The organism is Ruegeria sp. K7 (assembly GCF_056531785.1).
This window is the reverse complement of sequence record NZ_JBQFMJ010000006.1, coordinates 173,015-230,075: the sequence shown is the minus strand read 5'-3', so window position 1 is coordinate 230,075 and position 57,061 is coordinate 173,015. Positions and strand designations below refer to the sequence as shown.

The 57,061-nt window shown below is 54.8% G+C and carries 55 protein-coding genes, 1 tRNA gene and 1 pseudogene (2 of these 57 cut by a window edge); 33 read left to right on the top strand and 24 right to left on the bottom strand.

The features are described 5' to 3' along the window. Window positions 1–499, top strand: the 3' portion of a protein-coding gene (locus tag ACR0FE_RS12650; protein ID WP_480912982.1) for an N-acetyltransferase family protein. It extends 20 nt beyond the left edge of the window; 499 of the gene's 519 nt are visible here — the last part of the coding sequence; its start codon lies beyond the left edge, outside the window; its stop codon occupies window positions 497–499. A gap of 156 nt (window positions 500–655) precedes the next feature. Further along, window positions 656–1,843, top strand: a complete 1,188-nt coding sequence (locus ACR0FE_RS12645; protein ID WP_480912980.1) for a tyrosine-type recombinase/integrase — start codon at window positions 656–658, stop codon at window positions 1,841–1,843. Between the two features lie 686 nt (window positions 1,844–2,529). Here ACR0FE_RS12645 and ACR0FE_RS12640 read toward each other — a convergent pair. The 3 genes from ACR0FE_RS12640 to ACR0FE_RS12630 all read right to left on the bottom strand — a co-directional run bounded on the left by ACR0FE_RS12640 (window position 2,530) and on the right by ACR0FE_RS12630 (window position 5,132). Beyond that, on the bottom strand, window positions 2,530–3,330 hold the full coding sequence (locus ACR0FE_RS12640) for a glutathione S-transferase family protein (protein ID WP_480912978.1): 801 nt from the start codon (window positions 3,328–3,330) through the stop codon (window positions 2,530–2,532). A gap of 96 nt (window positions 3,331–3,426) precedes the next feature. After that, the gene (locus ACR0FE_RS12635) at window positions 3,427–4,269 is read right to left on the bottom strand and encodes a c-type cytochrome (protein WP_480912976.1); all 843 of its coding nucleotides are present in this window, start codon (window positions 4,267–4,269) and stop codon (window positions 3,427–3,429) included. A gap of 164 nt (window positions 4,270–4,433) precedes the next feature. Further along, window positions 4,434–5,132, bottom strand: coding sequence for a hypothetical protein (locus ACR0FE_RS12630; protein WP_480912974.1), 699 nt, complete (start codon window positions 5,130–5,132; stop codon window positions 4,434–4,436). A 193-nt stretch (window positions 5,133–5,325) separates the two neighbouring features. Here ACR0FE_RS12630 and ACR0FE_RS12625 point away from each other — a divergent pair, with 193 nt between their 5' ends. Further along, a complete protein-coding gene (locus ACR0FE_RS12625; RefSeq protein ID WP_170611029.1) occupies window positions 5,326–5,955 on the top strand; it encodes a dimethylsulfonioproprionate lyase family protein in 630 nt (209 codons plus the stop codon). A 65-nt stretch (window positions 5,956–6,020) separates the two neighbouring features. On the opposite strand, the gene ACR0FE_RS12620 is transcribed toward ACR0FE_RS12625, so the two are convergent. Continuing rightward, window positions 6,021–6,464, bottom strand: coding sequence for a GntR family transcriptional regulator (locus ACR0FE_RS12620; protein WP_480913010.1), 444 nt, complete (start codon window positions 6,462–6,464; stop codon window positions 6,021–6,023). A 24-nt stretch (window positions 6,465–6,488) separates the two neighbouring features. After that, window positions 6,489–6,737 (bottom strand): annotated as a pseudogene (locus tag ACR0FE_RS12615) (GntR family transcriptional regulator); the annotation flags it as partial. A 273-nt stretch (window positions 6,738–7,010) separates the two neighbouring features. Between ACR0FE_RS12615 and ACR0FE_RS12610 the strand changes: the two are divergent. Genes ACR0FE_RS12610 through ACR0FE_RS12575 form a run of 8 tightly spaced genes read left to right on the top strand, consistent with a single transcriptional unit; the run spans window position 7,011 to window position 13,286 of the window. Beyond that, entirely contained in the window at window positions 7,011–7,985 is a 975-nt protein-coding gene (locus tag ACR0FE_RS12610) for a TRAP transporter substrate-binding protein (RefSeq protein ID WP_480912972.1), read from the top strand. 6 nt (window positions 7,986–7,991) lie between these two features. Further along, window positions 7,992–8,594, top strand: a complete 603-nt coding sequence (locus ACR0FE_RS12605; protein WP_480912971.1) for a TRAP transporter small permease — start codon at window positions 7,992–7,994, stop codon at window positions 8,592–8,594. A gap of 2 nt (window positions 8,595–8,596) precedes the next feature. Then, window positions 8,597–9,883: a TRAP transporter large permease gene (locus ACR0FE_RS12600; RefSeq protein ID WP_170611038.1), complete on the top strand. Its 1,287-nt coding sequence runs from the start codon at window positions 8,597–8,599 to the stop codon at window positions 9,881–9,883. 19 nt (window positions 9,884–9,902) lie between these two features. After that, a complete protein-coding gene (locus tag ACR0FE_RS12595) occupies window positions 9,903–10,328 on the top strand; it encodes a heme-binding protein (RefSeq protein ID WP_170611041.1) in 426 nt (141 codons plus the stop codon). After that, window positions 10,303–11,226, top strand: a complete 924-nt coding sequence (locus tag ACR0FE_RS12590; RefSeq protein WP_480490907.1) for an NAD(P)-dependent oxidoreductase — start codon at window positions 10,303–10,305, stop codon at window positions 11,224–11,226. The genes ACR0FE_RS12595 and ACR0FE_RS12590 overlap by 26 nt, the downstream gene beginning before the upstream one ends. Window positions 11,227–11,285: 59 nt before the next feature. Continuing rightward, window positions 11,286–12,029 carry a 3-oxoacyl-ACP reductase family protein gene (locus ACR0FE_RS12585; protein WP_480912968.1) on the top strand — a complete coding sequence of 248 codons (744 nt, stop codon included), beginning with the start codon at window positions 11,286–11,288 and terminating at the stop codon, window positions 12,027–12,029. 17 nt (window positions 12,030–12,046) lie between these two features. Then, a complete protein-coding gene (locus tag ACR0FE_RS12580) occupies window positions 12,047–12,358 on the top strand; it encodes a cupin domain-containing protein (protein WP_170611050.1) in 312 nt (103 codons plus the stop codon). Continuing rightward, a complete protein-coding gene (locus tag ACR0FE_RS12575; protein ID WP_480912966.1) occupies window positions 12,342–13,286 on the top strand; it encodes a sugar kinase in 945 nt (314 codons plus the stop codon). The genes ACR0FE_RS12580 and ACR0FE_RS12575 overlap by 17 nt, the downstream gene beginning before the upstream one ends. A 465-nt stretch (window positions 13,287–13,751) precedes the next feature. Here the strand turns inward: ACR0FE_RS12575 and ACR0FE_RS12570 are convergent, their stop codons facing one another. From ACR0FE_RS12570 to ACR0FE_RS12555, 4 genes are all read right to left on the bottom strand, one after another. Then, on the bottom strand, window positions 13,752–14,729 hold the full coding sequence (locus tag ACR0FE_RS12570; RefSeq protein ID WP_480912965.1) for a 2-dehydropantoate 2-reductase: 978 nt from the start codon (window positions 14,727–14,729) through the stop codon (window positions 13,752–13,754). 4 nt (window positions 14,730–14,733) lie between these two features. Beyond that, on the bottom strand, window positions 14,734–16,269 hold the full coding sequence (locus ACR0FE_RS12565) for an acyl--CoA ligase (protein WP_170611059.1): 1,536 nt from the start codon (window positions 16,267–16,269) through the stop codon (window positions 14,734–14,736). Window positions 16,270–16,329: 60 nt separating this feature from the next. Next, on the bottom strand, window positions 16,330–17,013 hold the full coding sequence (locus ACR0FE_RS12560) for a fumarylacetoacetate hydrolase family protein (protein WP_170611062.1): 684 nt from the start codon (window positions 17,011–17,013) through the stop codon (window positions 16,330–16,332). A 194-nt stretch (window positions 17,014–17,207) separates the two neighbouring features. Beyond that, the gene (locus tag ACR0FE_RS12555; protein ID WP_170611065.1) at window positions 17,208–17,888 is read right to left on the bottom strand and encodes a FadR/GntR family transcriptional regulator; all 681 of its coding nucleotides are present in this window, start codon (window positions 17,886–17,888) and stop codon (window positions 17,208–17,210) included. Window positions 17,889–18,029: 141 nt separating this feature from the next. Between ACR0FE_RS12555 and ACR0FE_RS12550 the strand changes: the two genes are divergently transcribed. From ACR0FE_RS12550 to ACR0FE_RS12530, 5 genes are read left to right on the top strand one after another with little or no spacing between them, the layout of a single operon-like run. After that, window positions 18,030–18,944 carry a fumarylacetoacetate hydrolase family protein gene (locus tag ACR0FE_RS12550; RefSeq protein ID WP_371732348.1) on the top strand — a complete coding sequence of 305 codons (915 nt, stop codon included), beginning with the start codon at window positions 18,030–18,032 and terminating at the stop codon, window positions 18,942–18,944. A gap of 58 nt (window positions 18,945–19,002) precedes the next feature. Further along, window positions 19,003–20,031: an ABC transporter substrate-binding protein gene (locus ACR0FE_RS12545; protein WP_170383461.1), complete on the top strand. Its 1,029-nt coding sequence runs from the start codon at window positions 19,003–19,005 to the stop codon at window positions 20,029–20,031. Next, entirely contained in the window at window positions 20,028–20,837 is an 810-nt protein-coding gene (locus ACR0FE_RS12540) for an ABC transporter ATP-binding protein (RefSeq protein ID WP_170336353.1), read from the top strand. Before ACR0FE_RS12545 ends, ACR0FE_RS12540 begins: the two co-directional genes overlap by 4 nt. Continuing rightward, window positions 20,834–21,706 carry an ABC transporter permease gene (locus tag ACR0FE_RS12535; protein ID WP_170611069.1) on the top strand — a complete coding sequence of 291 codons (873 nt, stop codon included), beginning with the start codon at window positions 20,834–20,836 and terminating at the stop codon, window positions 21,704–21,706. Before ACR0FE_RS12540 ends, ACR0FE_RS12535 begins: the two co-directional genes overlap by 4 nt. A 25-nt stretch (window positions 21,707–21,731) precedes the next feature. Beyond that, complete coding sequence (locus ACR0FE_RS12530) at window positions 21,732–22,772, top strand: Ldh family oxidoreductase (protein ID WP_480912962.1); 1,041 nt, start codon at window positions 21,732–21,734, stop codon at window positions 22,770–22,772. Between the two features lie 42 nt (window positions 22,773–22,814). On the opposite strand, the gene ACR0FE_RS12525 is transcribed toward ACR0FE_RS12530, so the two are convergent. Next, window positions 22,815–23,489, bottom strand: a complete 675-nt coding sequence (locus ACR0FE_RS12525; protein WP_170611075.1) for a GntR family transcriptional regulator — start codon at window positions 23,487–23,489, stop codon at window positions 22,815–22,817. Window positions 23,490–23,498: 9 nt separating this feature from the next. After that, window positions 23,499–26,342 carry an FAD-binding and (Fe-S)-binding domain-containing protein gene (locus tag ACR0FE_RS12520; protein WP_480912960.1) on the bottom strand — a complete coding sequence of 948 codons (2,844 nt, stop codon included), beginning with the start codon at window positions 26,340–26,342 and terminating at the stop codon, window positions 23,499–23,501. 167 nt (window positions 26,343–26,509) lie between these two features. Between ACR0FE_RS12520 and ACR0FE_RS12515 the strand changes: the two genes are divergently transcribed. Continuing rightward, complete coding sequence (locus ACR0FE_RS12515; RefSeq protein ID WP_170494810.1) at window positions 26,510–27,673, top strand: pyridoxal-phosphate-dependent aminotransferase family protein; 1,164 nt, start codon at window positions 26,510–26,512, stop codon at window positions 27,671–27,673. On the opposite strand, the gene ACR0FE_RS12510 is transcribed toward ACR0FE_RS12515, so the two are convergent. The 9 genes from ACR0FE_RS12510 to ACR0FE_RS12470 form a co-directional block, all read right to left on the bottom strand. After that, window positions 27,660–28,745: a cytochrome c peroxidase gene (locus tag ACR0FE_RS12510; protein ID WP_170816909.1), complete on the bottom strand. Its 1,086-nt coding sequence runs from the start codon at window positions 28,743–28,745 to the stop codon at window positions 27,660–27,662. The genes ACR0FE_RS12515 and ACR0FE_RS12510 overlap by 14 nt on opposite strands. Window positions 28,746–28,786: 41 nt before the next feature. Further along, a complete protein-coding gene (locus tag ACR0FE_RS12505; RefSeq protein ID WP_170611089.1) occupies window positions 28,787–29,164 on the bottom strand; it encodes a hypothetical protein in 378 nt (125 codons plus the stop codon). Beyond that, on the bottom strand, window positions 29,161–29,976 hold the full coding sequence (locus tag ACR0FE_RS12500) for an amidohydrolase family protein (protein ID WP_480536037.1): 816 nt from the start codon (window positions 29,974–29,976) through the stop codon (window positions 29,161–29,163). Before ACR0FE_RS12500 ends, ACR0FE_RS12505 begins: the two co-directional genes overlap by 4 nt. Window positions 29,977–29,988: 12 nt before the next feature. Next, window positions 29,989–30,855 (bottom strand): dioxygenase family protein, encoded by an 867-nt coding sequence (locus tag ACR0FE_RS12495; RefSeq protein WP_480912957.1) that lies wholly within the window; start codon window positions 30,853–30,855, stop codon window positions 29,989–29,991. 10 nt (window positions 30,856–30,865) lie between these two features. Next, window positions 30,866–32,170 (bottom strand): TRAP transporter large permease, encoded by a 1,305-nt coding sequence (locus ACR0FE_RS12490; protein WP_010437378.1) that lies wholly within the window; start codon window positions 32,168–32,170, stop codon window positions 30,866–30,868. Beyond that, window positions 32,167–32,718 carry a TRAP transporter small permease subunit gene (locus tag ACR0FE_RS12485; RefSeq protein WP_170611098.1) on the bottom strand — a complete coding sequence of 184 codons (552 nt, stop codon included), beginning with the start codon at window positions 32,716–32,718 and terminating at the stop codon, window positions 32,167–32,169. Before ACR0FE_RS12485 ends, ACR0FE_RS12490 begins: the two co-directional genes overlap by 4 nt. 30 nt (window positions 32,719–32,748) lie before the next feature. Then, window positions 32,749–33,822, bottom strand: a complete 1,074-nt coding sequence (locus ACR0FE_RS12480) for a C4-dicarboxylate TRAP transporter substrate-binding protein (protein ID WP_170611101.1) — start codon at window positions 33,820–33,822, stop codon at window positions 32,749–32,751. A 147-nt stretch (window positions 33,823–33,969) separates the two neighbouring features. Then, the gene (locus ACR0FE_RS12475) at window positions 33,970–34,635 is read right to left on the bottom strand and encodes a malonic semialdehyde reductase (protein WP_480912955.1); all 666 of its coding nucleotides are present in this window, start codon (window positions 34,633–34,635) and stop codon (window positions 33,970–33,972) included. Then, window positions 34,632–35,516: a fumarylacetoacetate hydrolase family protein gene (locus ACR0FE_RS12470; protein ID WP_480912953.1), complete on the bottom strand. Its 885-nt coding sequence runs from the start codon at window positions 35,514–35,516 to the stop codon at window positions 34,632–34,634. The genes ACR0FE_RS12475 and ACR0FE_RS12470 overlap by 4 nt, the downstream gene beginning before the upstream one ends. An 84-nt stretch (window positions 35,517–35,600) precedes the next feature. Here ACR0FE_RS12470 and ACR0FE_RS12465 point away from each other — a divergent pair, with 84 nt between their 5' ends. The 5 genes from ACR0FE_RS12465 to yghX all read left to right on the top strand — a co-directional run bounded on the left by ACR0FE_RS12465 (window position 35,601) and on the right by yghX (window position 40,493). Next, window positions 35,601–35,987, top strand: coding sequence for a YciI family protein (locus tag ACR0FE_RS12465; RefSeq protein ID WP_171126194.1), 387 nt, complete (start codon window positions 35,601–35,603; stop codon window positions 35,985–35,987). Between the two features lie 42 nt (window positions 35,988–36,029). Beyond that, complete coding sequence (locus ACR0FE_RS12460) at window positions 36,030–36,695, top strand: GntR family transcriptional regulator (protein WP_170611112.1); 666 nt, start codon at window positions 36,030–36,032, stop codon at window positions 36,693–36,695. A gap of 1 nt (window position 36,696) precedes the next feature. After that, window positions 36,697–37,995: a malonyl-CoA decarboxylase gene (locus ACR0FE_RS12455; RefSeq protein ID WP_480912950.1), complete on the top strand. Its 1,299-nt coding sequence runs from the start codon at window positions 36,697–36,699 to the stop codon at window positions 37,993–37,995. Beyond that, window positions 37,992–39,515 (top strand): malonate--CoA ligase, encoded by a 1,524-nt coding sequence (locus tag ACR0FE_RS12450; protein WP_170611118.1) that lies wholly within the window; start codon window positions 37,992–37,994, stop codon window positions 39,513–39,515. Before ACR0FE_RS12455 ends, ACR0FE_RS12450 begins: the two co-directional genes overlap by 4 nt. 90 nt (window positions 39,516–39,605) lie before the next feature. After that, window positions 39,606–40,493 carry a YghX family hydrolase gene (yghX, locus tag ACR0FE_RS12445; RefSeq protein ID WP_170611121.1) on the top strand — a complete coding sequence of 296 codons (888 nt, stop codon included), beginning with the start codon at window positions 39,606–39,608 and terminating at the stop codon, window positions 40,491–40,493. Window positions 40,494–40,957: 464 nt separating this feature from the next. On the opposite strand, the gene ACR0FE_RS12440 is transcribed toward yghX, so the two are convergent. Then, window positions 40,958–41,899 (bottom strand): LysR family transcriptional regulator, encoded by a 942-nt coding sequence (locus tag ACR0FE_RS12440; protein WP_480442350.1) that lies wholly within the window; start codon window positions 41,897–41,899, stop codon window positions 40,958–40,960. Window positions 41,900–41,999: 100 nt separating this feature from the next. Here ACR0FE_RS12440 and ACR0FE_RS12435 point away from each other — a divergent pair, with 100 nt between their 5' ends. Then, window positions 42,000–42,224: a DUF1127 domain-containing protein gene (locus ACR0FE_RS12435; protein WP_170611124.1), complete on the top strand. Its 225-nt coding sequence runs from the start codon at window positions 42,000–42,002 to the stop codon at window positions 42,222–42,224. Beyond that, window positions 42,214–42,441, top strand: coding sequence for a DUF1127 domain-containing protein (locus ACR0FE_RS12430; RefSeq protein ID WP_170611126.1), 228 nt, complete (start codon window positions 42,214–42,216; stop codon window positions 42,439–42,441). Before ACR0FE_RS12435 ends, ACR0FE_RS12430 begins: the two co-directional genes overlap by 11 nt. 677 nt (window positions 42,442–43,118) lie before the next feature. Here ACR0FE_RS12430 and ACR0FE_RS12425 read toward each other — a convergent pair. Further along, entirely contained in the window at window positions 43,119–44,117 is a 999-nt protein-coding gene (locus ACR0FE_RS12425; RefSeq protein WP_170611144.1) for an aldo/keto reductase, read from the bottom strand. A 203-nt stretch (window positions 44,118–44,320) separates the two neighbouring features. Between ACR0FE_RS12425 and ACR0FE_RS12420 the strand changes: the two genes are divergently transcribed. After that, window positions 44,321–45,078, top strand: a protein-coding gene (locus ACR0FE_RS12420) for an IS5 family transposase (RefSeq protein WP_480912946.1) whose coding sequence is annotated in 2 segments (ribosomal slippage) — window positions 44,321–44,645 and window positions 44,645–45,078 — 759 coding nt in all. Because the reading frame shifts where the segments join, the coding sequence is not laid out codon by codon here. Window positions 45,079–45,201: 123 nt separating this feature from the next. Here the strand turns inward: ACR0FE_RS12420 and ACR0FE_RS12415 are convergent. Together ACR0FE_RS12415 and ACR0FE_RS12410 are read right to left on the bottom strand one after the other, a co-directional pair. Then, window positions 45,202–45,286, bottom strand: a tRNA-Leu gene (locus ACR0FE_RS12415). A gap of 422 nt (window positions 45,287–45,708) precedes the next feature. Further along, window positions 45,709–47,157 (bottom strand): trimethylamine methyltransferase family protein, encoded by a 1,449-nt coding sequence (locus ACR0FE_RS12410; protein ID WP_480912944.1) that lies wholly within the window; start codon window positions 47,155–47,157, stop codon window positions 45,709–45,711. Between the two features lie 351 nt (window positions 47,158–47,508). Between ACR0FE_RS12410 and ACR0FE_RS12405 the strand changes: the two genes are divergently transcribed. The 8 genes from ACR0FE_RS12405 to ACR0FE_RS12370 form a co-directional block, all read left to right on the top strand. Beyond that, window positions 47,509–48,000 (top strand): hypothetical protein, encoded by a 492-nt coding sequence (locus ACR0FE_RS12405; protein ID WP_480441549.1) that lies wholly within the window; start codon window positions 47,509–47,511, stop codon window positions 47,998–48,000. 3 nt (window positions 48,001–48,003) lie between these two features. Then, window positions 48,004–50,016, top strand: a complete 2,013-nt coding sequence (locus ACR0FE_RS12400; RefSeq protein WP_480912942.1) for a dynamin family protein — start codon at window positions 48,004–48,006, stop codon at window positions 50,014–50,016. Between the two features lie 8 nt (window positions 50,017–50,024). Then, window positions 50,025–51,752 carry a dynamin family protein gene (locus tag ACR0FE_RS12395; RefSeq protein ID WP_480912940.1) on the top strand — a complete coding sequence of 576 codons (1,728 nt, stop codon included), beginning with the start codon at window positions 50,025–50,027 and terminating at the stop codon, window positions 51,750–51,752. Between the two features lie 52 nt (window positions 51,753–51,804). Continuing rightward, window positions 51,805–52,206: a hypothetical protein gene (locus ACR0FE_RS12390; protein WP_480912938.1), complete on the top strand. Its 402-nt coding sequence runs from the start codon at window positions 51,805–51,807 to the stop codon at window positions 52,204–52,206. A 22-nt stretch (window positions 52,207–52,228) separates the two neighbouring features. Beyond that, window positions 52,229–53,083, top strand: coding sequence for a hypothetical protein (locus ACR0FE_RS12385; RefSeq protein WP_480912936.1), 855 nt, complete (start codon window positions 52,229–52,231; stop codon window positions 53,081–53,083). Between the two features lie 67 nt (window positions 53,084–53,150). Beyond that, window positions 53,151–55,193, top strand: coding sequence for a dynamin family protein (locus ACR0FE_RS12380; RefSeq protein ID WP_480912935.1), 2,043 nt, complete (start codon window positions 53,151–53,153; stop codon window positions 55,191–55,193). Continuing rightward, window positions 55,190–56,482, top strand: coding sequence for a dynamin family protein (locus ACR0FE_RS12375; RefSeq protein ID WP_480492012.1), 1,293 nt, complete (start codon window positions 55,190–55,192; stop codon window positions 56,480–56,482). The genes ACR0FE_RS12380 and ACR0FE_RS12375 overlap by 4 nt, the downstream gene beginning before the upstream one ends. Window positions 56,483–56,820: 338 nt before the next feature. After that, window positions 56,821–57,061 carry the beginning of a protein kinase domain-containing protein gene (locus ACR0FE_RS12370; RefSeq protein ID WP_480912933.1) on the top strand. Its footprint extends 1,979 nt past the window's final position, so only the first 241 of its 2,220 coding nucleotides appear in the window; its start codon is at window positions 56,821–56,823; its stop codon lies off the right edge, out of view.

The following is a 57,061-nucleotide window of genomic DNA, read 5'->3' as shown; positions in this document are numbered from 1 at the left end:
AAACAGCTTTGAAGCCGCCCTGCCCGATCTCAGCGAGATTCTCCACGCCTGCGTTCATGCAGGGGCCAGTATTGGCTTCATTCTCCCTTTTTCCCACGAGGATGCGCGGGCGTATTGGCTGGACAGGATACTGCCGGACTTACAGGCCGGTCTTTTGGATCTGTTTGTATTTCCGGACCGGGGCCGCATTTTGGGAACGGTCCAGCTTGTCCCTGCAGCGATGCCAAACCAACCGCATCGCGCGGATGTAGCCAAGTTGCTGGTTCACCCTGATGCAAGAAGGCGCGGTCTTGGGCGAAAACTGATGGCAGCGCTTGAGGGGCGTGCGATCGAACGCGGCAGATCCGTATTGGTTCTGGATACGCGCAGCACAGACCCTTCCAGAATCTTGTACCAAAGCATTGGATTCCGGAGCGCCGGGGAAATCCCAAATTACTGCCGCAACCCCTTTGAAGACCGCCTGGAACCCACAACGTTCATGTTCAAATTGCTGGAGTAAGAACAGCGCATGAGAGTTGTCGAACCCACAGTTCAATGTTTTGCTTATCATCAGTGAGTTTAGAAGATCTTGTGGTGCGGGTGGAGGGCAACATGTTTATGTTGCCACATGTTGCAAATGAGCCCACCCAAGGTGGGGGCCTAGTTGGGGGCCTGAATGGCAAAACTATCTGCAGTAAAAATAAAAAGCGCTCCCGTCGGTGCAAAGCTACAAGACGGTGACGGGCTGTTGTTCATCAAAGGCAAGAACGGCGGGAAGTGGAAATTCCGGTTCTCGTTCGGCGGCAGACGGCGAGAAATGGGGCTAGGTTCTTTTCCAGAGGTGCCTTTGGCTGACGCTCGAAAGCTAAGGATGCATTGGGCCGGTGTTCTCGCTATTGGCTCAGATCCGATTGCGGAGCGAGAGCGCCAGCGCCTTGAAGCTGAGAATAGCCAGAACGATCCGACATTCGAAGAAATGGCCGAAGTGGTATTCGAGGGACGCAAGGAGCGGCTGCGCGGCGACGGTGATAGAGGGCGCTGGTTCTCCCCATTGCGCCTGCATGTGATCCCTAAGATCGGAAAGCGCAGGATTAGCACACTGCACCAGCGAGATATTCATGACGCTCTTAAACCGATCTGGCGCACCAAGCACGAAACGGCAGACAAGGCGATGTACCGGACGCGCATGGTTCTGAGGCAAGCAAAGCTTATGGGCTACGATGCAGAGCCGTTCATATGTGACGCGGCCCGGCACATGCTTGGCTATGTCGAACGGGCTCAAAAGCCCCTGCCCGCGACACCATGGCAAGAGATCCCGGATCTTTATGCTCGGCTGGACAAGGAACACCCGTCTTACCTGGCTTTGCGCTTTACGATCCTGACGGCGGCGCGCTGGATGCCGGTCCACGGTGCCCAGTTTGAAGAAATTGACGGTGATGTGTGGACAGTCCCGAAAGAGCGAATGAAGGGCCAGCGGGGCAAAGTTCAGGATTTCCGCATCCCACTATCGACCGAGGCCATGAATGTGGTTGAGATATGCCGCGAACTGCGCCGCAATGACTTCCTGTTCCCGAGTCCGAGGACAAACAAAGGCATCAGCAACGTGGCCATGACAAAGGTTCTGAATCGCATTAATGAAGCGGGTCGAATCCACGGCTTCCGGTCGTCATTCAGGATGTGGATTCAGGATAATGAAACGGCCAGCTTCGAGGTCGCGGAAACGGCACTAGCCCACGCTATCGGCAACAAGGTCGAGCGGGCCTATGCGCGTTCAGATCTGCTCGAAAAGCGCCGCATCCTCATGCAGAAATGGGCCGATTTCGTCATCCAGGCGGAAAGCAAGATTGTGCAGCTTCGCGGCTAGATCGGCGGCGGCTCCGTCCGTTTTCGACGCAACTTTTTGTGCACTCTGGGGGCAAGACCTAAATTCAAGTACATTTTCAACGGCAGCTTCACACCAATTGCGGACGCTCGAAAAAATTTGGGCTTTGACCGAATTGCGGACTAAGCGGTCATAGGCAAATAATGCGTGAAGCGAGAAAGTAATTGACCAAAATGCAGCCCGTCCGTCGCGCTATTTTCGTCTGCACTCAGCCTAAAAACACAGAGTTCGCGGACATTACATTTGTCGCTGCCTCGGTTCACATTTTCGGTGCGGCATGTAACAGTTCAGATGTTTGTCGTCGATCATGAACCGGAGGCCGGTCCCTTGGCATTTCCCAAAAACGCCTGACGCGCTGAACATTTCTAGGAACAGTTGGGGCAACAGGTGCTCTTCTTGGCAGTGTGAGCCTTTCGTCAAATTCTTCATTTGCCGGAACGCGGCAACTTGACGACCTGGTCGAATACGATGCAGTCGGGCTAGCGCAACTTGTAAAAACGAATGAAATCTCTGCGGTCGAACTCGTCGAGCGGGTTATCTGACCAAAGGCTTGGGTAGGCTAACTCGCGCTGCACCGCCGCAGGCAATGCCGTGATAGCACCCCCCCAGCGATTGCCAAATTCGTTTAAAGTTTCGGATCACGTGCTCGTGGTGGTTGGCATTCCGCTCTATGGCAGAAGTCCCAATTCCTTGTCGGATGCTGTGCCAGCGTACTTGTCTTTCGTTGGCCACGGGCGGGATTGCCACGCAGGCTCGAAAGCGAAGCTGGAAACTTTGCGCCCCGGCAAAAGCGTGCCGTTTCCAGCTCCGCGCGCGTAGTCGTAATAGAGTTTCACGATCTCTTCTTTGGAGACCTGATGTGTGGCGGGATGGGACATGCACGCATGCTGCCAAGCTTTCACGCGCGCATATTCATAGCTGTCCGGAAGTTCAAAATTCTCATAATAATCGAGAAACCAAAAGCGCTTGAAAATCGGAGCAAAGACGGCCTCTGCAAGTCCGAAATCTTCAAACAGATAGGTTCCGGCAGGGCTATGCTCCATCAGGAAACCGTTGAGATCCTTGTAGAGATTAAGGAGCTTGGTGTTGTGATCGATACGAGCACCGCGATCTTGGTTCATGACGTATAGGTATCCGGCCATGGTGAGCGCATTCTCGCGCGCAATCAGCATGGACTCAACCGCGTGTTCGTATGGGTCGCTTCGGCGCAAAGCCGGGCCTTCGATGATTTCGTCGAGGTATCTCAGGATGACCAGACTCTCCTTGATGATTTTTCCCTCCGGAGTCTCGATCACCGGCAATGCGGTTGTGCCGCGCGTCTTCTTCAGGAGTTCCGGGTCGCGTGGCTTTGTAATGTCGACAACCCGAAAATCGACTGTTTCCCGCCGGTCTCTCAACGCAAGGAGTATCTCCAACCGTTGGGAAAACGGGCAGACAGGGATGTGGTAGACGATGTGCTTTGCTTCCACGAGGTAAGCTCCAATGCATTATGATATTGCCCATTTCCTTCAGAAGGCCGGAGCTGCGGCGGCAATGTCGCAGCCATCCTCCCTCTGAGTTCCGCTTCAGGACGGATCCGGCATGGGTGGGATCTGGCGCAGATACAGAATGACGGCATCAAGGTCGTCTGGTGTCATCCGACTGTAATAACCATAGCCCATCGGCGGCATCATCGGAGATCCGTCTGGTCGGACGCCGGTCGTGATCATTTGAGCAAGTTCGTCGTCGCTCCAGTGTGTCAGGCCATCTTCGGGGTGCTGGGTGAGGTTTGACGAAACTGAGGTGCCCCAAGGGCCATGGAATTCGAACCCGCCTGCGCCCAATTGGTTCATCCAATCGGGCCCCTTCGGCCCCATCGGGCTGTGACACTCGATGCAATGCGCCACTGGGCCAGCCAGATACTCTCCATAGGAAACCGTAACGCCTTCACTAGGATGAGGGACTGACCCGATGGGCGGACCGTACGCCGGTGGCAGCGGGATATTGTAGACGCTCTCGCCGGGATCATTCTCGACGGGTGGTAGGCTGCGCAGATACATCACCATAGACATAACGTCATCATCCGACAGGCGACTGTATAGAGCGATGGGCATAGGGGGTCCTATGACCCGCGTGCCATCCGGTGTGATTCCTTCGCGTATGGCGCGAGCCAATTCTTCGTCGGTCCAGTCCGCAACGCGGCCCGCCGGCGTGATATTGGGCGCGATTGCTGTGAAGCCGGGTGTCTTCTCGACAAGCCTGCCGGCATGGTTCATGTCCATGATGGGGCCGTCTGGTCCGATGGGTGTATGGCAATTGCCACAAGCGGCGGGGCCCTCGACGAGATACTCGCCCCGTTCCAGTGATGGCTCTGCCAACGCGCCTGTTCCGACGAATGCCGCGATAATCGCAAATGACTGCAGTCTCATTTCTTGCTCCCCAAAGTGCTCACCACATTGTACCCAGTGTTTGTATCTCCAAAGGACAAATTGATTTTCGCCAAAGCAGCAGGACAGCATTTAAACCGTTGGCAGGACTTTCGATAAAGCTGAGGCTCGAATTTCTGCTTGGCTCGCGGACAGATCGCTGGCTGTTAATCGGTCGCGAAGCAGTACAGCAGACCTGCACCACCAGTCTTTGGCAGATCGCTCTCTCCACACCCAGCTGTCCCATGGGACGAGTTCCAGGAAATCATATTTCTAGAAGAGTTCAGACCGATGCGGTCGTGGTGACCGACGATAGCGGAACCCTGTCCATTGCTGGTCCAGTTGCTGCACGTCGTGTCGCCACCCGCTGTCGAAAAATGTCCGTTTGAGTCCGCTCCCGTGAGAATATCGTGTTTGTTGGGCTGACTGCCCCGCCCATTGACCTGATTGCCATTCTCATCAAGTGCAGTTTGCAGGCTGATATTCACGTTCGCGCTGTGTAGGTCATCCACATCCTTCGCGATCATAACGCCGTCTGCGTTATACCATGGACCGGAGCCGATACGGTCTCTCGCGCTTATGCCATCAGTCACCACAGGGCTACCGCTGCTTCGGTCGATAATCATGCTTGCGCTCAAGTAGGCGGCCCACGACCGTTGCGAACCCGCGGCTTGAGCAAGTTTGGTGCAATGTGCATCGGCGCCTTCGAGGCCACCAAAGTTTGCTCCATCACCGGACCCTTCACTTGTAATGAAGAAAGACATCTCTTCGCCGGTTGATTGAGCAAAACTGCTTTCAACGCTTAACGCGAGTGCCGCTGTTACTGAAAAAAAGGTCATTACGCTCTGATGGGAAACAGGGTACATTGTCGTCCTCCAATCACTTGATCAATTAAGACAGCCTAGTTCAACAAGCGAACTTGCGTCCAGTCAGTTAACTATCCTGCCGGGCTGCAGCCTCAAAGATTCAATTGCCGAAGCACGATTGCGACGCGAACGGGTCGTATTTCTTTCAGATTGAGCTGTAAAAAACACTCAAAGCAGCGCTGACAATCGGGATTTGGCTGCACAGGTCATGGCGCAAAACGAAAACTTCCAAGACATGCTGGTGGAAATTGCAAAGGTCTACGAGGCCGAGGTAGACATGCAAGGACCTCATACAGCGAACACACTTTTGGTAACGCCATCTCCTGTTGCTTTCGAACCGGTGCCACCATGCTCGTTTGATGGCGGTATGCGTGAAGTGTTGGCCAAGAGCACTCACCCTGCAGCTCGTTCGGTCTTGGCAGCACAGCATCTGTTGGACTGGGGATCAAACCCAGTTGAGGGCAATACCCAAGCGAGTATCGCCGCCTTGATAAGCGTACTGACACTGATGGGACCAGAAGGACCGATACCGGCGCCAGACGTTAGGTTGGGTTTGGTCTATATGCGGCCTGACAGCTACTATCCGTTGCACCTTCATGACGCAGACGAGACATATGCCATTATAGCTGGACAGGCCCTTTGGACGGCCGGAGATGACATTCGCATGAGAGGGGTTGGTTCAATGATCCATCATCCAAGTATGATGCCACATGCATTTCGTACAGGTGCAGAGGGTTTTCTCGCAATCTGGCGCTGGAGTGGCGACATCAACACACACTCTTACACCTTTACTGAACATCTTGAAGATGAGTTGCTTGCATAATGTACGACCAATTGCTGTGCTGCGTCGGCCAAACAGCGTAGCGTCAGCGAACTTTCAAAAGACAATCATTCGAAAAAGTTCGGATGGGTCTCATGAATAAACTCAATCGTTTCATCAAGACGCGACAGATGCGCCCGGATCGCGGTCTGAGCTGCGTCAAGATCTCTCGATGCTAAGCTCTCAGCGATCGCGCGATGGTCTGCCAAAATCGACGTGGCTTCGCTGGATTTTTCGAGGCTCAAGAGGCAGAGTCGATCCACCTTTTGTTTGCATTCAAGCATGACTTCGAAGGCGGTAGGATTACCGCTGAGAACGTAAATCAACTTGTGAAAATCATAGTCCAGCGCGTGGAATGTCGTCAGATCACCGCTCTCGATAGCCTGTTCCTGCAAGCGTATGTTCTCGGCCAATTGAGCTTGGCATGATGCATCCCAAACGCCTACCGCGCGGTAAACGATCTCCAGTTCAACGGCCAGGCGCACCAATCTGGCGAGTTCCACCCGCTCCATCGAAAATCCGCGGACTTCGGTTGCTTTTTGCGGCCTGATCAACAACAGATCGTCATTGCCAAGTCGTGTGAACGCATTCCTGACGGGTTGACGCGAGACGCCAAATCGGCGCGCGACTTCGGACTCCGACAGCTTTGTGCCGGGAAGAATTTCAAGCGAGATTATTTCGTCATGCAGTTTTTCGTAAACCGCATCAGTTGTGGTTCGTCTGACTATATCTTCCACGAATTCTCTCTCGCATCCCAATGGCACAGGCAAGTCGAGGCCCGCCATAACACCTCTAAGTACTTGAAACTGCTCAAAAATAAACCCCCTTCCAAAGATCCCAAATCAGAACCGATCTTTACCCCTATGAAAAGTCTAAAGAGGCCCTGTGTCAAGTAGTTTGGGATACTAGGTGACAAGTATTGACAAAACTTGGATACTAGTACTCGATAAAGGGGCAGTGATTCCGGCTCTGGGAGGAAGCAGGAAGCCATGCTTCTACCGACCTCCCTGACTTCGAAAAGCCAGGTCCTGTCCAAAATTCAACGGGGAGGAGAACCCATGACTTTTACGAAATCGCTCTTTGCAGCTGCCACCGCGGTTGCTCTCATCGCAACTTCGGCGTCCGCGGAGAGCTGGCGCGCTTGGAACATTCACAACGACGGCCACCCGAACACTGCGGCCATGGACAAATTCGCTGAGTTGGTCGATGCGGCCACGGGTGGCGAGATCACCATCGACGTGTTCCACGGCGGTGTTTTGGGCTCGCAGCCTGACGCGTTGGAGCAAGTTCGCATAGGCGCCATCGAGGTCGGCAACTTTAACCTTGGTCCCATTGGACCAATGGTTAAAGAGGCGAACCTGGTGTCCTTGCCGTTCATTTTCAAGAGCGTGCCGCACATGTTCCGTGTTATGGAAGGTGAAGCGGGTCAAACCGTTGCCGCCGCGATGGGTGAAGCGGGCGTGCTGCCTCTTGCCTGGTTCGACGCGGGCGCGCGTTCGTTCTACAGCCAGAAGCCAATCAACACACCGGCGGATGTGGAAGGCCTGAAGATCCGTGTGATGAACAATGATCTTTATACTTCGATGATTTCGGCGATGGGCGGCAACCCGTCCCCAATGGCATTTGCCGAAGTGCAGCAGGCGTTGAAGACAGGCGTTGTGGACGGTGCTGAGAACAACTTCCCCTCGTTCAAGAACGTCGGCCATTACGAAGTGACCACCCACTACTCACTGTCCGAGCACCTGATCATACCTGAATGCATTTGCGTGAACACCGCCAAGTTCAACGCCTTGTCTCCTGAAATGCAGGAAGCTGTCCGTGGAGCTGCACAAGAAGCAGCCCTTGTTCAGCGCGAGCTATGGGCGATTGGCTCCGAGCAGGCGCGCAAGGATGTGGAAGCCGCCGGGATCGCCGTAAACGAAATCGCTGACAAAGCGCCGTTCCAGGCGGCAATGGATGCGGTTTATGCCGATTACCTTGCGGCAAACCCTGACATGCAGGCCTTAGTCGATATGGCGAAAGCCACCGAATAAGCTGGTTTGATCAGCAAAAAAACGAGCTCCCGGCTCCAACTATGGCAGCCGGGAGCTTTATCTGAAGGGGGGCAAATGAGCGAGCATAAAAAAGCACCGGCGTTTTTGCGACCTATGGACAGAGCCTTCGATTTTCTTTCTCGAGCTTGTGTTTTTATCGCGGGGATCGCTCTTGTTTGCATGACCGCAATATTCGCATGGCTGGTCTTTGGACGTTATGTGCTGAACAACACGCCCACGTGGGTCGAGCAAGTCTCGCTACTTCTGGTCATGGTCATTGCGTTTTTGGGTGCAGCCGCCGGGGTGCATAATCACACGCATCTTTCCGTGGTGATCTTTCGCAACATTGTCCCGACGCCGGTGCGCACGATCTTTGTCATAGTCTCGGACATCCTGATGGCCGGATTTGGCGCGATGATGTTCTGGTACGGGATCGAGTTGACCAAGTTCAAATGGAAAACACTCATACCCTTGATCCAGTGGTCGGAAGGTCTGCGCTCACTGCCTTTAACGATTTGCGGCGCGCTTTTGTTTCTCTTTTCCGTTGGTCACCTCATACGCCTGTTTCTCGGCAGGGATGAGCGCCAAGACAATATAGATCAAGGCTAATCATGGGACTGATGCTTCTTCTTGGGGTCTTTGCCCTTTGCGTCATAATCGGTACGCCGGTAGCCTTTGCCCTGGGCATCTCAGCTTTGGCGGCATTCTGGTACGAAGGCCTACCGCTTTTTGTCGGGTTTCAAAGGATCGTTTCCGGGGTCAACGTCTTTTCGCTGATGGCGATCCCGTTCTTCATCTTCGCGGGCGAGCTTATGTTTCATGGCGGGATCGCCATGCGATTGGTCAAATTCGCGCAGGCAGCGGTTGGTGCTGTGCGTGGCGGTCTGGGGATCGTCAATGTGTTCTCGTCAATGCTGTTTGGTGGTATCTCCGGATCGGCCATCGCGGACATCTCGGCACTTGGATCAATCCTTGTCCCGGTTATGAAAGACAAAGGGTATGATGCCGACTACGCGGTCAACGTCACGGTGACCTCCTCCATCGCCGGGATCATCATTCCGCCCAGCCACAACATGATTATCTTTGCACTGGCAACTGGTGGCGCGGTGTCGATCTCCAAGCTTTTTCTGGCGGGTGTGGTGCCAGGCGTGCTGATGTGCTGCTGCCTTGCGATTGCAGCCTATGTTGTGGCGGTTAAACGCGGCTATCAGGCCGAGCAATTTCCCGGTTGGACAGCACTAGCCATTGCCTTCGTCGGTTCGATCCCGGGATTGCTGACGGCAGTGATAATCGTTGGCGGAGTTTTGTCTGGAGTCTTTACCGTGACCGAGTCCGGTGCCTTTGGGGCAATGTATGCCTTCATCGTGACACTTATCGTCTACCGCAGTCTTAGCTGGGAGGGATTCAAGGAGGCGGTGATATCTTCAGTGCGCACAACTTCGATGGTCATGATCCTGATCGCTTGTGCGGGCGCATTCGCCTACATGCTGACCTTCAACCGCGTGCCCACCAAGACGGTCGAATTCCTGCTGGGTATAACCGAAAATCCGATCCTCATCCTGCTAATGATCAATGCAGTTCTGCTGCTTCTTGGAATGATCATGGACATGGCAGCGCTGATCCTGATCTGCACACCGATCTTTCTACCGGTGATGAACATGTTGGGGATCGACCCGGTGCAATTTGGCATGATCCTTTTGGTCAACCTCGGCCTGGGACTGTGCACGCCGCCTGTGGGCACCTGTCTTTTTGTAGGTTGCGCAGTTGGCAAGCTGCCAATGGAGAAAGCCGTGAGAACGATCTGGCCGTTTTACCTCGCGATCTTTTCAGCGCTCATGCTGATCACCTTCATACCGGCGATCTCCCTGACGTTGCCGAACCTAATAATCTCCCAATGATCGGCGGAGTGTGCAGCTCATGTTGACGATTAAGAGACTGGATATCACCGACGCCGAGAGGCTGATCGCAAGCGCACGCGCCAAAGCACGTCAGATCGGCGTGCCAATGTGCATCGCCGTGACCGATGAAAGCGGCAACCTCATCGCTTTTGAGCGTATGGACGGTGGCAAGATTACCAGCATTCAACTGGCCATTGACAAAAGTTTTACCGCAACTGGAATCCAGAAAGGCACAGGTGCCTTGGGAGAAGTAAATCAGCCTGGCATGCCTGCGCACGGAATCTCCTCCGCTTTGGGTGGGCGCATGGTTGCTGTTGCGGGCGGCTTGCCGATCATGTCGGGCGGCGTTGTCGTTGGCGGCATCGGCGTGAGTTCCGGATCGCCCGCGCAGGATCTCGAGGTGGCGCAAGCGGGCGCAGATGCATTCGATAACACGCCCACATGACAGTATGAAGGAGCGACATATGACAGCCCCAAAAATTGGATTCATTGGCCTTGGCCTGATGGGTGGCAACATGGCCGAATGCTTGCAAAACAACGGGTATGACCTGGTGGTGATGGGGCGGACGCGGAGCGCCCTAGAGCCCGCGCTTGCGCGGGGCGCGGTGGAAGCCAGCACCCCGAAAGAACTCGCTCTAGCCAGTGATATCGTCATGCTCTGCGTGACGACTTCGGAAGTCGTCGAAAGCTTGATCTACGGCGACGAAGGGATACTCGCTGGTATCAAGCCGGGGACAACCATCATTGATTTCGGCACGTCCATTCCGGCATCCACCCAAAAGATCGGAGCGGATTTAGCTGCAAAAGGGGCGGGAATGATTGATGCGCCTTTGGGACGCACGCCAGCACACGCCAAGGACGGGTTGCTTAATATCATGGCCGCAGGTGACATGGACACCTATGTCAAGGTGAAGCCCGTGCTAGACGTGCTTGGCGAAAACGTCTTTTACCTTGGTGCGCTTGGGTCAGGCCACGTGACGAAGCTGATCAATAACTTCATGGGCATGACTACCGTTTGCGCGATGAGCCAGGCTTTCGCTGTTGCCAAACGCACCGGAATTGACGTGCAGCAGCTGTTCGACATCATGTCGGCGGGCCCGTCCAATTCGCCCTTCATGCAGTTTTGCAAGAACTATGCTGTCGATGGGGTCAGTGATCTTGGCTTTTCGATTGCGAATGCTGCCAAGGACATCGGATATTTTGTACAGATGACACAAGACATGAATACCCGGGTCGAGATCGCAGAAGGTACTGCCGCTAACCTGGCTGCCGCTCTAGAGGCAGGCATGGGCCATGACAATGTCCCTGAAATCTATGATCTTTTTGTGCAACGCGGCGCATAAGCGTTTAACGACTACTGTCCAATCTATTTCGCGCCGATTTCAGCTTTGAAGGACTTCCAATGAAACTCGAAGGAAAAACCGCCATCGTCACAGGAGGGGGCCGCGACATCGGCAGAGCCGTCGCCGAGAAATTAGCCTCAGAAGGCGCAAGTATCGCTATCAACTACTTCTCAAGCTCCAAAGGAGCGGATGAGACCGTCGAGGCCATCAAGACGCAAGGTGGCCGTGCAATCGCAGTTCAGGGGGATTTGAACAACAAGGTAGATGCGGATGCGCTGGTTAAGGCGGCAGTGCAGGCCTTTGGCGGCGTCGATATCCTCGTTAACAATGCGGGCGGACTCATTGCCCGCAAGACCATCGCGGAGATGTCTTTGGAGCATTGGGAGGCCGTGATGCGCCTTAATGTCACCAGTACGTTTCTTATGACTCAGGCGTGCCTGGCGCACATGAATAGCGGGGCGATCGTGAATCTGGCAAGTCAAGCCGGTCGCGACGGAGGCGGTCCGGGAGCCGTTGCCTACGCTGCCTCCAAGGGGGCGGTGATGACCATGACCCGAGGGCTGGCCAAGGAAGTTGGTCCAGAAATCCGTGTTAACGCGCTTTGCCCCGGCATGATCGACACGGATTTCCACAATATTCACACACCGGACGCCGGGAGACGCGGCTTCGAGGCAAACGCCCCACTCAAGCGTCAAGGGCATGTTCAAGATACGGCAAATCTTGTCCTGTTTCTTGCTTGCGACGACAGCGCTTTCATCACCGGTGCGAATATCGACATCAACGGCGGCATGCTTTTCTCGTAACACACAAGGATCACATAATGTCTGAGTATCCCATTGTCTCAACCGGACCCGATGTGACCCGGCAAGTCTTGTCGGATCATGATCAGTTGATGGTTGTTGCCTTCAGGTTTGCAGCGTCGGGAGCCATTGGAACCCTTCACAGCCATCCCCATGTGCAATCGACTTACGTAGAAAGCGGCCGATTTCGGTTTACGCTTGGCCAGGAAGAGCGCGAAGTTGGTCCTGGCGACAGTTTCGTGATCCCTTCCGACCAGACCCACGGATGTGTCTGTCTCGTGCCGGGCGTTCTAATCGACACCTTTACTCCGCGCCGTGACGATTTTCTCTGACCGCTCTGGTCCGAAACGCGTTTTGTCGATTGGCGAGTGCATGGCCGAACTCGCTCCGACAGGGGACGCGAGGACGTTTCGCTTGGGCTTTGCCGGAGATACCTTCAACACCGCTTGGTATCTCGCTCAGATTTCGACACAGGCAGAGGTCGCCTATTTCACCGCCGTTGGCGATGATGACCTGTCCAGCGAAATGTTGAAGTTTATGCGGGCCAGCAATATTTCTGACGCTCATGTTCAGTTCATGCCAAACAAAACTGTTGGTCTCTATCGCATACATGTGAGTGAGGGCGAGCGCAGCTTTACCTATTGGAGAGAGGCGTCGGCTGCACGTCAACTCGCCAAGGACGCAAAGGCATTGAATGCCGCAATTGATGAAGCGGACTTGATCTATTTCTCAGGCATAACGATTGCGATCCTTGACGAACTTTCCCGTAACATCTTGTTAAAGTCTCTGAAGAAGGCACGGGCAAAGGGAAAAGCTATCGCTTTCGATCCAAATCTCCGACCCCGGCTTTGGCGGTCAAACTACGAGATGACGTTCATGGTTACGCAGGCAGCGACCCTTGCCGATTTGGTACTACCTTCGTTCAATGATGAAGCGCAGTGGTTCGGAGACAGCGACCCCGTTGCCACCCTGTATCGCTATGCTGATCTGGGCGCGTCACAAGTTGTGGTCAAGGATGGAGACAACCCGGTGATCTTTCTGTCCGACGCCGAGCATAAAGAAGTTCTGGTCCCGCCAATCGGAGTCCCAGAGGACACAACCGCTGCGGGCGACAGTTTCAATGCAGGTGTATTGAATGGCTTGATAAAGGGGCGCGATCTACACACCAGCATTCAGGAAGGTTGCGCGCTGGCCGGGCGTGTCGTGCAGCAATCCGGTGCCTTAGTGCCCGTGGCTCGAATGATCGTTGCCGATCAGTAGATTTGGCGTTTGGACACGGCACTCCAGTCTCTTGGGAAGCAACCCTGCGTTTGACCGTAGTTGATACTCCGGTTTTCCGGTGCTGAGCTCTCAGCTGGTAACAAACTCGAACAATACTCATTTTTGCCGAACTCCAGTGAACGTCAGCTTCCCGGACAGATGCTGCGCGCAGAGCGAGTGTCTGACAAGGGCTCGGTGCAGACGTTCGCCTGAATATCGCGAGCGACCGCTACGCGGACAAAGCGGATGTACAGCATCACCGAAAGGTGGATGATCTCGAGATTGGTTTTAAGAATTTGAAAGAGGCAGGTCTAGGCATATGCAAAAGCAAGCAAAACTCCTGCCCCGCCCAAGCAAAGTTCTTCTGACAAGACGCTTGAAAGATCTGCGTTTTGTAGCGCCGGATCGCTATTCAGCTCCCCGCCCGCCCAGAACTGATCTCTTCAGATGATCGCCAGCAGAATCTTAGTAAAGACCCGCGACCTTTGCCCTCAGTTTTATCAGTGATGCAACAGTGTCGATTGTGGGTGTTGCGATCCCGGTCAGTTGCCCCAATTCCTGTACTGAAGTGACCAAGGCATCAATTTCCATAGGTCGGTTCAGCTCCAAATCCTGCCACATCGAGGTCTTGTGTGCTCCGACAGCCGCTCCTCCGTCAATGCGCTTTTCGACATCAATCGGGAACCTAACCCCCAGTTTTTCACCGATTTCCTGAGCCTCTAGCATCATTCCACGTGCCACGGAGCGTGAACCTTCATCAGTACACAAGACATCAAGTGTTGAGTGGGTAAGTGCGGAAATCGGGTTGAACGACAAGTTGCCCCATAGCTTCAGCCAAATTTCATCCCGTATTCTTGGTCTTACGGGCGCGCGCAACCCGGCGGTGGACAATGCAGCCGAAAGGTTGGAGGCACGGTCTGATTTAGTGCCATCGGGCTCACCCAAAGAAAAACGATTGCCTTCGACATGCTTGATCGATCCCGGAGCAATGACTTCCGCGGCCGGATAAACAACACACCCAAGCACACGATCCGGTCCGAAACCGTTCCATTGCGCGTCTCCCGAGTCTACAGATGACAATCTCGTCCCCTCGAAGGGACCGCCCAGCTTGTGGAAATACCACCAGGGTACCCCGTTCACTCCGCTCACTATTGTCGTTTCATCCCCAATCAGTGGCTGGATCGAGTCCACAACTGCTGGAACGGAATGCGCTTTCAGTGTGATAAAGACATAGTCTTGGGCGCCGAGATCGGCGGCATTGTCCGAGGCGCGTATTGGCACGTTGATTGGGTCCTGCCCATCCTCTTGGAGAGTCAGCCCTTTTTCTTGCATTGCAGCCAGATGTGGGCCACGTGCAACGACACTGACGTCGACGTCAGTCTGCGCGAGCTTCGCGGCAACGTAACCTCCGATAGCTCCGGCACCAAAGATGCAAACTTTCATGTGTCTAAGCCCTTGCCAGTCCCAATTTAGCGGCCAGCCCAATCCTTTGTATCTTACCAGTCGCACCTTTTGGTATCTCTTCGAGAATAACCACTGAAGTCGGCACCTTGAATTTTGCGAGCCGTGCGCCAACAAAATCCCGGACGTCCTGACCTGCAATCGTCGCTCCTTCTGAGAGCACCACCGCCGCCGCTATATCTTCGCCCAGTTTCTCGTGGGGAACGGCAAAACAAACCGCCTGAGCAACGTCCGGATGGCTTAGAAGCACGGCGTCAACTTCAAGTGGACTGATTTTTTCTCCACCGCGATTGATAAGCTCCTTAAGGCGTCCAGTCAGTCGCAGATAATCCTCTTCGTCGAACGACCCTTGATCACCGGTGCGAAACCAGAGTTTTCCATCCGCTTCAAAGAAATTATCTGCATTTGCCTGCGGGTTGCTCTCATACCCAGGGGTCACGTTCGGACCGCTGATAACGATTTCTCCGACATCCCGCGAAGCGATCAATACATTTTCCGTTTCGTCTGCAATTCTGACTTCAGGGCCCGCTGCTACTCCGACGTATCCGGGCTTTTGCTTTTGTGGAGGAAGCGGGTTGCAACACATTTGATGCGTGGCCTCAGTCATACCGTAGGCCTCGATGACAGGCGCATTGAATGTCGCCACCAACTCTTCCATGACCGGCGCGGGCAACGACGCGGAAGACGACCGCAAGAAACGCAAGCGCGATTGCTCAATGACTGATTGGTTTCGGGCGGCTCGGGCGAGAATAGCTTGGTGCATTGTCGGAACCGCCGTGTACCATGTCGGATCAACCTCAGCGACCTGTGAAAAAAAGCTAAGAGCGTTGAACCCAGGGGCGCAGCTAATTTGCGATCCGGCGCCTAAAGAAGCCGCGACTGCTGCGATCAACCCATGGATATGGAACAGCGGCATGATGCTTAGACAACGATCATCGATTGTCAGCTTCAAAGACGAAGCCACGTTCCGTGCCGACGAGTAGATATTGGCCTGCGTCAAAGGAACGATCTTGGGGCGCGACGTTGTTCCTGATGTATGGAGTATCAGGGCGACGTCATCTTCACCCGGCGCTGATGTATCAGCCACTCCAATTGGGTCACAGGCCAAAACGGAAAACTGTCCAGCTGGACGAGAACTATCGCTAGAAATCCGCAAGACGGCCACACCCAGTTCAGTCGCCGCTTGCACGGCTGGGCCACTTTCGTTTTCGCTTACTACAAGAGCCTTGGCTTTCAAGTCTTTGAGATAGAATACATATTCTTCGATAGTATAAGAAGGGTTTAAAGGCGCCGTCGTCGCCACTTGGGCGACGGATATGAATGCCGTCGCCATCTCTGGTCCGTTAGGCAACACAATTGCCACCCTGTCGCCGCGCCCTATTCCGATCTGATGCAGATCCTCTTTGACCTTCGCGCAATGCTCGCGCAAACCAAGGTAGCTCAACCAAGGCTGGCCAGGGGCGCCAATGGCATTTGCCGTGTCTGCATGGTGTGCAATCAATTCAGCGACTAAATCGGGCATCTGTTATCCGTTTACACAAGCATCGGTTTCTTTCGCAATGTTAGGTCGTCGCAGCAGGTTCTAAGTCACGCGTACGTTCAGGCTGCCCAACTTGTCGACGGCCAAGACCATAACATCCCCTCGGTTGACGGGACCAACACCAGAAGGTGTCCCTGAAAGGATAACGTCCCCGGCCGCAAGCTCGAAGTAGTCGCTCAGATACGAGATCATCTCGGGGACTTTCCAAATCATCTGGTTCAAGTCGCCTTCTTGCCGAACTTCACCATTCACCGTCAGAGTAATCGGACCTCCGTCGAGATGCCCGACCTCTGATGCCTTGTGAATTGGTCCGCATGGCGCCGAGCGCTCAAACGCTTTCCCAATTTCCCACGGGCGACCCATCTTTTTCATCTGCCCTTGCAGGTCGCGACGGGTCATATCAAGCGAAAGGCCGTACCCAAAGACATGATCCAATGCATCGTCCACCGAGATATTCGTGCCGCCGGACTTGAGCGCAACAAGCATTTCTGCTTCGTGGTGCACGTCGGAACTGTGCGGAGGGTACGGGAATTCCCCTGAAGGGTCCAAATTGTTTGGGTTCTTTTGAAAGAAAAATGGAGGTTCCCGGTTCGGGTCATGGCCCATTTCAATTGCATGCGCCGCGTAGTTTCGCCCAATGCAGTAGACACGCCGGAGCGGGAACGTGCCGCCCCCCGATACGGGTATGACATGCACCTGCGGCGCGGGAATTACATGATCGGACATCGCTTTCCTCCTGAACGCTTGACTGCCAAAGATCGGATTTCCGAACGGTCAGATACCTTCCAATCGATGCCACGCCACATTCAAACGGACGCGGCGGCTTACCAAGTCATCGCCAAAATTCAGGCTGTTTTGCAAGACCAACGGCTACAATCTGCCCCGACCATTTCCCGAATTGGTTGGGCGCCAGCGCTACTTCAGCTGTCGGACTGGATGCTCGTAGGCAGCACCCGCGAATAAACCGATTTCAGGTGATCCACCATGGCACTGGCCGCAAGCTCACAGTCGCCTTTTGCTATGGCAGACACGATCACATCATGTTCGCTAAAGCTGGAATAGTCTTCTGCGGGCTTTAAAGTTTCGCGTGGCTGCCCCCAAACAATCGATCTTCGAACCGAATTCAAAGTCTCAAAGAAGTATAAAAAGAGCTGGTTACGAGTGGAGCGGGCTATAGCGTAATGCAAATTATTGTCCCAAGCTTCGTACGTGCGCCAATCCTCTGCGGTACGACATTTGTCCGCGCATAGCCTCATTTGCTCACGATCGGAACGTGTGGAATGGAGCGCTGCGAGGCGGCTAAGCTGCGGCTCGATCGTAAATCTAACGGATACAACCTGTTCAGGTTTAATTTGGTTGCCCAAATAAGTTACATCGGTGAGGTTGAGAACCGGCCTGGATCCAACAAATGTTCCCCGCCCCACATGACGCCAGATTAGCCCCTGGGCCTCAAGCTCTGCCAACGCTCTTCGCAACTGATTGCGAGTGGTCCCAAGTTTTGAACACAGCTCACGTTCAGGTGGGAGCCTGTCGTTATGCCTATATCCGGCATTGTTAATCAGGTCGCGTACGCGGTGCGCGAGTTCGGTTGGTGCACTCATATCTCCACCCAATTTGGCGATTGGTTGATTGATTGAAACGCCAAGTCGGAAAAAACTCAAGGGCAAGAGGAAAGCAAGAAACGAGTCGCCGGACAGGATCCGTGACCACGTCTTGACACAAGCACGAGGGAGGAGTGCCGAGTGCGGTTAGCAACTGTTTCCGTAGAGGGCCACGCCGTTTGCGTGGCAATACTAAACGATGGCGGCAAGTTGGACGTTTTGCGCGCAGCGCAAGTGCTTGGCGAAGCGCTGGACGCAGGTTCAATGCAGCATCTGATCGCAGGCGGAAAAGAAACACTTGGCGTTTTGAAAACCCTCGTTTCATCGGCCGAAACGGGTAATCTAAACGACGCACTGGTCCCGGATGACGTGCCGTTTCTGGCACCAATTCCTTCCCCGCGTAAGAACGTTTTCTGTGTCGGGCGCAATTATGCTGAACACATCGCCGAGGGCGAACGTGCCCAAAACCAAAAAATTGGCGTAACAGAGCATCCGGTCTTCTTCACAAAACCGCCGACATCGATTGTGGCGCCAGAGGCAGACATTCTGATATTCCCCTCAGTCTCACAAGCCATTGACTATGAAGTTGAACTGGCAGTTGTGATTGGAAAACCGGGGCGAAACATAGCCAAGGCTGACGCATACGACCATGTATACGGCTATACGATTCTCAATGACATCACCGCACGCGACATTCAACGCCGACATGGTGGGCAGTATTTCAAAGGCAAAGGTTTAGATGGGTCTTGCCCATTGGGCCCCTTCATAGTGACCGCTGATACAATCAGCGATCCGCACGCTCTATCAATCGGATTAACAGTCAACGGCGAACAGCGCCAAAACGGATCGACGTCGGACATGATTTTCGACATTCCAACGCTGATCGCATCCCTTTCAGAAGGTATGACCCTGGAACCTGGCGACGTAATCGCGACCGGCACACCGTCTGGTGTCGGATACGCCATGGACCCACCACAGTTCCTGAAAGACGGGGACACTGTGGTTTGTGAAATTTCAGAAATCGGCACGCTCAGGAATACCGTGCGCGTCGTTTAAGTGGCTCCTGCATAGCTGAATCTGCGGGTTGCCAACCATGCAAGGGAGGAAGACTAAAATGATGAACAGAAGGACTTTCACAGCGTCCTTGCTTTCGGCGGTTCCGGTAGCAGGAGCACTAGGAACACAGGGCTTTGCGCAGGACTTGCGTAAAATTACCTTCGTGCAGCCAAGCCCTTCGGCAATCAATTCATTTCCGGTTTTTGTCGCCATCGGCGAAGGTTATTTCGCTGATGAAGGGTTGGATGTGACCGTCGAGGCGATCAACGGCTCAGGAGCCGTGCTTCAAGCATTGTCCGCCGGGCAGGCTCACTTCGGTCGCCCCGGTCCTGGCCCCTTAATTGCCGCACGGTCGCGGGATGTAGATGCCGTACACATCTACAACGTTGCGGCACGCAGCAACTTTGGCATAGCCGTGCCAGAAGACTCTGACATCCAAAGTGTTGAAGAGCTTCGAGGTAAAGTTATCGGAACAGGCACGGCCGATGGCGCAGAAGTCGGCTTTGCACGTAACGTGATGACCGGAGCAGGCATGAAAGAGGGTGAAGACTTTACCTTCCTTACCGTCGGCGACGGTGGCCCGGCGACCGCGGCTTTCCTAAACGGCGAAATCGACGCTTACTCTGCTTCGACGGCTGACACGGCAATTCTGAACCAGCGCGGAATGGCGGTGCGTGACATCACGCCTGCGGAGTTCGGGCGTTTCTTCGGTAACGGCATCGCCACAATGGCTGACACAATCGCCAACGACCGTGAATTGGTCGAAGCTTGGAGCCGCGCGTTCGCACGTGGTCATGCATTTGCACTGGATGATGCCAACCGTGAAGCTGTTTTGAAGCATTTGGCGGATGGCAACCCGCAGGAAGGCGAGGACAAGGAGTTCCAGTCAGCACTTTTCGATGCCGTACGCTCGAAAACTATCGCGGCGGATCCGAGCAATGGCCTGGGATGGTACCCCGCCGAAGTTTGGCAGGAATGGCAAGACGCACTTGTTGCAGGGGGCGAAATCCCAGGGCCGTTGGATGACCTGAGCGCTGCTTGGACCAACGAGTTTGCTGCCATCGGCAACGCGGCTGTCAGCAAATGAACGCTGTAGTCACACATGAGTTTTCCGGCGCGCCTTTGGGCACGCCGGTCTATGAGTTGACCCATGTAAGCAAGACCTATGCACGCAATCTTGTTGTCGCTCTCGAGGACATCAATCTGACGCTTCGGAAAGGAAGCTTCACATCTGTCATCGGGTCCAGCGGGTGCGGCAAGTCAACTCTACTAAAGATCATGGCGGGTCTGATCCCGCCCACCAAAGGGCGTGTAATCCTTCAGGGGCAACCAGTCACTGGGACCCGCCGGGACATCGGTATGATGTTTCAGCAAGCGACGCTTTTCCCCTGGAAAACAGCGGTGGAAAACATCGTCTTGCCAATTGAGATCCGCGATGGAAAAGCGGCGGCCAAGCAAGCTATGGCCAAGGCGCATGAACTTTTGGACATCGTAGGTTTGCAAGGGTTCGAAAACGTATATCCGAACGAATTGTCAGGCGGTATGGCACAACGCGCTTCGATCTGCCGAATGCTGATCACGGAACCAGCCGTACTATTGATGGACGAACCGTTCAGCGCGCTCGACGAGTTGTCACGCGACATGATGAACATGGAATTGCAGCGGATTTGCAGGGAACAGGATGCGACTGCTTTTCTTGTGACGCACTCAATTCAGGAAGCTGTTATTTTGTCTGACGAAATAGTCGTCTTGAAACCGCGCCCAGGCAGGATTGCTGAAATCGTCGAGGTCGACCTGCCACGCCCACGAACACTCGACATGATGACGACACCCAAATTCGGCGCTATCGTAGACTACATTCGCAGCCTCCTTGATAAGGGAGAAGAAATGTGAGCGAAGTTCAGAATTACTCACCTTCCGTAAAAGACGCTGCCCACTCAGAAGACACTGTATGGGAGCAGAAGGTTCACTTTATCGACTCGGTTCCTCGCTGGCTGGCGATGACCTTTGTCTTCGTGGTTTTTGTCGGAACTTGGCAAATTGTAACCAGCCTTAGGCTGGTCTCTCCGATCATTCTACCGACGCCGATGGAGACCCTCAAAGATATGATCTTCGTGGGGCAAAACCTTTTGACCGGCGGCTACATGCTTGGGGCACTGTGGATTACCATCAAAGAGGTCATCTATGGTTTTACGCTGGCAATCGCGATCGGATTTTCGCTGGGTGTTTTGGTTGGCGAAACAGCCTTTGGCGAGAAGGCAGTAATGCCCTATTTGGTTTCTATCGATACGATGCCGAAAGTCGCGTTCGCTCCTCTTTTTGTGGCTTGGTTGGGTTTCGGCATTGAATCCAAGGTGGCACTTGCGGCCTTTATCGCGACGTTTCCAATCGTGGTTGGGACTGCGGCCGGACTTCACGCCGCCGACGAAAACGCGCGCATGTTGTTCAAGACGATGGGCGCCAGCCGGATGCAGACATTGATCAAGATGAAGCTGCCAACCGGTCTGCCGCAGATATTCACCGGCCTCAAAATCGGAGCAGTTGGTGTTATGGCAGGCGCGATCACTGGAGAGTTCCTGGGGGGCGGTAAGGGATTTGGTGAGTTGATCCGTGTTGCGGCATCGCAGCTCAATACTCCGCGCGTGTTCTCCTTGATCCTGTACCTAAGTCTCGTTGGTCTCGCTGTATTTGCGACGGTGGTTTGGACACAGCGAAAACTGGTGTTCTGGCACAAAGAGCAGGTTGGCAGAGATGACTTCTGAGCCTGTGAAGATAAATTGCCAAGCCTTGCGTGAATTTGTGGCAAGCGCGCTCGTAACGAAAGGTGTGCCAGAAGCCGATGCGGTCAAGGTGGCCTCGCTGATGGTTGAGGCCGACATATTCGGCTACGGCACTCACGGAGTTTTTCGCCTGCGCCAGTACCTTGCCCGATTAGCAGGTGGCGGTTGCAATGCCACGCCCAACGTCACTATTGAACATGAAACCGTCGCAACCGCGTTGATTGACGGCGATGACGGCCTTGGGCATTTGGCTATGTCGGCAGCGCGAGATCTTGCGATAGAAAAGGCGAAAGAGGCAGGTATCGGATGGGTCGGTGTTCGGCGCGGCAATCATGCTGGACCTTTGGCACTTTATGTGCGCCCACAAGCCGAAGCTGGAATGCTTGGCATGGCCGCAGCGGTGGGCAGTGCTAACCACGTTCCGCCCTATGGCGGAAGCGACTTGCTTCTTGGCACCAATCCTATCGCTTTCTCTGCACCTGCCGATGGCCCCGACCCGTTTGTGTTTGATATGGCGACGACAGTTGCCGCGATGGGTAAGATCAAGACCCTGTTGCAGCAAGGCGAACCTATGCCCGAAGGTTGGATGGTTGGGCGTGATGGCAATCCGTTAACGGACCCTGCCCGCAAATCAGAAGGGTTTCTTTTGCCGATCGGAGGTCCGAAGGGTTTCGGCCTTTCCGTGGCCATAGGGTTGATGGCCGGAGTCTTGAACGGCGCTGCCTTCGGCTCTGACGTAGTCAACTTCACATCAGACACAACCTCACCCACAAACACAGGGCAATTCGTAATGGCGCTTGATCCGGCGGCCTTTGGAATGGAAAAAGACTTTGCTTCGAATGCAGCCCGCGTCTTCTCTGAAATGCGCGCATCCGCCCCCCTGCCCGGTCATGACCCGGTACGCCTGCCCGGAGACGGAAAAACGGCTGCAGCTGAGGCCCGTCGCAAAGACGGTGTAAGCCTCAACCCCGCTCTTTGCCGAGACCTCAACAATCTCGCCCTGTACTGTGGACTGACTCCCCCGTTTCCTGATGTTAACACTGACTAGCGGCATATCTGAGGGAAGCCGGACTGCACTTTTGACCAGGGTTTAGCGAGGCGTCACTTCTGGCTTCAGCGCTTTTACAAGCGCCGAAAGTTTGTTCATCATGTGAATTTTCATTGCCTTACCAAGCCCATCTGCATCTCGGGCCTTGAGCAACTCCGTCATGGTTTCATGTTCGTCAATTGCCTGTGCCCAACGCTCGTCCGACAAGTTGGCCAAAAAACGTGCACGGCGGGCCCGCGCGGCCAAAAGCTTGTGGTGGTTTTCCAGTATGTCGTTTCGCGCGCCCTTTATAAGTGCCTGATGGATGTCTTGATTGGCTTTAAAGTACGCCTGTCGATCACGCGCTTCGTACGCGCTCAGCATATCCTTGTGGCTACTTTCAATCCGTTGAATTTCCGCAACGTCCATTTGCTGACACGCTAGTTCCCCCGCCAGTTGCTCAAGCGCTGCGAGCACTGGAAACGTGTTTTCCAATTCTTCCCTCGTAACACTCGCGACACGGGCACCCCGGTTGGCTTGAAGCACCACAAAGCCTTCGGATGCAAGAACCTTTAGGGCCTCTCGCAATGGTGTCCGGGAAACACCCAATGAGTCGCAAAGCTGTTTCTCGGGCACTTTCTCACCCGGCTTCAAAACGTCTTCGACGACAAGATTGCGCAAGCGTTCGACCAACTCTTCATGTAGGGTCGGGCGATTAATGCTATCCGTCAGGTTCATATCCACATCCTAATATTCAAGGACCATATCCAGCAGGCGCGCGACGTGCATCGCTTGGCGCTGCGTACCTTCGGCGATTTGGTGGCGGCATGATGTTCCATCCGCCACAACAATTGCATCCGCAGGCGCCGCCTCCAATGCTGGAAACAGGTCGAGTTCCGCCATCTTGATCGAGACATCAATAGTGCCGGGCGCGTATCCAAACGCCCCGGCCATACCACAACAACTGCTTTCGATCATGTGAACCTGTGATGCGGGAATACGCTTAAGTAAGTTGAGCATCGGTGTAACGGCATCGTGTGCTTTCTGGTGGCAATGACCATGCACATAAATGGGGCGATCTACCGATTTGAGAGGCAGATCCGGCTGTTTGGCCAGAAACTCCTCAAAGGTATGAGAGGCTTTGGATAGCAACTCCGCATCCCACCCCGGACAAAGAGCCAAAAATTCGTCCCGGAATGTGAGGATAGAAGAAGGTTCGAGACCGACTACCGGTATGCCCTGTGCAGCTGCTTCTCGCGTCGCGTCAATCACACGCTGTGCCTCGTGACGCGCCTCTTCCACGCAACCCTCGGCCAAAAGAGTGCGCCCGCAATCCAGCGGCCTTCCTGTTTGGTCATCTCTTGCTATGGCAACCCGAAGCCCTAGCGCACGCAGAACCCGGACAGCGGCGCGCAGATTGTCTGGCTCGAAATATCGGTTGAACACATCGGCAAACAGAAGCACCTGCGGATCTGTGTCTTGGGCCTCGACATCCCGGAACGGGTCGGAGGACCACACTGGCAGGTCACGTCGCGCCGAAATTCCAGTTGGTTTCTCCAACAGCGTACGCAAGGGCCCAATTTTGTTCCGAGCATTCAATAACCACGCGAATTTTGCAGCTTTTGGCGCATATCTCGGCAGATAAGCTATTAATTTATCAGCCAATGTCAGCCCGTCTTTTTTGCGCTTTGCTGAAAGTACTTCGATCTTCATGCGGGCCATATCGACGCCAGTCGGGCATTCATGCGCACAAGCCTTGCAAGACACGCAGTATTCCATCGTGTCCTGCATAGCGTCTGAAGTTAAACCACCCGGCAACTGCCCGCTGATGGCAAAACGCAACGTGTTTGCCCGCCCACGTGTGGCATCACGCTCGTTTCTCGTCGCACGGAAGGAAGGACACATTACTCCGCCCTTGAGCTTGCGACACGCACCGTTGTTGTTGCACATCTCGACGGCACCCTGAAATCCTCCTCCGGCACCCGGCCAAGCGGACCAGTCCAGCGCCGTTTCGAATTCAGGAACTGAGTAGTCCGGGCTGTAGCGGAATAGGCGGCGATCATCCATGGCAGGCGCGTGCACGATTTTGCCGGGGTTCATTAGCCCGGCAGGGTCAAACCGGGCCTTAACCTGTTCAAACGCGGAAAAGATGCGAGGGCCGAACATCTTTTCATGAAACTCTGATCGCACGATCCCATCACCGTGTTCGCCTGAATGAGACCCTTTGTATCTCTTGACTAGATCAAAGGTCTCTTCGGCAATCGCCCTCATTGTCCGGACGTCTTTGTCCTGCCGCATGTTCAGGACAGGACGAACATGGAGACACCCGACTGAGGCATGCGCGTACCATGTCCCTTTTGTGCCGTGCCGGGTAAAAATTTCGGTCAGGCCAGCGGTATAATCGGCGAGATCAGGCAACGGGACGGCGCAATCTTCCACAAAAGAGATCGGCTTGCCGGCCTCTTTCATCGACATCATAACGTTCAACCCGGATTTTCGGTATTCGGCGATCGAGTTTTGCAGTTTGGTATCAGTAACTGATACAACCCCTCCCCAACGGTTTTCAGTCCCACTGAAATCAAACCCGAGATCTCCCATCAGTTGCGATAGCTCGACCAGCTTTGCAGCATTGGCGTCAGCGCTACCCTCAGCAAATTCCACTAACAACAACGCTTCAGGGCTGCCTTCTACAAACGCCTCAATCGTACTGCGGAACAATGGGATATCTCTCCCCAACGCAATCATGGTGTCGTCGATCAATTCTACCGCCTGCGGCTTGAGCGTCACGAGGTGCTGTGTTGCCTCCATCGCAGCACGGAACGTCGGGAAATGACACACGCCGACAACTTTCTCGCCCGGCAAGTGAGCAAGGTTCAGTTCCAATTCAGCGAAATAGGCCAGAGTGCCTTCTGACCCCACTAGCAAATGAGACATGTTGACGTCGTTGCCGACAAGCGCATCGATGTTATACCCGCCCACACGACGCTGGAGATTGGGAAACCGGGCGTCAATTTCCGCAGCCTCGCGACGCCCCAGAGCACGCATGTCCCCAACAAGATCGGCATAATCGCCAGATGCCGTCGTATCGGCGCTGAACCGTGCTTCCATACCATCGCTGAGGATTGCACTTATTGCACGGACGTTATCGCGCATGATCCCGTAGCGCAGGGATTTTCCACCAGAAGAGTTGTTGGCGGCCATTCCTCCAAGCGTGCAACGCGACGCGGTCGAGGGGTCTACGGGAAACCATAAGCCATATTGCTTTAGTGACTGGTTCAACTGATCCAGAACAACGCCGGGCTGAACACGCGCGACACGGTTCTCAACGTCCACGTCAAGAACACGATTCAAGTGCTTGGTGTTGTCTAAGACAACGCTTTGATTGACCGTTTGCCCACATTGCGATGTGCCGCCGCCGCGCGGAAGAACGGAGCATCCTTCGTCGCGCGCTACAGACATCACGGCCTGCACGTCCTCTTTGTTTCGGGGAATGACCACGGCGTCCGGCATCATCTGATAGATCGAAGCGTCAGTCGAGTATCGTGCGCGTGATGCCGGGTCAGCCATCACCTCGCCTTGGACGTCAGACATCAGTCGGCGATGCAACGATCCATTCTCAAGCATCGGGTTCGCCTTCCCTTCCCAATTAGCCAATTAGAAGCTTCACTTCACCGTTGACTGAATAATGAATTCATAATTAACTTTTGCCAATAGGTAATTGCGCCACTGTTTCGGCGCCAGCGGAAGGATCAGTTCAGATGCGCCAGGCGGGCAGACATTTTTTGCAAATCCCAGGGCCAAGTGCCGTGCCGGAACGCATCCTGAAGGCCATAAGCATGCAGACCATCGATCACCGGGGGCCAGATTTTGCAGAAGTAGGCCACAAAGCCCTCGCTGGGATGAAAACAATTTTCAAGACAGAACAAAACGTCTTTATCTACCCTTCATCCGGTACAGGCGCGTGGGAAGCTGCGCTTGTGAACACAGTGTCGCCGGGCGGAAATGTTCTCATGTACGAAACAGGACATTTCGCATTCATGTGGTGCAACTTGGCTGAAAAAATTGGGTTACAGCCAGAGTTGATTGAAGGGGATTGGCGTGGCGGTGCGGACCCCAATCAGATAGAAGACCGCTTGCGCGCGGACAGTCAGCACGAGATCAAGGCGGTATGCGTCGTCCACAATGAAACCTCTACCGGGTCAGTCTCGCCTATTGAGGAAGTGCGCAGGGCAATAGACACGGCGAAACACCCTGCCCTTCTTTTGGTTGATTCAATCTCTGGCCTTGCATCGATCGATCTTAGGTTCGACGAATGGGGCGTAGATGTCTGTGTCTCCGGTTCGCAAAAAGGGATGATGCTACCGCCGGGTCTCAGCTTCAACGCTGTGAGCGATCGTGCTCTGGAACATTCAAAATCCGTGACCATGCCACGCAGCTATTGGAATTGGCAGGATATGGTCGAGCCGAACCAGAAAGGGTTCTTCCCTTATACCCCTGGCACCAATCTTATCTATGGATTGAATGAGGCCATCGATATGTTGCACGAGGAGGGGCTGGAGAACGTATTCGCTCGTCATGCCCGCCACGGAGCCGCGACTCGAGCTGCCGTGCAAGCATGGGGGCTTGAGGTATTGTGTGCCCGCCAAGGTCAGGAGTCAGGCGTACTGACCGCTGTCAAAGTGCCTGAGGGACATTCTGCTGATGCCTTTCGTGCGACGGCGCTGGAGCACTATGATATCTCACTCGGAAATGGTCTATCCAAAGTAGCCGATAAGGTATTCCGAATAGGTCACTTGGGCGATTTCAACGACCTGATGTTGATGGGCACACTCTCAGGCGTAGAAATGGGACTCGCCAAAAGCGGCGTGCCGCACACTACAGGCGGTACTCAGGCTGCATTGGAGTATCTCAAGGCCGCGTAACGCCGGACAGAGTCTCCAAAAACTCAACCAGGTCTGCAATCTCCTGCTCGGATAAATTCAGTTCAGAGAGTATGGCTTCGCCATCGGCGTGAAGCCTTTCTATATCAATTTCGTTATAGTGTCGGACCACGGCGTCCAGATCATCCAGGCTGCCGTCATGCATGTAGGGGGCGGTTTCGGCCACACCTCGAAGGCTGGGCGTACGAAAGGTTCCAAAATCGGAATGGCTCCTTCGTACATTTCGGACCGCCCACGCGCCTTGCTTTTCCGGATCGTCAGTCCAGTCTCCGTCCAATGTGTAAGGGCTGGAGAGCAAGAAGTTCAGCCCTCCGAACCGGCCATCGTCAACTTCGGTTTCACTCAGAAAATATGGCACGCCCGCGTCGTGGAATTCGTTGTTGGAAAATCTCGGGCCATTATGGCAGAACGCGCAATTCCCGCGCCCCAAGAAGAGCTGAAGCCCTCGCTGGGCAGCTTCGGGGTAGTTCGCAGCCTCTGCCAGATCGCTGCGCTCCAACGCGTCGCGAAAATCGTCAAATTGTGTCCGCTCGGTTACCAGCGTTTCCAGATAAGCCGATAGGGCTTTGGCAATGTTTACCAAGACCTGCTCTGTGTCTTGGCTTTGAACATCGCCAAAAATGACCTCAAAATCTTCAATGTACGTACTCTCGGAAATGGCTCTCATTAGGCTTTCTTTGCTGTGCGCCATCTCTTGTTCTTCAATGATCGGATGCAAGCTGGCAGCCCACAGATTATCGCTCTTTCCGCCCCACCCGTACCATCGCAGACCTGCCAGATTTCGCAGAGATGGCGTATTCCGATCCAAAATCACGCGACCGAATGTTCGTGCCTCGGAGTTGGTGAGTGCCTGCTCGGGGTCGTGACAACTTGCACAGGCAAATGCACCATCAATCGACAACACCGGATGGTCGAAAAGCGCTGCGCCCAGCGCAATCGCTCGGGGATCGTTTGAAACCTTGTTGCTTGGATCAGGTTGGAATGATGGTGGCCACGGCCCAAAGGACAGCGTTTGTTGGATTTCGTCTTCTGACAATAGGACTTCTGCACGCACCGAACTCGTCAGTAAGACTAGCGCAGCTGTCACCCACAACTTCATTTCAGCGCAATGTCAAAGGTGTAGGATACCGATTGCCCGTTGTATTCGACGTCCACTTGAAGCTCCCACATTCCCGGCATGTGAAATAGCATATCATCAATACGGAACACACCGTCGCCTTTTGCAGTGACGACTGGAAGGTAGTTCATCCCGTGTTGGTGAGCAGGCATGATTGCATCGACGCGCATATCACTCACGGCAATTTCGCTGCACACAGTGAGGAGTATTGAAAACGGTTGAGCCAACGGAATTTCGTTGACAGTCACATGCACAGCAGGCGCGTTCTGAATTTCCGAACCCATCCGTTGCCCGGTCGCCTCACAAGCGACGGCAGCGCCGGAAGATACCAGAAACCAGACGAGCCAGCGGATCATTTTGTTGCCAGCAATCGTTCTGCGTTGGCATAGGCAATGTTGTCCGCTATCTGGTCTGGAAGCAAATCCAGCCATTCGCGTGAAAAATCTGCATGCGGGCCGACGTAATACCAGCGCTCCGGCGCAAATGTATCGGTACCGACCATAAACCGATCAGGATGCGCTTCGAACGCAGCTTGCCAATCCGGATCGACACGGCCCCGCGAGACCATGTCGGAACGAAACGCCAGATCGGCCCAAAGCCGGGGATACGCATTCAAAGCGTCGACAACCTTTCCTGGATCGTCAAAGCCAGAATGTGCCCACAGTACCCGAGCTTCAGGCCAGGTTTCGAAGATCAGGTCAACTGCCTCTCGATCGCCGTGGTGGTGTAGAATGAGGTTCCGCTCTTTCGCCAGTGCAATCATGCGCTGGATAACCGGCGTCTTAATGTCGTCTCCGTAAGCGTGAAACTCGCCGATGGCTTCGTAGTCGTTCTTGGCCAGATTTGCTTCCAAATAGTCGATTACGGTTTCATCGTACATCCAGGTGTTGATTTCACCGCGACGCCGGTAAGGGCGCAGTGCCGGAACAACGATATCTGGTGCTGCGGCCAACAACAGCTGAGTACCATTGTCATCCGAGCTGGAAACCAGGGCTTTCCGCACGCCTGCATCCCGCAGGATTTTGGCCACTTGTTCGGGCGGAACCAGTTTCACGGCATCATGGCTATAGTGAATATGTGCATCGAAAATCGGTCGCTCATCGGCGATGGCCACTCCACTGACTAGCGCTGCACATACAATAAATATGTATTTTAGCACTTCAAGCATCCTCCATAGCGTTCAGTCCCGAGCAAGCGTGACGTCGAAATTCACGTGCAGGTAAGGTTCAGTGATCCTACCAGAAAGTGCCATGTCATCGGGAAATTCCGAAGCTGGTCGTTCAACATACGTCATCACCAGATCGTCTCGAACACCAAAGACCGTATCCTGATCCAGATAGGGATCGTCGTCCGGAAAAATCTCGGTCACGAGTGAGCGATAGCCGGGGGCTTTGACGATAAAGTGCAGGTGTGAGGGCCTCCACGGATGGCGACCGCAAGCACGCAGAATATCGCCAACTGGCCCGTCAGACGGCACAGTGTATTCAACTGGCTCTACTGTGGTGAACGCGTATCTGCCATCGTCACCAACTGTCATCAACCCGTGGAAAGAGTAGGTGTCCTGTTCTTCATCCTGACTGGCGTAGAGGCCGTTGGGTGCCGTTTGCCAGATGTCGAGTTCTGCTCCTGCAATTGGATTGCCCGCTGTGTCTCGAATGATGCCTTCAGCAAGCAGAACCGGCCCGCCGTAGTGTCGTTTCATATCCCCACCCATGGGCAGCGGAGGTGCGCCGGATACATGAAACGGGCCCAACACCGACGAACTTGTTGCGTCTGGACTTGAATGCAGCATGTCCACCAAAGAAGACAGGCCCAGGACGTCCGACGCCAGCACAAACTCGTGCCGGTCCTCGGTTTCCACAGCGGCACAGCCCTCGAGAAACGCAATCCCAGCTCGCCATTCGTCATGCGTCAGGTTGGTTTCGCGCGCGAAGTCATGAAGGTGTTTGACAAGTGACCCCATGATTTCGCGCATCCGCGGATCGGTGTCCTTGGACAGGTATCCCATGAACACGTCGGTGATATTATCTTTGGTGACAGAGCGCATCTGTGCCTCCTTAAATCAGGGCAAGGCTGAGGATCGGGAACTCGATCAGAATAAACAGAACGATCAGCATCACGAACGCAAAGGGAAGTGCGCCCATGAACACATCCTTGAGCGATATTCGGTCATCGTTGATCGTCGATTTGATGACGAAGCAAGATATGCCCAAAGGCGGGGTCAAAAGCCCGATTTCGGCGCCGACCACAGTGATAATGCCAAACCAGATCAACGACATGTCCAGGGCTTCGGCCATGGGCAGGAACAGCGGGACGACGATCAGAATGATGGACGCTGTATCGAGCAAAGTTCCCAGAAAAAGCATCAAGAGAACGTAGAGCAGCATGATCGACCAAAAGGACGCGGAATTTCCCGCGAGCAAATCCTGCAACTGATTGGGCAGCCCGGCCAGCCCCAGCATGCGACTATAGATCGAAGCCGCCGTAATCAGGAACAAGATCGCCGCTGTAATGTGACCGGTTTCCAGCAACGCGTCCCAGAACGCTCTTGGTGTCATGGACTTGCGTACGACTGCGATCACGAGCGCAACCAGAGCCCCGGCGGCACCCGCCTCGACAGCGGTTAGCCATCCTGTGTAAATGCCACCGAGCACTACCGTGATAATGAACAATGTGGGCAGGGTCTTGGATGCGATCTCGCGCCCGGACATCCATTCGGTGTCTTCGACGACCCGGCCGCCCACAAATGCAGGTGTAAAACGGCCCATCAACCAGATCGCGCCCACATAAGCTATTGCCAGCATGATACCGGGTATTACTCCCGCCAGAAACATGTCCCCTACGGACTGTTCGGCGACAAAGGAATAGATGATCAGCATCGCCGAGGGTGGAATAATCATCCCCAAAACCGACGACCCGGCCACAACCCCAACCGCAAAACGTGGATTATATGCCTGCGCCATCATCTGCGGGACCGAGACCTTGGTGAACACTGATGCGGACGCAATGGACGACCCGGTAACGGCCGCAAACACAGCATTTGCTCCGACGGTCGCCATTCCGATACCGCCTTTGACCTTGCGAAATCGCATGGTCATGACCTCGTAAATATCCCTCCCTAGTCCCGCTTTTGAAACGATGAGGCCCATAAAGGTAAACAGCGGGATTGTCGCGAAACTGTATTCCATCGCGCTGTCGCCCACCGCAACCTTCAGCAGGTTGAGCGCAAGCGTGAAGTTGTCCCGCATCAGCCAGATCGACACGAAGGAGACCACGCCCAAAGCAATCGGAATGTAGACGCCCGCGTAAATCAGAAAGACTATGGCAACGACCGAGATCAGGCCAATCTCAATCGGCGTCATTCTGCGGCCTCGTCATGCTCTGGGGTGCGAATAAGTTGCGGGCGGTCCTGCGCCGTGACGACCTTGAGCAGGAAGATCACGCAGGCAAGCGCAGTACCGCACGCGATGACCAGTTTGACCGGCCACCAAGGCAATGTGAAAAGACCGGGCACTCCGAAGTAGTCCTGTGTTTCCCACATGTGAAGAAATTCTGGGAAGGTTACATAGGCGATCAAGGCCATGAAGATTGCCGAAATGGCGTTGATGATGCGCCTCAGGTTGGCTGTCAGACCGGGGCGACGATGGTGTAGCAGGTTCAGAAACCCATCTGAGCGCGTCAATCGATCCACTCTGACAACGTCGGCCAGCTGCAGGAACACGATCATCACGACCGAGAATTGCACCATCTCGTAGGTTCCGCGCATTGGGGCCGAAAACAGGCCCCGCGCAATGACGTCAACATTCAGAATGACCACCAACGCTAGGACGACAAGCGTACCCAATGCGTTGGCGGCGATAGCAAGCGAATTGGCGACCCGCGACAGGACGGCAACTGCGGTCTTCAGCATGTCTGGCCCCTTTCTCGGGTCGCCGAACGATTATTCGGCCGTCCAGTCCCGCACACCAGTGAAACCAGCATCCTGAAGCTTGCCGAGATAAGCGGCCAGCATATCTGTGCCCTGCTCGCCGTTCTCATTCAGCGTTGCAGCCCATTCCTGCGCAACATTGGGCATCGCATTTGCCCACGCAGCGCGGTCTTCGTCCGAGATTTCAATGATCGATCCGCCAGCTTCTACAAATGCATCTCGCGACGCAGCGGCTCGATCCATTGCAATACCTGCCACGTGGTCACGGTAGTCGATAGCCACGGCCTGTAGTACTTCTTTGACCTCATCGGGCAGACTCGCCCAGTAGTCGGCATTGACGGTGACTGTTTTTGTATTCACCGCACCAAGGTCTGCCTTCAACATGTAAGGGGCCACTTCGACGATTTTGAACGTCTTGGAAGCTTCCGGCCAAATCATTACGCAATCGACAAGGCCGGTTTGAACCATGTTGTAGAAATCAGTGAGGCCTCCGCGTACGCCCGCCGCGTCCTTGATACCCTCGAGATAGCGCAAGTTCAGGCCGGCACCCGCGATCTTGCGTCCTTCAAGATCTGCAACTTTCTCGACCGGCTCTGAGCAGAACATCTGATATGTGTCGAGCACAACGCCCGTCGCCAGATAAACCTGATTTTGCGCAGCAAACTCATTCTGCATAGCCGGGTATTCTCGCGCGATTTCGTCAACTGCCTTGGCCACTGCACGAGCATCCGACGCGACGAATGGTGTCGAGCCCGAGATCCCCTGGCTGGGCAGCTTGGACGAATGGAAGATGGTTGTGACGATGCCAATGTCGCCCAAACCCAACTGTACACCTTCCAGAACACCTTTGGGTTTTACAATAGAACCGCCATAGTTCTCCTGCCAGTTCATCTTGTAATTGCCGGACTCTGCCAACCGCTTATCCACTTCAGGAATAAAGAAGTTTGTGAATTCTTTCACCCACAAGGCCCGGTCTGGGTAACCATCAATTACGACAGCTGAAATGGTCTCTTCCGCTGCGACTGACAGTGCCATAGTGCTTGCCACGGCAACACCCAGTAGACTGCACTTGGTCCAGTTTTTCATTATCTCTCCTCCCAGAAAGTTTGATCTTGTTGCCCTTTATTTGTTCGCCTTGAACCCCGGCAGTCAGTCCTTTCCACACCAACGGATTTGCGCAGCATTGCGACGGCAAAGTACGTGGCCGATTGGCCGCCCACTTGCGTCATTTCCTCATGCATAAGAACAAACCCTGTCGAACGGAAATCGCGGCAGTTTGTGAAACAAACCCGTTTCATCGGCGTAACCTAGATTGCACAGAAAGTTCGATTTGAGGGTGGTTCCTGCAAAGAACTCCTCGTCGACAATCTTGTTCGAAAAGCCTGACATGGCACCAACGTCCAACCCAACGGCCCGTGCCGCGATCATGAAGTAGGCGCCCTGAAGCGTACCATTGCGAAACGCCGTATCGGCCACGTAATCGGGATTATTTTCGAACAACGGCCGGCGATCTTCGTGTGGGAAAAGGAAGGGCAGTTCCTTCCAGAACTCCATGTCGTGGGCAATTATGGCCGTGACTGGCGCGCCCATCATCTTTGGCACGTTCTTTGGCTTCAAAGACTTGGCAAGCCGCTTTTTGCCATCGGCACTTTTCACGAAAATGAACCGCGCAGGCAGTGTATTCATACTGGTCGCGCCGCTGATCGTGATGTCGTAAATCTCTTCAAGCAACGCGTCGGAAACCGGCTTGTTTGTCCACGCATAGTGCGACCGGGACTCGCGCAGAATCAAGGCGATTGCGTCATCCGACAGACGAGGAATTCGCGCGCGCAGTTCGCGATGATCTTGCTGCGCCTTGGCGCGAAGTGCCTCCAGCTCTGCCCCGGTCGGTGCGCTCATTCTGCTGCCACCTTTGACCTGTTGTCTTTTTCGTCCACGATCGGGCTGGAACAGACGCCGATACCTTCGATCTCGACTTCAACGGTTTCGCCCGGCTTCAGCCAGCGAGGGTCGGGTTTTTTGGCGTGGCCCACGCCCGGCGGTGTTCCCAATGCAACCAGATCTCCCGGTTCCAGGGTCATGAATTCCGAAATTGTCGCGATCACCTGGCGGACACCCCAGATCATGTTGGCGGTATTCGAACTTTGAAGAACCTCATCGCCAACGCGGCTTTCGATCTTGAGGCCCGAAGCGCCTTCAGGCAACTCATCCTGAGTCACGGTGAAGGGGCCAATTGCGCCCGTGTCGTCAAAGTTCTTACCCGGTGTCCACTGAACCGTTTTGCGCTGATAGTCCCGCACCGAACCATCGTTGAAAACGGTATAACCAAACACATGATCCAGCGCCTTTTCTTCCGAGATATGGCGACCGCGTTTCCCAACGATCAGCATCAATTCCGCTTCATAATCGAAATGCTCGGAAGCCGCCGGTCGCACCATGGGTTTGCCAGCCGCCATGATTGAGTTCTTTCCGCGCATGAATAGCGTGGGGTACTCGGGAATGTCGTATCCACCTTCTTTGATATGGTCGGTATAGTTCAATCCCATGCAAACAATGGTGCCGGGGGCGGCCACCGGCAATGCCGGCGTGATAGTCGAGACTGGCACAGGCACCGCTGCTGAGATTTTATCGGCCAGTGAGTTGCTCAAACCAGGATCGGCAATCAACCCCATCAGATCTGTGCCGACACCAGAGTCCAAAGCCGTTAAATTTACTGCTTTTTCGCCGTTCACGGCAAACACCGCGGTACCTTCCAAAGTCTCTCCCACTAGGTATTTCATTTTCGTCATCCATATCAGTTTGCTTGATTTTTGCCGATTATTTTGCCATATGTCAATTAATATCGATTTTATTGGAGGGCGCAGATGGTTGCCTGGGCAGACTACAAATCAGAAGCACAGAGCCGCGGCGCACTTGCTTTGGAGCTTTACGTTGCACACAGCACGCCTGCCAAAGCGCCCGAAGACGTGAAGGCGTCACTTCCTGATCACCTGGCATATCAGGCGCAGCTTGAACGTTCGGGTCAGCTGGCTTTTGCCGGACCAATGTCGGATGAAACCGGTGAGCATATGCAGGGAATGGGCCTGATCATCTACCGCGCCGACAGCCTTGAGGCCGCTCGAAATCTAGCCGAGGACGACCCGATGCATAAAAGCGGTGCGCGCAGTTTTGTTCTTCGGCGCTGGATGATCAACGAAGGCTCACTGAACCTGACAGTCGGTCTATCGACCGGAACAAGCGCCCTCAGTTAAAAGCACTTCAAAGATTGCGCATTCAAAGAGGAAAAGTCGGATATGGACGTCATGCTTGATACCGAGGGCAAAGAGAAATCAGCCACTCATGGTGCGTATCGACGGCTGCGCGATATGATCCTCACAGGCGAGTTGCCGCCCGGACAGAAGCTCAAGATCGAACAACTCCGTGGCCTTCTGGATACGGGCGCAAGCCCGGTTCGGGAGGCGCTTAGCCTCCTGACGTCTGACATGCTGGTCGAACGGATTGATCAGCGCGGATTTCGGGCGGCGCCAGTCAGCAAATCCAACTTCGAGGAAATACTGTCGCTCCGATGCAACCTCGAGGAAACAGCGCTGCGCGCTTCCATCGCTAATGCAGATGGAGCTTGGGAGGACAGGCTTGTTTTGCGGCATCACCATATGAAAAAGGCCAGTCAAAAAAGTGCACCAGACTTCGAAGACGCCCACAAAGTGTTTCATATGGCCTTGTTGGAAAATGCAAAACTGCCGTTGCTGCTACGGTATTGCTCGCAGCTTTATGACCTCAACATTCGCTATCGTTATCTGGCGGCGGGAGGGCCCAGTTACAAAAAGCGCGATATCGCTGCCGAACACCAGCAAATCCTGGATGCCGCACTCAACCACGATGCAGACAGCGCGACCCGGCACTTGCTCAACCACTACCGCCGAACGGGTGAGTACCTGAGCAGTCAGATGGAGTCCTGAAATGCAGCGGAACTGGTTTCTGGGCGATCTGCTGAATCAGCTGTTCGATCGTCCCGGCAAAAAGCGCGGCAACGATGACTATCGATCCATTGCAGAGCTTTGTGAGGCCTTGTTGTCCGCCGAAGGCGAAGTATCGGGCTTCACCCTCGCCTCCACAATTCTTGATCGCTACCAGACCTTGGAAGACCCCGAGAAATTGGAGTTTTTCGCCTATTTGAATGACCAACTTGAGCTGGACGCGGATCAGCTTACCGAAGTGGCAAGCCTCTATGCCAACGACAGAAGTGTCAATTTATATCAAAAGCTTAGCGAAGTCGTGGAACCCAAACGGCAAGAGTTGTTGCGCCGATTGAACCAACCATCTGGCGCGACACAAGAACTCGTAGCAATGCGCGTTGACCTATTGCGCTTTCTTAAATCCAACCCCGAGCTCAAACGAACAGATATTGATTTCGTTCATTTGCTGAGAAGTTGGTTCAATCGGGGCTTTCTTGTCCTCAAACAAATCAGTTGGGATACCCCTGCCCGCGTTTTGGACAGGATCGTTGCCTACGAAGCGGTCCATCAAATCAACGATCTGGATGATCTGCGACGCAGGCTCTACCCGCCGGATCGTCGTTGCTTTGCATTCTTCCATCCTTCGATGCCAGATGAGCCGCTGATTTTTGTCGAAGTTGCTCTGACGGCTGAAGTTCCAGACGCAATCGATGCGCTTTTGTCCGAAGATCGGGAACCGATCGAAACTGAACAAGCGAAAGTCGCGGCGTTCTACTCTATCTCGAATTGCCAGAAAGGTTTAACCGGTATCAGCTTTGGCAATCTGTTGATCAAACAGGTTGTAACTGAGCTGTCGCGAGAACTTGAGGGGCTTGATACATTTGTGACCTTGTCGCCGATACCGGGACTGAACCGTTGGCTAGAGGGCGAAACAGACAATCCTGAGCACGGCCACGCCGCCGAGGCCGTACTTGCGGCAACAACCTCGCCGCAAGATTTGCGCGCAATGGCCGCCCGGTACCTGTTGTTCGCCAAGCGCGAGGATGGGATGCCGTTGGATCCCGTGGCCCGCTTTCACCTCGGAAACGGTGCCGAGTTGCACGAGTTGCATGCCGAAGCCGATTTGTCACCGAACGGACGATCACAATCCGGCGGTGCGATGGTGAACTACCTGTACGATTTAAACAAAACAGAACGTCATCACGAAGAGTTCGCGACACATGCGACGATCGAAGCCTCGCGTTCTGTTCGCGCGGCCTCAACCGCTGCGCTTGCGACCAATCCAAGGGAAAATACAGCGTGACCAACACTCTATACGACAGCCTGTTTGCCCGGCATGAGGGCAACGAGGCTCCGTTCCTGCAACTCGACGATGACCAGATTGTGTCCTATGACGCGTTTTTGAAGCGCACCGCGCAGGTCGCGCATGTTTTGCAAAACAACGGCGTATCACCAGGCGATCGCATCGTTGTGCAAGCGCCCAAGTTGGCCGATACGATTGCCCTCTACGCCGCTTCGGTACAGGCAGGTGCAGTCTATCTGCCGCTTAACACTGCCTACACTTTGGCAGAGTTGGACTATTTCATCTCTGATGCCCAACCTTCGATGATCGTTTGCGATAGCAGAGACGAAATTGAAGTCGGAAAATTGGCGGCTCGGTCTGGGGCAAAGCTGCGGACACTCGGCGGCGTTTACCCTAGCCTGAGCAGCGAGGCCGACGCGCAGCCCTGCGTATTCGAAACCGTGGATCGCGCTCCGGACGATCTTGCCGCGTTGCTCTACACATCAGGCACCACAGGCCGTTCCAAAGGCGCAATGCTGAGCCATCAAAACCTATTGTCCAACGCCCAAGCTCTTGTTGGTCTGTGGGGTATCACAAACGACGATCGCTTGGTTCACGCGCTGCCGATCTTTCACACGCACGGGCTTTTCGTGGCGATGAATACGTCACTACTCGCCGGTGCCAGAGTTCGCCTTATGCAAAAGTTCGACCTCGGCGCCATCCTGGATGAATTGCCCAAGTCGACCCTTTTGATGGGGGTTCCCACTTTCTATACCAGACTGTTGGCAGACGACCGGTTCACAAAAGAGATCACAGGGAACATGCGCCTGTTCGTCTCGGGCTCTGCCCCCCTGCTTGCCGAAACCCATCAGGCATTCGAAATGCGCACCGGCCACCGAATACTTGAGCGCTATGGCATGACCGAGACAAACATGAACACCTCTAACCCCTATAGTGGCGAACGTCGCGCGGGAACTGTTGGCATGGCACTGCCCGGCATCGAGGTGATCGTCACACATACGAAAACCGGAGAACCACTTCCCCCGGGCGAAGTTGGAATGATCGAAGTCCGCGGCCCCAACGTGTTCAAAGGCTATTGGCAGATGCCCGAGAAAACCGCCGAAGAGTTACGAGAGAACGGGTTCTTCATCACCGGGGACTTGGGCCAATTCAGCGAGGACAGCTATCTATCGATTGTGGGGCGGTCGAAAGACCTGATCATTACCGGTGGTTACAACGTGTATCCCAAAGAAATTGAAGAGATCCTGAACGACATCGACGGTGTTCTGGAATCGGCGGTTTTCGGCGTCCCCGACAACGATTTTGGCGAAGCAATCATCGCCGCTCTGGTTATTGAGCCAAGCGTAAAACTTGAAGCGGATCAGATTGCTGAGACCATCAGGGACAAGCTGTCGCGCTTCAAACATCCGCGCCGCTACGAATTCGTCTCGGAATTGCCGCGAAACACTATGGGAAAAGTTCAAAAGAACGTGCTGCGCGAACGGTACGCGGACATGGAACTGTCGCCGGCAGAATCTTAGTAAGCCCATCCAGACGCTCAATCAAATCAAGACTTTCAGATCGGATACTACCCTCCCCTTCAGACTGCCAAACTCATTAGGAGATCCATAATGACCCGCATGACGGCAAAAGACTTCGACCAGGAACTTCTGGACCTGTACGACTTTTACGCGCACGGCAAGATTACCAAGCGCCAATTCCTGGATCGCGCAGGCAAGTTCGCGGTCGGCGGCGTGACTGCGGTCGCGCTGCTGAACATGCTCAGCCCGAACTACGCGATGGCTCAGCAAGTGTCGTTCAACGATCCCGATATCCACGCGGACTACATCACCTATCCTTCACCGAATGGAACCGGTGATGTCCGAGGGTATCTTGTCCGGCCCGCTGGCGTTGAAGAGCCCCTACCTGGGGTGTTGGTGATCCACGAAAACCGCGGTTTGAATCCTTACATCGAGGATGTGGCGCGCAGGTTGGCAAAAGCCGGATTTATGGCGTTGGCCCCCGACGGTCTGACATCGGTTGGCGGCTACCCGGGCAACGACGCCGATGGGCGCGAGTTGCAAAAGACAGTGGACCGTGTCGAGTTGATGAACGATTTCTTCAATGGGTTTGAATACCTGTTGAACCGAGATGACAGCACCGGAAAGGTCGGCGCAGTGGGTTTCTGCTATGGCGGCGGTGTAGTCAGTGCAATTGCCGTGGCCTACCCAGAACTGGCCGCAGGTGTGCCGTTCTATGGTCGCCAGCCAGCAGCTGAGGATGTTGCCAAAATTCAGGCGCCGCTACTGATTCAAATGGGAGAGCTTGATGAGCGCATCAACGAAGGCTGGCCGGATTTTGAGGCTGCTCTGCAGGCCAACGACAAAGTATACGAGGCATATATATACGAAAACGCCAACCACGGTTTTCATAACGACAGTACGCCACGCTATGATGAGGAAATGGCAAACCTAGCCTGGGACCGCACAATTGATTGGTTCAACACCTATCTGAAGTAATTGGTACAAGCTACCAAGCCAGTCATGCGTTGATATCTTTTCGTTGAAATCCTCGCCCCATCTTGGCCAAGACCTTAGAAGCTACAGTAACTTGAACGTCGCAGTTAGAGATTCTGCGACAAGGTCTTGGCCCGCAATCCCTACTATTGGATGTTTTTATGGTTTCGAAACCATGGACGGATATTGTCGAAGCGGTTTTAGATGAAGCGATTCATCGTTAAGTGTTCAGCTCATCTGCGGGTTAAACGTAATATCACTTTTATGCCGCTGATATCAGCCATTGATAACGCGTTCGGAGAAGGCAGCTAGGTGACCGAAATGACCTATGTAGTGTTTTTTGATCAATGCCAGGTTTTTGATGGAGGTACCCCTTCAGTTCTCTTCCAATGTCGGCCGGAATTTTAACCACTCACAGCGGACGGGACCGGAATATTTTGGACAACTACGACCGTTTCTATGCGTAGTTAGCCGTTCCTTTGGTTCTCTTCGGCATCCCGAAACCGCCGCGCGAGATAATCCACAAACGCGCGCGTTTTTGGTGCCAGATTCCTCCGTTCGGCAAACATTACGACAATATCCGTGCTGGGAGGTGCATACTCCGGCATGACATGGACAAGTTCGCCAGAGAGAAATTTCCTGTTTGCCATATAGCAGGGCAGCCGTGCGATGCCGATACCAGCCAGAGCGGCTCTAAAGACGACATCGGTGCTGTTCCCCTCAAAGCTGCCCGTTGCTTCAAACTTTTCGCCTGCGTTCGGTTCGATGCTGTTCCAAGCGTTCCGTTGGCTTCTCCCAGCAACTCTCAAGCAATTGTGCTCAGCCAGTTCGGCAAAATTCGACGGTGTTCCACAACGCTCAAGGTATTCAGGTGAGGCACATAGTACCCTTCGACTCTGCATAACGCGCCTAATCACCATATCTGGATTCTTCCGTTGTTCCGCAAAGCAGATCGCCGCGTCGAACCCTTCGCTCCGAAGATCAATTTCTCGGTCGGTCAGATTTAAAGACATTTCTACCTCTGGGTTCTCTTTCATGAACTCTGGGAGGGCAGGAATCAGTTGGGACTTACCGAATGCAACAGTGGATGCGATCCTGAGTTCTCCGCGTGGGACACCGTCAAAGCTGTGGATCATCGCTTTGGCTTCATTGAATTTGTCAGCCATCTCTTTGCATTTTTCATAGAAATCTTGGCCTTCCCGCGTTGGAGAAACACCCGTTCTGGTACGATTCAGAAGGCGGTAGTGCACCTGATCTTCAAGTAACCCGATCTGCTTACTTACTGCTGATGGGGTCTGCCCCATTGATCTTGCAGCCGCAGAAATACTGCCCTGCTCGACAACCGTCGCAAAGATTAGCATTTGCGCAGAAATGTCCATGTCATAACCTTTGCTGTTCCAATATGGCATGGGGCCTTTGCCAAAATGGCGAGTTGTGAGCGCTACCAAATGCCCTTATCTCTGCATTGCAGCATAAATACTGCATTGCAGCAATGGACGAGGCAATATCATGGCAATTACTCGATCAAACAGCGCGCTGGATGTCGTTTTCGAAGCTGGCCGCACGTTCTTTCATCAAAAGCTGGACACGATACGCAAGGCACGGGCCAAACGCAGGGTTTATCGCGAAACTTGTTATGAACTCTCGGTGCTATCTGACCGTGACTTAATAGATTTGGGCATTCCGCGCAGTAGCATCAAAAGACTTGCTATGGAGGCTGCATATGGCTGCTAACACCCAAACGGCTGGTACAGATCGTGGTCACGCCATTGCCCTATCAATCAGCTTCTTGGCGTGGATCAGATCCACGGCAAAAGCTGCCTTGAAAGCACTGAAATTGGCCCGGATGCTCTCTGCGCTTTCAAATATGAGCGATTACCAACTCTCTCAGATCGGAATTTCGCGATCTGAGATCCCGGAATATGCCGGAAAATTGATGGCTGACGAATAGGTAAGCGAGCCCTCAGGTCCAAAAGCTTACACGAAAAATGCTGGTTCTCGCTCCTCCCAGAGTAAGCCAGCATGAGCGGTGGCGAAAAAGCCGACAGGGAGCGCCAACGCACGGGCCAGCATTTTCAACTCCTCCCGAAAGTGCTGGCCCAAACCAACCTGCCAAGCAGGAGCCCCGAAAAATGAGCGATAGGAGAACTTCACAAGATCTGGTCGTCCGTCGTCTCGGTTTCGGCGATCAAGATAACATCTGTGATCATTTTCTGCGGTTAGATGTCCGAACGCGGCGGGCACGATTTTGTGGAGCCGTCGACGACAATTGTGTCTTGAGTTACGCACAGAATATCCTCCGGTACGACAGTATCGCTTGTGGAGCGTTTGTCTGGGGCCAATTGAGAGGCCTTCCAGTCCGGTCATCCGACAAGTCTCTTGGGTCCCAATTAGCAAAAAGCTGCCGTTGGTATGCGATGCAGCATCCGTCGCAATGGGCTCGAAGCAGACCTTGGTCACCTGTAGAGTAGCCCCTGACCAGTCCAACAAGGGAACGGACGACGGCTGTGCGGGACGAAGCAGACGTTTAGCCGGGGTTTCAAACTTATCGCCTCGAATGTCGACGCACTGCATTTTGGAGTATGGATCATCGTATTGTCGATACCTACGACTGATCAGACTACCCATTTAACAGTATCTTTCTGGTCCAATCCACTGCTCCACCGAATAGCGGTCCCCGTGCGTCCAGCCGACTGGCAAAACTTCTTCTATTCGTTCCAGGTCGGCATTCGTAAGGTTCAACTCCGCACCTGCGATGCACTCTCGGAAGTGATCTACAGACCGCGTTCCAGGGATCGGTATGACGTGAGGCCCACGGGTCAGGAGCCAAGCATTCGCCAAACCTGCAGCTGACGTGTCCATTTCTGCCGCTAGTTTTCGGAACCCATCTGTGATGCGGAGATTTTCAGACAGGTTGGGTTCCATAAAGCGCGGGTTGCCAGCTAAGAATGGCAGGCTTGTGATGCGCTCACGCGGGATCGGGTTGTCCGTCAGTAGCGACCGCCCGACAGGCGAAAACGCTACCATAGCGACACCCAGTTCGGCGCACGTCTGTACCAGTCCAAGATCGGGAAACCGGGTCGATAATGAGTATTCGGATTGGACGGCGGCGATTGGAAAGGTTTGCATCGCGCGGCGCAGCGTCGTAGGCGCGACTTCGGAAAGCCCGATTGCTTTGGTTTTTCCCTTCTCGACCAGTCGGCCAAGATTGGCCGCAGTCTCTTCTGGCGTAAGGCGAGGATCGCGGCGGTGCGCATAGAACAGGTCAACGCTGTCCAGCCCAAGACGTTGCAGCGACTTGTCCAGCTCGGCCTCCAGATGCTCCGCCGAGTTATCGAATACGCGATTGCCGTCGGCGTCGCGTGTAATCGTCGCTTTGGTCGCAATGACAAACTCTTCACGGGCGCTTGGATTGGCTTTCAGATAGGACCCGATAGCATTTTCTGATTTACCCATGCCATAGACGTTGGCCGTATCCAGATGTGTGACGCCGAGGTCACGACACGCATTGAGGATCGCGTGGCTAGCTTTCTCATTTGTTGGTCCATACATGTCTGAGAACGACATTGCGCCATAACCAATGGCACCGATTTCAGGTCCGTTTGCGCCTAGTTTACGTGTCTTCATTTTCTTCCTTCGACAAGCCACAACGGCAGCTGACCATGAACCAACTGGCGATCCAAACAGCAACGCGCTGGTATTCTAATTTTTAGTCAATAGCCTAATACCGAAGTTCGTTAATATGCTACGTAGGCGTTCGGTTGCCTAGGGTCAGGACCCATTGATTTCCGTTCTTCGGCATGATTCACCGTTCGAAAACGAGCGGTGACATGTCTGACCTTTTCTGGCTGAGCGATGCGCAGATGACGCGTCTGGAGCCCTATTTCCCCAAGTCCCACGGCAAACCTCGTGTCGATGATCGGCGTGTGTTGAGTGGGATTATCTTCATCAACCGCAATGGTTTACGGTGGCGGGATGCGCCCAAGGAATACGGGCCGCACAAAACCCTGTACAACCGTTGGAAACGATGGAGCGACAAAGGCATCTTTGCCCAGATTATGGTCAGTCTGGCCGCTGAGCATGGCGAAGAGAAGACGATCATGATCGACGCCACCTATCTGAAAGCCCACCGCACAGCGTCCAGTTTGGGCGTTAAAAAGGGGGACGCGGTCGCCTGATTGGCAGAACCAAAGGCGGTATGAATACCAAGTTGCACGCCATCTGTGACAGTAAAGGCCGCCCACTGAACCTGTTTGTAACCGCTGGACAGGTGAGCGATTACATCGGGGCAAAAGCCCTTTTGAGCAGCCTGCCCAATGTCGACTGGCTGCTCGGAGATCGAGGTTACGACGCCGATTGGTTCAGAGAAGCCCTGAAAGACAAAGGGATACGCGCATGTGTCCCTGGCCGGAAGCAACGCAAGGCCACCGTCAAATATGACAAACGCCGCTACAAACGACGCAATCGGATCGAGATTATGTTCGACAGGCTCAAGGATTGGCGGCGTGTGGCAACCCGATATGACAGGTGCCCAAAGGTATTCATCTCCGCCATCGCTCTCGCCGCCACGGTCATCTTCTGGCTATGAAACAAGGACGAGTCCTGACCCTAGTCCGCAGACTACGGTGAGACTAAGGTTGGCCTGTTAGTGGGTCTGGTGGCCACTGCTTTCATCTAAGTATTTGATATATATTATGATTTATTAAAATTATGGTGCGGGTGGAGGGACTTGAACCCCCACGCCTTGCGGCGCCAGAACCTAAATCTGGTGCGTCTACCAATTTCGCCACACCCGCATTCCGGCATTTGCGCGCCGGATTGACGCGGTCAATATCAAAGCTTGAAACCAAGTGCGAGAGGGAATTGCAGGCGATGCCAAAGTTTATTCCCGTTCGCAATATTACGCCTGATCAAGGTACTGATCCAAATTCTTTCATGGCAACCGTCAGCTGAACGAACTCCTGTTCAATGTCGTGTAGAAACAATGACATAGCGATACAATTGAACAGGCCCTGCTGAGTTTATTCGTCTCTACTGAGATGATCGGCACTATAGGTGCGCAATCGGATGAGGCGTTCATGAAGTCATCTGCGCGAGCATTTCTGCTTCGCAAAGTCCGCTGGGTCCAATCAATCAGAGCTCTGCGCACCAAAGCAGAAAAACCAATGCGAGTCCGCCCACTACCGGCAATCCCGATTTCTGCTGACGCGTGGGGTGCTCAAATCTTCAGGCGAATAGGCAGCCGCGCACGCAAAGCCTCCTCGACCTTGGCGGGCAGATGGTCGGGCGCGGGCTGTGCCTCGATCTGGGCAACGCGGGCGATGGCGCGATCCCATACTGTCTGCGCACCGCTTTCCAGCCAATCATTGACGCTTTGTCGATCACCCAGAGAGGGGTAGACATATTCGCGGGTCATCAGGTTCAGCGTTTGAGCGGTTCCAAGATAGTGCCCGTCGCCAGTGACGACCTCTTCGATCAGGTCAAGATCAATCGAGGTGTCACACATCTCGACCCCGCGAACCGACCGCAGGATCGCACCGCACATGTCGTTGTCAATCACCAGCGCCTCTTTGCTGGCGGCCATGATCGAGCCCAGCATGCCGACCGAAAGGTTGATCATGTCCGCCCCGGACTGCGCGGCCAGGGCGATGGTATAGCCCTTCTCGTATCCTGACTGCGCGTCAGCCGTTTTAGCATCGGTCATCCCCGCGGAAACAGTCGATGGCAAGCCGAGGCTCAGCAACAGCTGCGCGGCGGCGGCATTGGCGATTGCGGCTTCACCCGATCCACCGGTCATGGCCCCGGTGCGCAAATCCGAGATGAATGGTAGAAAGGCAAGGATGCAGGGAAAGCCGGACCTCATCATGTTGACCAGCACCAGACCCGCCAGCGATTCTGCCAGACCTTGCGCCAGCGCTCCGGCCAGAGAGGCGGGGCTGGTTGCCCCCGCCTGAGCCGCCGAACAGATCTGGAGCGGCATCCCAAGACGCACGCATTCGCGCATGACACCACATGCTTCTTCGGCCGGCGTCAACGGCGGCACCACATGACATACCGAGGCAAAACAAAACGGTTGGCTCCCGAAACCCCCTTCTGCCCCCAACGCTTGATCAAACATCTCGATCACTGGGGCGACGTGCGCCGGGTCAAAAAAGCTGGTGCCGATGGGCTTTGATGTCGCCTTCATTGCCGCAAAGGCGGTGTTGATATCCAACGTCAACGGGTCTTCCAGATCCCGCGCGACCACCGGGCGCAAAGAATAGTGAATCGCATCACAGGAATCGACGATCCGCATCAGGCCATATAGGTCCTTCAGCGTGCTGTCGCGATATGTATTGGTTTCGGAATCAAGGATGTGTACGGCCGCGCCGCCGGTACCTATATGAACCTTTCCACCGCCAATCTCGATCCCGCGATCCTTGATGAACCCGGGCAGTTCGACCCGCTTGCAGGCCTTAGAAATCACCTCTTCGACCAAAGCGCGGGGAAAGGTGATACGCCCGTCCGCCCGCTGCAACGCGCCGTTGTCCAGCGCCAGATCACGAATGTCACGGGCCGCACCCGACACTCCTGTCCGTTCCAGAATATCAAACGCGGCGTTGGTAATTTGGGCAAGCTTGCCCTCGTCCAGCGGTCTGAACCGCCCACCGAAAGGTGGCGGCGTCATTTGGTGCGCAGAAAGTGCCAAGCCCCGACCGGATCGTGATCGCCGCATGTCTACATCCTATGTGGATCCCAGTGCGGAGGCATCTTAGGAAGCGCCACTTTCAAGCTCAATTCTATTAGTTGCATAATTTCGTGAAATTTTTTCGCTCAAGGCAGGCCGGGCCCACCACCCGCCCTGAACGACGGGACGTCCTTTTTCTTGTTGCCGGGAAGGAAATCAAGCGAACTCTCCCATGGGTTGAGGCATTCTTATGCGCGCCTCACCACATTCGCGCCACAATTCAAACGTTAAAATATCTTATTCGCGTCAAAATAACACCGCCTTGAGGGTTCTTCTTGGGCACAGGAGTTAATGAGTCTTTTTGCGCATCTGCTGCGCTGTACCAGTGTTTCACTCAACTCCAGCACAAGGGTCTTTACCGTGACCGACATGATGAACTCCGCCGCTGCCGAGCAAGACGCTGTCGTTTTTGCACGTCAAAGTTTTCTTGGTGAACTCAAAACACTGAACCGCGATTACCCTGACACGGGATTTGGCATTGCGTTGCGAACCCATTCCGGCGACCACTACCTGCTGGCCAATGCACGGATGCCTTTGCCTTCCGTCAAATCCGAAGGGTTTCCCACTGGACGCCAGGTTGCACGCCTGGAAAATGGTGATCATTTCAGTCTGATCGAAGTTCTGGCCGATGCCGGAGCATATGAAAACATTTCTCCGCGCGCCGAAGCCGAAATTCTGGGCAACGCTCTGGATCTGATTGCCCGGATCGACACCCTGACCCGCGCGCCTTCTGGCCGTATGCCGGAAACCCTGCAAATCGCCGCAACTGGAACCGGAGGCTGATCCATGGCGCGCAACGAACATCTTCTGTCCGTAGGTAATGAGGCCCTGTCACCTATGACGTCGGCCATGACGTCCCTGACGGCTCAGATCGACCAATTGACGGAAGTGGCCGATGCGCGCTCTTCGGCGCGGCTGGCGACACTCAAGACGCGGATGGAGAACTTTACTGCGTCAGTGACGCTGGTCGGGCAGGTGAAGGCCGGTAAATCCTCGATCGTGAACATCCTTGCGGGCCGTCCAGCCCTGCTGCCGTCGGATGTGAACCCATGGACCTCGGTTGTCACCACCCTGAACATAAACACCCGTACGCAGGGCGGCACCAAGTCCAGGTTTACCTTCTTCGAGCAGGAGGAGTGGGACAATCTGATGGTTGGCGGCGGCCGGCTAGGCGAACTGGCCAACCGGGCTGGTGCGGACGACGAAATGGACGATATCCGGCGTCAGATCAACGAGATGAAGTCCAAGTCCGAAGCGCGGTTGGGAAAGCACTTCGACCTCATTCTCGGCCAGAGCCACCAGTACGACTATTTCGATGAGGAACTGATCCAGCGCTATGTGTGTCTGGGGGACGAAGACGACCCGGATATTAACCCAAAAACGGGGCGGTTCGCCGATGTCACCAAATCAGCGGAACTGTTCATGGATATTCCCCAATACCCGATCTCGCTGAAGCTCTGCGACACGCCCGGTGTGAACGATACTTTCATGGTGCGCGAACAGATCACCTTGCGCAGCTTGCGCGGATCCGAGGTCTGTATTGTGGTTCTCGCGGCCAGCCAGGCGCTGACCACCATGGATATGGCGCTGATGCGGATCATCGCCCAGTTCGAACACCGTCAGATCATCCTGTTCGTGAACCGGATCGACGAGCTGGCCGATCCCGTCAATCAGGTTCCGGAAATCCGCGACCGGATTCAAGACACGCTGAAACAGAACAACATCGACACAAACACCAGCGTTGTATTTGGAAGCGCTTTGTGGGCCGAGGCCGCACTGACTGGCAACCCCGACATCCTGACAGAAGAATCTCGACAGGCGTTGAACACGTTCTATCTGGCGGCCGGATTTGGCGATCAGGCACCTTCGCTTGACAAAATCTGGGCGTTGTCCGGTCTGCCTGACCTTCTGCTGGCCATGAATGAACGCATTGCCGAAGGCGCGGGCACCCGTCTGCTGGATCGTGTGCGCCACCGGGCCCGAAACATTGCCAGCCAGATTCGGGCCACGGCCGTCGCCAAGACACTGTCTGGTGACGAAGGAGTGGTTCGGGATCTGGACGGAGTATCGCCAGAAGACGCCATTTCCACCGTAGCCGCCGAATACGAAAAGAAGGTCGCTGACCTGACCACGTCGCTGCGCGACAAGGTGCTTGAACGGTTGGCCTCGGCTGAGGCAAATTTTGTCAAACGGGCGACGGATTCCCTGATTTCCCATCTGGAACAGAACGGCGAACAAGGCACCTGGCAGTATGATCCGGCCGGGCTGCGCACCCTGCAGAAGGCCGCCTATTTCAGCTTCGCCCGAACCATGCGCAAGGAAGCCGGAGCGCTTTACGCAACCGCCGCAACGGACGTGGAGGCGCTGTATCACAGTTTGCTGGGCAACCATTTGGGTGAATTCAAGATCGAAGCCCCGATTGTACCGCGCGTCCCGCCGCCATTGGGCATCGGGCGAACCATTGCGCTTGATTTGCAAAGCACCTGGTGGCGCCGCTGGTGGAAACGCCGCAAAGGATTCGAGGCTTATGCGGCGGATTACACCCGCCTGATCGCCTCCGAAGCGAACTCGATCACCAAGGATATCGAAGAAAACCAGATCGCAGCCGTTCTGGAAAACGTCAGGGCTACTCTGTCCGATTTCATGCGTGAACAGAATGAGACCCTGCTGAACATCTCGGCTACGGCGGAGCAGGATCCCGGACGCAACACCGCATTGATGGCAGGCATCCAACTGCAGAAATCGCGGGACGAAATCCTGGGTAGCATCCTTAAAGATCTAAGTAACGAGGCAGCATAAGTAGAGATATGACAAAAGACTCACAAAACCGCTTCGTGTCACCTAAGGCCTGGGAACGCATCGAGCAGTGGTCCCGCCGCAAGCCGGTCTTTGCGCTAATGGGGGAATTCAGCGCCGGGAAATCGACGCTGATGAATTTTCTCCTGCGCACGCAGGCACTGCCGACACAGGTCACGGCGACGCAATTGCCGCCCATCTGGTTCAGTTGGGGCAACAAACCTGCCTTCGTAAAACGGCATGATGGCAGCACGGAAAGTATCACGCTGGATCAGCTTGAAAGTGTTGGCGTGAATGATGCGCAGTTCATTCGCATCTATCTCGAGGCCGACATTCTGGAAGCTGTCGACCTGATCGATACCCCGGGCATTTCGGATCCCAAGATTTCGACCGATGTGTGGCGGCGCGCAATCGGTCAGGCCAATGGCGTTCTGTGGTGTACCCATGCAACGCAGGCCTGGCGCGAGACTGAACGCGCAACCTGGGTATCCCTGCCCGAGCGTTTGCAGAACAACTCCCTGTTGCTGGTCACCCGCGTCGATGCACTTGATGTCAAAGACCGCCAGAAAGTGCTGCGACGGGTCAATCGGGAAGCCGGACATCTGTTCAACAGGTCGATCCTGTTTTCTGCGCGCGATGCCATTACGGCACGGGACAAAACCGGTGATGCCGAGCTTTGGTCGCGCAGTGGTGGCGGCAAGATGGTCGACAGCTTTCTGGAGATCACTGAGCACATTATGGACAACCGGGCAGAACAGCTGTCCCGTTATCAGATCGACAAGACGCTTTCCAACGAACCCAGGGTTCAGCCGCTGCGTCCGTCGCGTAAGGCTGATGGCGAGGGGGACAAACGGCCCGAAAGTGAAGCGGTGCCCCTCCAGCTGATAAACCCCCTTGCCGACGAAAGCGACGAACCCAAGGTCGTCACCAGCTTTCCAGTGCGTCCTGCACGTGTGGAGCGGCAAGGCGAGGATTCGGAACGACCGAGAATTGACGCGGCTGAGGCCGAGCGACTGCGGGCTGAGATGGTGCCCGATACCGTAGACTCGAGCAAAGACGGCGTAGACGACGACGATTTACGGACCTTTTTCCGCAAAACGTCGGAGGGCCCGCTGGACCTGACGGCACTGGCCAGATCCACTTCGGATGAAGACGAGTTCGATCTGCTGGACGAAGACGAACTGGATGAAGAGGCCCGCGACCCGGCGATTGCAACCAGTAAACCCGAAGATTGGGAAGAGTCTGAAAACCTGATCGCGACGGCTGAAGACAATCAAGCGGATGCGCCTGAAGACTCGGTCGAGGAGGAAGCTGAAAAAGAAGAGGGAATTGAGGTATCGGTCTCGTCGATCACCGCTTTGCTGGCCCAGCAATCGGACAAGTCAGACCAGGAATACGAACCCGAGCCGGAAGACCTCAGCCCGGCCGAAGCCGAGATTCTGTCCATGCCGAGCGGAAATACCGAAGCGCCAAGCCGCGAATCTGAGAACATCGATGCGATAGCTGGCCAGATGTCGGCGCCTAAGGAAAGCTCGCTCAGCGCATCCGCCATGTGGCGCGAGATTGCGAAGGACGAAGACCTGCCGGAAGATGCCGAAGGCTTAAAGAACGTATTCACGGCGTTTCTGGCTGAGTTTGACAAGATCGCCGTTGAGCACAACGAGCAGCAGACCAAAGAGGCGTTGCGCCCAATGGCAAAAACCAGTGAAAACAGCAGGGCGGAATGGCATGTGCTTTAGTCCCGGAAACATTGTCCTGACGGACAGTTTCGACAGAATTGCCAGGTGTTAGATGTCGATCGAAGCTGCGTTGACCACTGCAATGGAATCAATACCCGACTGCATCGCAGCCGGGTATATCGATATGGAAACCGGGATGTTGCTCGGGACAAAAGTCGCTGACCCGGAAGGTGGCGACGCATTGGACACACTTGCAGTTGCTGTCGCCAACCTGTTTCAGGGCCGGGGAGTACAGGCCTTTGAGCAGCTTTTGCGGCAGGCAGAACCAGAAAGCCCAGACGGTTCCGGCTTTGGCGAGATTGCAGTGTTTTCCAATGATCGGCTCAATATTTTTCTGCGGACCCGGGAATATCCCGATCATGTTGTCTGCTACGTCTGTCACAACAGCGCGAATGTCGGGTTGGCGCTGGCGAAATCACATCTGAGTCTGGGGTCGGTGGCGGCTGCAGTCTAGTTGGACCTGAGGGGGTCAAGACATGATGGATACTGACATACTTGACATGCTCGAAGACATCGGGCGGTCATCTGTTGCCCGGCTCTCTCCGGCTGTGACGCTGGCGGGCGACACGCCCGTAACACGTCGCGCTGAAGTATTGCGCGCCATTCGCCGGACCGTATTGCCGCGCCGCCTGGAATTTACGGCCGCCAATGGGGATTGCCTTGCAATTGAGGTCAACAGTTCAAGGGTCACGGATGTCTTTCGCGTCCGGTCCGGTTTGGTGCCGGATTTTGAAACCGAACCGCGGGATGCTTTGACTGACAGGCTGGCTCATCTGGTGTCGGATATTGCCGCTGCCCCTGCCCCGCTGGAACTGACGTCATTGCAGCCGGATACCGCGCTGGAAGCAGATGATGTTGGGATAACCCTCAGCGAAATCCAGGTTGCCTGCCAGAGTATAGAGTTTCCAACCGAACCAATTGTTTCGATTGTGCCCGATGTCGAACCGGACCTGCAACCGCCCGTACCCCAATCGGTTACGCTGGCGGCAAGATACTTTGACGCGGCCGACAAATTTGCGCTGGGACGCATTCTGGCGGAAAGCTCAGATGGGCGTGAATTGCAATCCGATGGTATTTGCGCACCCGGCCAAAGCGCTGGGCCAGATCAGGAACTTCTTGCACAATTTGCGAAGGATTTGAGCGGTTGGAACGCCGATCTGGCTATCGATCCGGAAAAGCCGCAACTGATTGTCATGCGTCCGTCCGGCGGTAAAGGAGCCGGTCTGGCGGTACTGCAGCATGGTGATCAATTCGCGGTCGCCTTGCATGAGGCGCGCAAGCTGGGTTCAGCGGTCAATCTGTGGACCACTCTGAAGGGAACAGAGGAATGACCGCGCCCAAAACAATCAAATTTTCGAATAATTCAATCCGTGAGTACGAGTAAACAGGTAAAATGTTATGAGTGAAAATAATCGTCGCGAGTTAATTCGCATCGCAGAAGACATGAATGAAGTGAGCAATGACGAAACCCGTCAGTTCATTTCGCGCATTGTCAGAGACCTTACAAATCTGAGGCCCTCCATCGCTTTTGTCGGTCAGATCAAGGCCGGTAAGTCTCGTCTGATCAATGGCTTCACCGGGCAGGCCGAGTTCCTTCCGTCGGATGTAAACCCCTGGACCACCGTAATCACCGATATGCATTTCGGGCATCCTTCGGGCCGGACGGACGGGGCCGAGTTTCATTTCTTCGACAATCGCCAATGGCAGGCGCTGATCGCCGAAGGTGAAGAACTGCGCAACATGTTCCCCGACGACGAGGACAGCTACAAACGAGAGATGATCGAGGAACAGGTCGAGGCGATGAAAACCCGCGCCCGGCTGCGTTTGGGCGAAAGCTATGAACAACTGCTGGGTCAGCACCACGATCTGGAACATCTCAATACGGACGATCTGGCGCGCTATGTCTGCGCCGGGGATGATCCAACCGATACTGAAACGCACGACCCCGGTTCTGACCGGGGCCTCTACAGTGACATTACTCGCAAGGCCGAAGTCTATTTTGACATCGGCCACTTTCCGTTCCCGCTGACCGTCACGGACACACCCGGTGTCAACGACCCGCTGCTGATCCGCGAGGAAATCTCGCGCCAGTATCTGAAGGAATCCGACTTTTTTGTTGTGGTTCTGTCGGCGCATCAGGCCCTGTCCCGGGCTGACCTGAAACTCTTCCGTTTGATGCAGGCGTTGGAGTTGGGCCAGATCGTCGTGTTTATCAACCGCGTGGACGAACTGGGCGGTGGTGCCGAAGATGCCACGAAAGTGCGTGCGGATGTTCGCGACGGACTTGAGAAAGCCCTTAGAAACTCGGATATCGACGTTTTGATGGGCAGTGCCCAATGGGCACATTATGCCCTCACCGGAGATGACACCGGGATCAATCACGATCACGTTCTTGCCTGGTTGCGAGCCCATCCCGAACAGATGAAGCAATATCTGAAAGGTGTTGAGGAGATCAAACAGGGGCCCGGTCCCATCAGTCGCGAAGGTGTCCTGCGCTTTGCGGCCATGATCGCCTCGGGCCTTCCGGATCTGCGCCGGCATGTGACCCGCGCCCTCACCGAGGGCCCCCGGAACGAACAGATGCGCATGGCGTGGCAGCACCTGAACAGTTTCGCCAAGGGCGAGGTTGAACGCTCTGGCGCGCATCTTCGCGCTTTGGAAGTCGATTCCGGCAAAGACACTTCAAGTGCGGATGAAAACGACAAGACGCTGGGCGATCTTCGCGCCTTGGTGGTCGAAAAAACCAGCGAAATCACAAATAATATGGACGACGTTCTGGCCAATCTGCGAGGTGTCATGGATGACACGGTGGCTGAATCCGTATCGGGCGTGGTGCGCGGACCGAACGGGCAATCGCCGCTGCTGATCAGGGGCGGCGATACCGAATTGAACTTTACCCCGCTGCGCGACCGGATGCGGGAACTGGTTCAGGGGGCGACGCAGGTCGTCCGTCAACGGATGCTGAGCGAACTTTACGCCATCGACATGCAATGCAACGCGGCACTGCGGACACTGGCAGGCTGGCATGATCCGGCTGACAACCGCATGAACACCAGTGCCGTGCGGTGGTACCGGCCGGACACAACCGCCCTGACACGCGGAATCACGGTAGAGTTGCGTGTGAACTGGCTCTCTCGCCTGATATCGCGTAATAGTGTGGTATCCAGGGCCGAACGAATGATCGTTCAGGAATTCGAGATGATCGGTGATGATCTGGTCGACACCGCGCGCGGGGATTTACTGGAACGTCTGAATACCGTTCTGGATCACTACATGGCTCTGTTGGCCGGACATCTTGAACATCGCGCCGGTAGCGGAGAGGCAAATGCGAGAACACAGGCGCAGACCGCATATGATCGCGCCCGGCGGATTGCCGATGAACTGGGTTCCGTATTCGGGCCGAATTTGGCGGAAAACACACAAGCAGAGGCTGCTGAATGATTGAATTTCCCGGAACCGAAAAGGAGGTGCGTCAGCTTGAGCGCTTTCTGACCGCGACGGAGGCATTGCCTTCCGATACGGCGCTGGACAAAATGCGCGAGCGTGCGCTGGCCCACGCCGAACGGTTGTCCAATGCTGTCAATATCGGTTTCGCGGGCGAGTTCGGGGCTGGCAAATCCAGTCTGGCCAACATGCTGGCCGGGGCCGACATACTGCCGACCGGGCCGCAACATCTGAAACTGCCCTTGGTGATTGTTGCCTATGCCGATACACCGGAAACCACCGTCGGGTGGTGGGATAAAGAGCCAAGGGTGTACTCTGGCATAGCGCTTGAGAAGGCGGCTGCGGACAATCCCGATTTCATCTCAGTCGGGCTGAATACACCTGCACTCAAGGAAATCTCACTGTTCGATCTGCCGGGGTCTGGTGCGCTTGACGATACGTACAAGCAAACGCTGGACCTTCTGAAGTTTGTCGACTGCGCGATCTGGTGCACAAACGGAACCAATGCCTGGCGCGAAACCGAACGTCATCTGTGGGCCCGGGTTCCGGAAGAACTGCGGGCAAACAGCCTGCTGGCCGTCACTCATACCGATCTGCCGCCGGTCCGCGATGCGCTGGATCGTGTTCTGGCTCGGTTGAACAAGGAAAAAGGTGACCTGTTCCGTACGGTTGTCCCAATCGGCACACCGATAGCGGTCAAGGCAATGGCGCAAGAGCCCGAGCCCGATTTCGACCTATGGGAAACATGCGGCGGGCGAAATTTAGCGGAACAGGTATTGCAAGTCGCATCCGACCGACGCCTGAAGGATCTGGAGGCCGCTCGCACCGACCTGCGGCAACAATTTCTGCCCTATCTGGAAAGCCTGCCCGGTGAGGAACCGGCGCCGGAGTCAGAAAGCGCCGATGCGTCGGCCATGCACACGGCGCTCGGGACTGCCCTGCCCCCATTGGACAACCCGATCCTGGAAGACTGGCTGGCCGCAATCACCAGCATCTACGAGGACCTGCGGGAATCGTCCAGTATCGAACCCGCAGCCTTCCTTCAAAGCTGCCAGGATATCGTCGAAGACTTCGCCGAACGTCTGGAACAGGGGGACGAAATCGACCCCGAGGCAGACTGGATACCGGGTGAGTTCGAAAAGGCCACTGACCTGCTGCTGTTGCTTCAGTTCGAAAGTGGCGATGCGCCGCTCAAGGACGCGATCAGCATCTTGGCGCAGCTGGGCGACAACCTGGCCTGGGCCGGAAGCAAGGTTTCCTCACCACAACCGAAAACCGGCACCTGACAATTTTCTCTTTAAAATTGATCTTGGATATCGCGAATCGAGCTCGGCAGAATCGGGCTTTTATTGTTTCTAATTCGTGGACCAAGAGCGTTTAGCGGACGATCAGTTCACACGCTTGACGAGCTGGAACACAACATATAGCCACAACACCCGCCTCTGTTACTGTATGTAGTTTTTGATCAAAAACGATCCTTAGTGAAGCCATCAGGTGGCCCCAATAAAGTCAAATTTGAAACGTCTAACCGTTCTCAAGTGTTCTGCGGTTGTTTCTGGTTGTGAGTTCGAGGGCCATTTGCCCGGTTGTCATTACGCCGCAAAGTTTAGAACGGGTGGAAAGAATGAGCCGCAACCAGGCAGTCGGTGCATCGCACGACGAACCGAAAATTGAAGGATTAGAACCGGGCGCAAAGCTGTTGCGCGGTCAGTATGAAATCCTTCGCTATCTCAGCAACGGCGGATTTGGGATCACCTATCTGGCGCGCGACAGCCTGGAGCGCGATGTGGTGATCAAGGAATGCTATCCCGGTGCCCTTTGCCGCCGGAATGGCGATCTGGTGGAACCCAACGACCCTTCATATC

Bases quoted from the DNA above. Each gene is read 5' to 3' on its own strand.
- ACR0FE_RS12610 (WP_480912972.1), top strand. From the start codon at position 7,011: ATGACTTTTACGAAATCGCTCTTTGCAGCTGCCACCGCGGTTGCTCTC.
- ACR0FE_RS12560 (WP_170611062.1), bottom strand. From the start codon at position 17,013: ATGTCCGATCATGTAATTCCCGCGCCGCAGGTGCATGTCATACCCGTA.
- ACR0FE_RS12595 (WP_170611041.1), top strand. From the start codon at position 9,903: ATGTTGACGATTAAGAGACTGGATATCACCGACGCCGAGAGGCTGATC.
- ACR0FE_RS12600 (WP_170611038.1), top strand. From the start codon at position 8,597: ATGGGACTGATGCTTCTTCTTGGGGTCTTTGCCCTTTGCGTCATAATC.
- ACR0FE_RS12390 (WP_480912938.1), top strand. From the start codon at position 51,805: ATGTCGATCGAAGCTGCGTTGACCACTGCAATGGAATCAATACCCGAC.
- ACR0FE_RS12460 (WP_170611112.1), top strand. From the start codon at position 36,030: ATGGACGTCATGCTTGATACCGAGGGCAAAGAGAAATCAGCCACTCAT.
- ACR0FE_RS12635 (WP_480912976.1), bottom strand. From the start codon at position 4,269: ATGAGACTGCAGTCATTTGCGATTATCGCGGCATTCGTCGGAACAGGC.
- ACR0FE_RS12475 (WP_480912955.1), bottom strand. From the start codon at position 34,635: ATGAGCGCACCGACCGGGGCAGAGCTGGAGGCACTTCGCGCCAAGGCG.
- ACR0FE_RS12470 (WP_480912953.1), bottom strand. From the start codon at position 35,516: ATGAAATACCTAGTGGGAGAGACTTTGGAAGGTACCGCGGTGTTTGCC.
- ACR0FE_RS12500 (WP_480536037.1), bottom strand. From the start codon at position 29,976: ATGCTTGAAGTGCTAAAATACATATTTATTGTATGTGCAGCGCTAGTC.
- ACR0FE_RS12405 (WP_480441549.1), top strand. From the start codon at position 47,509: ATGAGTCTTTTTGCGCATCTGCTGCGCTGTACCAGTGTTTCACTCAAC.
- ACR0FE_RS12590 (WP_480490907.1), top strand. From the start codon at position 10,303: ATGCATTCGATAACACGCCCACATGACAGTATGAAGGAGCGACATATG.
- ACR0FE_RS12435 (WP_170611124.1), top strand. From the start codon at position 42,000: ATGGCAATTACTCGATCAAACAGCGCGCTGGATGTCGTTTTCGAAGCT.
- ACR0FE_RS12505 (WP_170611089.1), bottom strand. From the start codon at position 29,164: ATGATCCGCTGGCTCGTCTGGTTTCTGGTATCTTCCGGCGCTGCCGTC.
- yghX (WP_170611121.1), top strand. From the start codon at position 39,606: ATGACCCGCATGACGGCAAAAGACTTCGACCAGGAACTTCTGGACCTG.
- ACR0FE_RS12545 (WP_170383461.1), top strand. From the start codon at position 19,003: ATGATGAACAGAAGGACTTTCACAGCGTCCTTGCTTTCGGCGGTTCCG.
- ACR0FE_RS12520 (WP_480912960.1), bottom strand. From the start codon at position 26,342: ATGTCTGACGTCCAAGGCGAGGTGATGGCTGACCCGGCATCACGCGCA.
- ACR0FE_RS12455 (WP_480912950.1), top strand. From the start codon at position 36,697: ATGCAGCGGAACTGGTTTCTGGGCGATCTGCTGAATCAGCTGTTCGAT.
- ACR0FE_RS12385 (WP_480912936.1), top strand. From the start codon at position 52,229: ATGATGGATACTGACATACTTGACATGCTCGAAGACATCGGGCGGTCA.
- ACR0FE_RS12410 (WP_480912944.1), bottom strand. From the start codon at position 47,157: ATGACGCCGCCACCTTTCGGTGGGCGGTTCAGACCGCTGGACGAGGGC.
- ACR0FE_RS12495 (WP_480912957.1), bottom strand. From the start codon at position 30,855: ATGCGCTCTGTCACCAAAGATAATATCACCGACGTGTTCATGGGATAC.
- ACR0FE_RS12400 (WP_480912942.1), top strand. From the start codon at position 48,004: ATGGCGCGCAACGAACATCTTCTGTCCGTAGGTAATGAGGCCCTGTCA.
- ACR0FE_RS12620 (WP_480913010.1), bottom strand. From the start codon at position 6,464: ATGGAGCGGGTGGAACTCGCCAGATTGGTGCGCCTGGCCGTTGAACTG.
- ACR0FE_RS12630 (WP_480912974.1), bottom strand. From the start codon at position 5,132: ATGTACCCTGTTTCCCATCAGAGCGTAATGACCTTTTTTTCAGTAACA.
- ACR0FE_RS12430 (WP_170611126.1), top strand. From the start codon at position 42,214: ATGGCTGCTAACACCCAAACGGCTGGTACAGATCGTGGTCACGCCATT.
- ACR0FE_RS12490 (WP_010437378.1), bottom strand. From the start codon at position 32,170: ATGACGCCGATTGAGATTGGCCTGATCTCGGTCGTTGCCATAGTCTTT.
- ACR0FE_RS12380 (WP_480912935.1), top strand. From the start codon at position 53,151: ATGAGTGAAAATAATCGTCGCGAGTTAATTCGCATCGCAGAAGACATG.
- ACR0FE_RS12395 (WP_480912940.1), top strand. From the start codon at position 50,025: ATGACAAAAGACTCACAAAACCGCTTCGTGTCACCTAAGGCCTGGGAA.
- ACR0FE_RS12585 (WP_480912968.1), top strand. From the start codon at position 11,286: ATGAAACTCGAAGGAAAAACCGCCATCGTCACAGGAGGGGGCCGCGAC.
- ACR0FE_RS12565 (WP_170611059.1), bottom strand. From the start codon at position 16,269: ATGCCCGATTTAGTCGCTGAATTGATTGCACACCATGCAGACACGGCA.
- ACR0FE_RS12375 (WP_480492012.1), top strand. From the start codon at position 55,190: ATGATTGAATTTCCCGGAACCGAAAAGGAGGTGCGTCAGCTTGAGCGC.
- ACR0FE_RS12440 (WP_480442350.1), bottom strand. From the start codon at position 41,899: ATGCCATATTGGAACAGCAAAGGTTATGACATGGACATTTCTGCGCAA.
- ACR0FE_RS12515 (WP_170494810.1), top strand. From the start codon at position 26,510: ATGCGCCAGGCGGGCAGACATTTTTTGCAAATCCCAGGGCCAAGTGCC.
- ACR0FE_RS12485 (WP_170611098.1), bottom strand. From the start codon at position 32,718: ATGCTGAAGACCGCAGTTGCCGTCCTGTCGCGGGTCGCCAATTCGCTT.
- ACR0FE_RS12540 (WP_170336353.1), top strand. From the start codon at position 20,028: ATGAACGCTGTAGTCACACATGAGTTTTCCGGCGCGCCTTTGGGCACG.
- ACR0FE_RS12645 (WP_480912980.1), top strand. From the start codon at position 656: ATGGCAAAACTATCTGCAGTAAAAATAAAAAGCGCTCCCGTCGGTGCA.
- ACR0FE_RS12580 (WP_170611050.1), top strand. From the start codon at position 12,047: ATGTCTGAGTATCCCATTGTCTCAACCGGACCCGATGTGACCCGGCAA.
- ACR0FE_RS12555 (WP_170611065.1), bottom strand. From the start codon at position 17,888: ATGAGTGCACCAACCGAACTCGCGCACCGCGTACGCGACCTGATTAAC.
- ACR0FE_RS12465 (WP_171126194.1), top strand. From the start codon at position 35,601: ATGGTTGCCTGGGCAGACTACAAATCAGAAGCACAGAGCCGCGGCGCA.
- ACR0FE_RS12570 (WP_480912965.1), bottom strand. From the start codon at position 14,729: ATGAAAGTTTGCATCTTTGGTGCCGGAGCTATCGGAGGTTACGTTGCC.
- ACR0FE_RS12480 (WP_170611101.1), bottom strand. From the start codon at position 33,822: ATGAAAAACTGGACCAAGTGCAGTCTACTGGGTGTTGCCGTGGCAAGC.
- ACR0FE_RS12425 (WP_170611144.1), bottom strand. From the start codon at position 44,117: ATGAAGACACGTAAACTAGGCGCAAACGGACCTGAAATCGGTGCCATT.
- ACR0FE_RS12525 (WP_170611075.1), bottom strand. From the start codon at position 23,489: ATGAACCTGACGGATAGCATTAATCGCCCGACCCTACATGAAGAGTTG.